Raw genomic sequence first — 57,138 nt, 5'->3', positions numbered from 1 at the left:
ACCCGCTGGTGAATATTCTGCTGGGGATGCTGTTTTTGGGCGAACGTTTTCGCCGCATGCAGTGGCTGGCGGTGCTGCTGGCGGCGATCGGTGTGCTGGTACAACTGTGGACATTTGGTTCGCTGCCGATAATCGCGCTTGGCCTGGCCTTCAGCTTTGCTTTTTACGGCCTGCTGCGCAAAAAGATTGCGGTGGAGGCACAAACCGGCATGTTGATAGAAACGCTGTGGCTGCTGCCGGTAGCGGCGATTTGGTTGTTCGGCATTACCGACAGCCCGACCAGCCATATGGGGCAAAACAGTCTGTCGCTTAATCTGCTTTTAATGGCCGCAGGTGTCGTAACCACGGTGCCGCTACTCTGTTTTACCGGTGCGGCAACGCGTCTGCGCCTGTCGACGCTCGGCTTCTTCCAGTACATCGGCCCGACATTGATGTTCGTGCTGGCGGTGCTTTTTTACGGCGAGCATCCCGGTGCGGATAAAATGGTGACCTTCGGCTTTATCTGGGTTGCGCTGGCTATCTTTGTCCTCGACGCGGTTTATACGCAGCGCGGGTTACGCAAAAAAGCCTGATTAAACACATGGGCGGAATAGCCGCCCAATACCTACAAAAATTTAGAGGTAAGGATTTACCCAATCGCGTAATGCGCAATGGAATGCTATGTTTGCCCCTTCGTCATTACGTTATTCAGGATGAATCAGCGATGATCCGCAGGATTTTTTTGCCATCGGGCAAAACGTGCCTCGCGCGTGGGCCGTATATCCTTATATTTTTACTTCTGCATATTCTCTTTTTAGTTGTCGCCTTTAATGTGGCCGAACTGCCTGTTCTGCCACTGGTGTGCTTTCTGCTTTACACCTATTTAAAGCTAAATATTAACGCGCAACGCTGCAGAGATAGCGGTGCCAAAGGCCGCTATGTGGTCATTTTTTCATTGCTGGTCTACCTGGCCTCGCTGGCGGTTGCCGCCACCGGTGTTGTCAGCGATGTAGAGTGCGTGAGCTTAGGTATCAGAATCTATTTCGGTTACGACGTGCTGGTATTTTTCGTCTTTATGCTCGCACCGACGCAGTTAAAGCAACAAATTAATTCGACGGACCACGTGTCTATTTCAGGAGGGGAAAATGAGTAACATCAACACTTATGATTATAAAAGCGACCATTCATTAAGCGACAAATGGAAGTATCGTTTCGCATTCTATGAGAAGAATGGCTACCCCTCTTTTTGGGGGATGAGCCCGGCATGGAAAAACGCCTATAAAGAAATGACTTTCGGGCAGAAGATAAAAGTCTCTTTCAATTTCTTCGCCTGGTTTTTTTCTATTATCTATTTGCTGATCCTTGGTTTATGGAAGAAAGCCCTGTTAGTTTTAGTTATCAACATAGTCGTTATCGTGGTTGCGGTTATTTTTAACATTGGCTTCCTGGGTTATATGGTCAACGCCATCATCGCCTGTCGGGCCAACATTTGGTATTACGATCTAAAAGTGAAGGGCAAACAGGACTGGAGCCTGTAATAAAAAAGGTTCAGCGTGATGCTGAACCTTTTTATTTTATAGCCAGTTACGGCGCTTGAAGTAGAGATAAGGCGCGAGCCCCGCGAGGATCATAAAGATGATTGCGCCAGGGTAGCCAAAGCTCCAGTGCAGTTCGGGCATAAATTCAAAGTTCATGCCGTAACTGGAAGCCACCAGCGTCGGCGGCAGGAACACGACCGATACCACCGAGAAGATCTTGATGATGCGGTTCTGCTCGATATTGATAAAGCCCATCGCCGCTTGCATCAGGAAGTTCACTTTCTGGAACAACGATTCGTTGTGCGGCAGCAGGGATTCGATATCGCGCAGGATCTCGCGCGCCTGCTCAAGCTGACCGGCCGGTAAACGCGCCTTACGCACCAGGAAGTTCAACGCGCGCTGGGTATCCATCAGACACAGGCGCACCTTCCAGCCGATATCTTCCTGTTCCGCCAGCGTCGAGAGCGCGTCGTCATACTCGTCGCCCTGCTGGCCTTCCATAATGACGCGGCTCAGCTTTTCCAGATCGCTGTAAATGTTTTCGATTTCATCCGCCAGTTGCTCAATTTTGGTTTCGAACAGATCCAGCAGCAGTTCATAAGCGTTACCGTCGACCATCTCCTGGCTGCGGGCGCGCATACGGTACAGGCGAAACGCAGGCAGCTCGCGCTCACGCAGGGTGAACAGGCGACCTTCGCGGATGGTAAATGCTACGGTTGAGTTGCCTGCATGATCTTCAGCATCTTCAAAAAAGAAGAAGGAGTGGATGTGCAGGCCGTCTTCGTCTTCAAAAAAACGCGCCGACGCCTCAATGTCTTCCAGTTCAGGTCGGGTGGCCAGGTTCTGGCCCAATTCCGTTTGCACGCGGGTACGTTCTTCATCGTCCGGCTCGACCAAATCAACCCAAACAGAGCTGGCGAGATGTTTGATTTCGTCAGCCTCAAGGCGGGTTAAACGATTGTTTTCCAGTTGAAATGCGCTCAGCATAGCCGGGACTCCCAATGCAAAAAATATCGGACAGTTCGGTGGGCACACAGAGAAACAAATTGGGTTTCAGACCATTAAACAGCCTGACTCAGCGCGACGGGGAATACAGCGGGTCGCTGACAACCTCTAAGGCCATCAGCATGAGGAGATAGCCTTAGGAGTTGTTCCTGAAAACCAGGAAATTGAGCCAGTATCTACTGGGTGTGTCCAAGGCGAATGTCCTCTTAGCGTGATCGTGCGCGCATGTTACGCCAGCACTCAGAAGGCGTCAACACGCAACGAAACGCTAAAGAGCAATATTTGCCCTTCAGCGTATAAGGCTAGCAGAATATTACAAAATAATGATATTTTTCTGAAAGTTACACGGTTTCGAGCTTGGCGTAAGCCGCCACCAGCCATTTAATACCTTGCCCCTGGAAAGCCACCTGCAAACGGCTGTGCTCACCGCTGCCTTCCATGTTCACCACCGTGCCTTCGCCAAATTTGGCATGGCGCACGCGCTGGCCAAGTTTATAGCCGGTATCGCTTTGCGCCACCGGCGTACCCATGCGTTGATGGCTAACCGGGCGGCTGATGCTGGCGCGCAAACGTACCTCTTCAACACACTCTTCAGGCAACTCGCCAATAAAGCGCGACGGGCGGTGATACACCTCTTTACCGTACAACCGACGTGTTTCCGCATAGGTTAAGGTCAGTTTTTGCATCGCGCGCGTCACGCCGACATACGCCAGACGGCGCTCCTCTTCCAGGCGGCCGCCTTCATCCAGCGACATCTGGCTGGGGAACATGCCCTCTTCCATGCCAACGATAAACACCTGCGGGAACTCCAGCCCTTTCGCCGAGTGCAGCGTCATTAACTGCACCGCATCCTGCCAGGTATCCGCCTGCCCTTCGCCCGCTTCCAGTGCGGCGTGGGAGAGAAATGCCTGCAGCGGCATTAAATCTTCGTCTTCTTCGTTGTAGCTGAACTGGCGCGTCGCGGTGACCAGTTCCTCTAAGTTCTCGATACGCGTCTGGCCTTTTTCGCCTTTTTCCTGCTCGTACATCATGCGCAGGCCGGAATCGCTGATCACCCGGTCGGTTTGCACATGCAACGGCATATCCGCCGTTTCCTGTGCCAGCGCGTCAATCAGTTCCAGGAAACGTTGCAGCGCGCTCGCCGCGCGGCCCGCCAGCGCTTTCTCCTGTAACAACTCACGCGTCGCCTGCCATAACGTCAACTGGCGATCGCGCGAGGTTTGGCGCACCACGTCCAGCGTACGGTCGCCGATGCCGCGCGTTGGCGTATTCACCACGCGCTCAAAAGCGGCATCATCGTTGCGGTTGGCGATCAGGCGCAGGTAGGAGAGCGCATCTTTAATTTCCTGACGTTCGAAGAATCGCATACCGCCATAAATCCGGTACGGCATGCTGGCTTGCAGCAGCGCCTCTTCCAGCACGCGCGACTGGGCGTTGCTGCGATAGAGAATGGCGCACTGCGAAAGCTGGCCGCCGTTATCCTGCCAGGCTTTGATACGGTTGACGACATAACGCGCTTCATCCAGTTCGTTAAAGGCGCAGTAGAGTGAAATCAGCTCGCCATCGACGCCATCGGTCCACAGTTTTTTACCCAGGCGCCCGTTGTTGTTCTCAATCAGGGCGTTCGCCGCGCTGAGAATATTGCTGGTCGAACGGTAGTTTTGCTCCAGGCGGATCGTCTGGGCGCCGGGGAAGTCTTTCAGGAAGCGCTGGATGTTTTCCACCTGCGCACCGCGCCAGCCGTAAATGGACTGATCATCGTCGCCGACGATCATCACTTTGCCGGTATCGCCCGCCAGCAGGCGGATCCACGCGTATTGAATGTTGTTGGTATCCTGGAATTCGTCCACCAGGATATTGGTAAAGCGTTCGCGGTAGTGCTGCAAAATATGCGGCTTGTTGAGCCACAACTCATGGGCGCGCAGCAGCAGCTCGGCGAAATCGACCAGCCCGGCGCGATCGCAGGCTTCCTGGTAGGCCTGGTAAACTTTCTGCCAGGTCTGTTCCACCGGGTTACCGAAACTTTGAATATGGTGCGGACGAATGCCTTCGTCTTTCTGGCCGTTGATGTACCACATCGCCTGGCGCGGCGACCATTGCTTCTCGTCGAGGTTCATCGCTTTGATCAGACGCTTGAGCAAACGCAGCTGATCTTCGCTGTCGAGGATCTGGAAATCCTGCGGCAGGTTGGCGTCCATATGGTGCGCGCGCAGCAAACGGTGCGCGAGGCCGTGGAACGTGCCAACCCACATCCCGCCCTGCGAAGTGCCCATCAACTGGCCGATACGGTGGCGCATTTCCGCCGCCGCTTTGTTGGTGAAAGTCACCGCCATAATGGAGTATGGCGAGCAGTTTTCCACGGTCATCAGCCAGGCGATACGGTGTACCAGTACGCGCGTCTTACCGCTCCCCGCCCCTGCCAGCACCAGCATATTGCTGCGCTCGGCGGCTACGGCGTCGCGCTGTTTGTCATTGAGGCTGTCGAGCAGATAAGAAACGTCCATTGGCACCGCCGCGAAATATTACTGGGAATTTATACAGAACAGCTGGTGATTATATCAGCGTAGTGAGGGATGCCAACCGCGAAATTTCCACATGCGGCAGTAACCGGCTGTCGCTGGCTTGCAGCAGATCTGCGCCTTCCGGTTTGATCCAACAAGCCTGCATGCCGCAGCGCACCGCGCCGGCAACGTCGGTGGTCAGATCATCACCCACATGCAGGATATCGCCAATCGCCACACCGAGACGCTCAGCCGCCAGATGATACATATCGCTAAAGGGTTTTGCGCGACCGTCCGGCCCGGCACGCAACACGAATTCAAAGTAGTCGCCCAGGCCGAACAACTCCGGTTGCGCGTTACCGTTGGTGATCGCCACCAGCGGCCACTTTTTGCCGAGCTTCGTCAATGTGTCGTGGGTTTCCTCTGGCACATCAATGCGGCTGCGCCATTTGGCAAAATTGACCATCGAAGCATTTGCACCGGCGGCGGCTTCTTCTACGGTCAGACCGGCATCCAGCATCGCGCGTTCAACGGAACGCCGGCGCCACTCGGTGACATCGTGGTAAATATCCGGTTCAGTTTCCCGCAGCGACTGGCGCAGACGATGGAATTCACTGTTTTCCAGATTGCTTAACGCCGGGTGATAACGCTGCACAAACGCCAGCGCTTCCTGTTCTGTGCGCTGGATAACCAACCGGTTGTCGTAAAGGGTGTCGTCCAGGTCGAAGGTGATCGCAGAGATCTGACCTAATGGGCGGTAAAAACGCATTATTTCCCCCGTTTGGCGCGCGGGTGCGCCGCATCGTATACCGAAGCAAGGTGTTGAAAATCAAGATGAGTATATATCTGAGTGGTGGACAGATTAGCGTGACCGAGCAGCTCCTGCACACCGCGCAGATCGCCGCTCGATTCGAGCATATGGGTGGCGAAAGAGTGGCGCAGCTTATGAGGATGCACGTGGCTGTTCAACCCTTGCTTAATGCCCCACTCAGCGAAGCGCTTTTGCACATTACGCGCGGAAATACGTTTGCCGAGCTTCGACAGAAACAGCGCATCGTCTTGTGCGCCGAACAGACCGCGTAAATCAAGCCAGTGCTCAATCCAGACGACCGCGTTGCGGCCAATCGGCAAACGACGTTCTTTACTGCCTTTGCCCAGCACCCACACTTCGCCGCTTTCCAGATCCAGATGTTTAATATCCAGATTCACCAGTTCAGACAAACGCAGACCCGCGCCATACATTACTTCAAGCATCGCGCGATCGCGCACGGCGAGCGGATCATTCAGATCGATATCCAGCAGCCGGTTAACATCATCAACGTCGATGTTTTTCGGCAAATGGCGTGGCGCTTTTGGCGCGGAAATGCCTTTTGCCGGGTTTGCGGGTAACTCGCCCTGGCTGACCATCCAGTCAAAGAAACTGCGCAGCGCCGAGAGCCGCAGCGCCAGGCTCGCGGCCCCCAGCCCTTTGCGTCGGCTGCGCACGGCAATGGCGCGCACCATCGCAGCATCACATTGTTGCCAGCTTTTCAGACCCGTTTCTTCGGTCAAAGCAATAATGGCATCAAGCTGACGCTGATAATTTAAAAGCGTGACAGGACTGAGCTGGCGTTCAACGCCCAGGTAGCGCAGAAAACGGGTGACGAACGAAAACAGCGGAGAATCGGTCATACGCGCTCAATCCAGCGCTCCAGCAGATCCGGCAGCATCTGCGCGATCTCTTCCAGCAACTGCGTGCCTTGTCCCTGTTGATAATGGTGAACGTCGCGACTGCTGAACAACACAACGCCCAGCGCGCCATCCTGCCCCATCAGCGACATCGCGACGGAGCCAATCGCTTTCGCTTCCGGCAACAGCAGCAGTAACTCCGGCCCGTTTAGCGGCCCAAGATAGTGATGCTGCTGGCCAAGGCGCTGGATACGCAGCGGTTCAAACGCCTGTCGGGAGAGCGCAAGATGGGTAAATTTCGACGGCGCGCCAAGACGCCAGCGATCGGGAAACAGGCGGATAGTGGCGCCAGCCAGCCCTAAATCACGCGCCCAGCGATGGAAACGGTTGAGCATTTCGTCAAGGCTCGGCGCAGACGCCAGCCGTCCCTGTAAACGCAGCAGACGATAAAACAGACCTTCGTTAGCGCTGGCCTGCTCCATCAACAGCGTCATGTTCTCTTCCAGCGCATTGATGTGATTGCGCGAACGCGCCATGTGCCATTCCACCAGTGAAACGGTGTCGCGCACCGCATGCGGTACGCGCATCTGTTCCACCAGCCGTGCATTGCGGATAAAGAAATCAGGGTTACGCAGCAGATAATCAACGACATCGCTGTCATCCAGCTGTGTAAAGGTGTCCTGTAGTTCTTCCCCTGGCTGCTTCATAACTGAATAAACCCGTCGTAGACATGTGCCGCCGGGCCAGTCATATACAGTGGTTGGCCCGGGCCTTTCCATGCGATATCAAGTCGACCGCCTGGTAATTCCACGCGAACATTTTCCGCCAGCAACCCCTGCGAGATACCGACAGCAACCGCTGCGCAAGCACCGCTGCCGCAGGCCTGGGTTTCCCCGGCGCCGCGCTCATAAACGCGCAGGCGAATGGTGTCCGGTTTAACGACTTGCATAAAGCCGATGTTCGCACGCTCAGGAAAACGTTCGTGGCTTTCCAGAACCGGCCCCAGCGTTTCAACGGGGGCAGTGTTGACGTCGTCCACCTGAATCACGCAGTGCGGGTTGCCCATTGAGACAACGCCGCACAATACTGTTTGCTCTGCCGCGCGCATAATATAGGTCTTTTCCGCTTTGTTGGCGCGAAATGGCACCTGCGACGGTTCAAAGTTCGGCTCACCCATATTCACGCGAACCAGCTCATCTTCCGTTACGCTCAATACCATACGACCGTTTGCCGTACTGACGCGGATATCACGTTTATTGGTCAACCCTTTCAGGCGAACAAAACGGGCGAAGCAGCGCGCGCCGTTGCCGCACTGCGACACTTCGCTGCCATCGGCATTAAAGATCCGATAGTGAAAATCAAGTTCAGGATCGTAGGGAGGCTCAACCACCAGCAACTGGTCGAACCCTACGCCAAGATGGCGATCCGCCAGACGACGGATCAGCTCCGGGGAAAAAAAGACATTCTGCGTTACCGCGTCGACGACCATAAAATCGTTGCCAAGGCCATGCATTTTTGAGAACTGCATCATCTACTCCATTTGCGCGGATACAGAACGGTAACGTCAGTAATTCACCTGCGTCGGCGAGCCGTCATCACCACGATCGTTTTTATCCGGCGTGGCCGGCTGAATCGTGCTGGTTTGCGTTTTGGTTGGCGGCGGCGCGTTTTTATCTGCGGGCGGGAAGTAGAGTGGGCCTTTCAGACCACAGCCCGTCAGGCTAAACAGAGTCAGCAGTACGGCCAGCGTGCGAAACACATCTTTCATTATAAGTTGCCTGTAAGTTCGTTCTTTCTGCTTTCTATCATCGCAGGAGAAGACACAAAAGCAAGAGTTTGCGCGTTTAGGGCATCGGGAAATGTTTCGCGTTATACTGCTGCCATCATAAAAAACGGGATAAGAGAATGAACGACAGTGAATTTCATCGCCTCGCAGACGGCCTGTGGCTGACCATCGAAGAACGCCTGGATGACTGGGACGGCGACAGTGATATCGACTGCGAGATCAACGGCGGCGTGCTGACCATCAGCTTTGAAAACGGCAGCAAAATCATTATTAACCGCCAGGAACCGCTACACCAGGTCTGGCTGGCAACCAAACAGGGCGGCTACCATTTTGACCTGAAAGGCGACGAATGGGTGTGCGACCGCAGCGGTGAGACGTTCTGGGATCTGCTGGAACAAGCGGCGAGCCAACAGGCGGGAGAAACCGTCAGCTTCCGCTGACATTCATTGCCCGGTAACATGCCGGGCAAATCGCTTAAGAGAAATACTGCTGCAACAACGGCGCATCGTTATCCTGATTTGCCGGCGTCGCGGTGCTAATCGCCTGATTACGGAACGGAATCACCTGCGCGCGACCTTCAACATTCACAATCTGGTAGAACTGCGGCAAGTTGAAGTTGATAAAGCTCGAACCGTAAGTAAAGCGATCGTGAGATGAAGAATAGAAACGGCTGACATCACGCACCAGCTCTTCTTTGCTGCCTTCGCAGTGGTGATAGACTTCCGCGCGGTTGCTCTCATCCAGAATATAGATGTTAAAGCCCTCTTCGCCGGTCTCTTCAAAGAAGAATTGAATAATCCCTTCGCTGGCAAAACCATCTACCACCGCAGGTAACTCAACGTGATTGGTTTCCACCTGCACCGAAAGGCCATGCAGCTTGTTGTGAGAAATCGCGCCGTAAAACTCAATCGCGTTTTCCAGTTTCTGCACCGAGACATTGAGGCGTTCAAAAAACAGCCCCCAGGTTTGCCCGGCAACACGCAACGCTTTGAAACGCCCGGTTTCCTGGCGCGTGCTGGAGAGGCGCAGCTCAACGCATTCTGACACCAGTTGCTGTACACGGGTGCGAATAAGACCACGTAAATGCTGGCTGTAGCAGAACACTTCAACGCTATCCGGCGGCGCGGCGTCCTGATGCATTTTACCCAGAATGGTTTTCAGCGCTTCGATCATCGCCTGCTCGCCGTTGAAATGCAGGGTTCGCACTTCATTCCACGAGTTACGATAGAGCAAATCTACGCTGCCAACGAGGCAATTTTGCTGTTCGCCGAAGCTGAACACATCAAGTTTGCGGAAATCAAAATGCACCACCTGGTTACGGAACGCCGCGGTTGGGTCGTACTCCAGGTTAACAATGATCGCCAGGTGACGGATTTCACAAGGGCTGTAGAGCGCTTTTGGCGTCGGGGCAGGCAGCCGCAGCGGGAAGTGGTGGGAAACATCCGCCACCATCTCCTGCAACTTCGGCAAATCAACAATGCCGTTGCCTTTAATAAACAGGTGCGTACGTGAAGTCAGCAGACCGTTAAACCACGCCCAGGCGACCAGCTTATTAAGGTAGCGGTTATATTCCAGCGGCTGATGGCTGACGATCGAATCCATATTTGGCGCGCGGTTGTAAAGATACCAACCTGTACGGTTGGCACGGCCCGGCGGCACATGAATAAAGGTTAAATTCGGTTCGGAGAGATCCGGTGAAATTTGCGGGTTCACCAGCGTTACTTTACCCGGCAGCGCTTCAAATGCCGCGTACAGTTTACGGGTTAATACGCCGATATCCTGCGGGCTGGCGGAAACGCTCAGATTGTTGCGACGCGCAAAGCGAATCAGGTTGCGGTAACTCTGCATCATCGCGTCGAGCAGTTCGTTGTGCGCTTCGCGTACCTGATCGATTTTCCAGTTTGCGCGGTTATCCAGCATCGCTACACGCGTGTCATCCCAGCCCCACTCTTTTACCAGCTGCGAAATCACTTCGCGACGCCAGCCAACGCAGGCGCGCTCGCGGCTCAGTTTCTCGCAGACTTTTAAATAGAAACATCGGCGAGCAAGATCGAGACGTGCGGTGTCTTCAATCGCGATCAGGTATTCCGTCACGCGCTCCAGCATCATGCAGTAGTGATCGAGACCAAACGAGACAATCTCGCCATCATGCAAACGCTGTTTGATATCTTTCGCCAACAGACGCGTGTTGGGGTATTCCCAGGAATAAGCTTCCAGCAGCAGCGTTTTCAACACTGCTTTGTACGGTGAATCAATACTTTTATAGAGCTGCCACAAGCTGGCACCGAAGTACTCTTCCGCCGAAAGCGAGCTCAGCCCCCCCAGATCCAGCCATTCGTTCGGCGTTAAAACGCCCTGCGCATAGAGCGTCATAACGTAGTCGTCGTAATGCTCTTCTTCGTCTCCCGGCACCATATTCCACAGAATACGTTTACCGGCCAGGCGTACGGCGGTGCGGTAAAATTCGTCAAGCAACAGGATATGCTGCGTTGAACCGCAGTCCTCACCACCGAGACTGCCGCTTTCATTGTGGCGGAAACGGTTTTCATCAATCAGGAAGAAGCTCACTTCCACGCCGAGCGAGGCCGCCCAGCTCTCCAGCAGGCTGCACTTACGTTGCAGCAGCTGGCGCTCTTCATTATCGAGCCAGGATTGATGGCAGACCCAGATATCCAGGTCCGAGGAACAGCTTTGCCCAACCGATGAGGTACTGCCCATAGAATAGACGCCAGTGATCGGCAGTTCGCCTTTTGGCGACGCCTGCGGCGGCATACCACGGTGCATCTCAAGTTCGTTCAGGTAGTGAAGTTGGTTTTCATCAGGCGTGTAAAAGCAAATGCCCTGGGGAACGTTACCTTCAAGGTAACCCGGCATCAGCGGATGGTGGTAATGCAACAATGTAGGCAGCAGACTGTAAACCTGCTGGAAAGCAGGCCCCATGGCAGCAAGCGCGCGATCCACACGCAATTGATTGATGGCATCCAGTCTCTGTTTCAGAGTCTCAATATAGAGGTACAAGACATATCGCCTGATGTTTACAGAAAATCCAAAATAACCGTCACCTTTTTTCGCCCTTTATCTTTATAGGGGGAGTGACGAAAAAATGGTCTAAAACGTGATCAATTTAACACCTTGCTGATTGACCGTAAAGAAAGATGCGCTACAAACCAGTGTAGCAGCAAACGCTCTCTGTAAAGTCCGAATTACAGCCCGGTTGCGCCTGCATTGCAGAGGTGTCGCCTTCTCGCACCCATGCAATCTACCGCGAGCACTGACACCCTAATGCAACAATGTTAGGATGGTCAACGGACGATAACGACGGTAACAAGCATGTTAGACAATGTTTTAAGAATTGCCACACGGCAAAGCCCTCTTGCGCTCTGGCAGGCACATTACGTTAAGGAACGCCTTGAGGCGAACCACCCTGGGCTAACAGTTGAACTGGTGCCGATGGTCACTCGCGGAGACGTGATCCTCGATACACCGCTGGCAAAAGTGGGCGGTAAAGGCCTGTTTGTCAAAGAACTCGAACTGGCACTGCTTGAAAACCGTGCCGATATCGCCGTGCATTCAATGAAAGATGTACCGGTCGATTTCCCGCAAGGGCTTGGCCTGGTGACCATCTGTGAGCGCGACGATCCACGCGACGCTTTTGTATCAAATCGCTATAACTCGCTGGATGAATTACCCGCTGGCAGCATTGTCGGCACCTCCAGCTTACGCCGCCAGTGTCAGTTAGCGGAGCATCGCCCGGACCTGGTGATCCGCTCCCTGCGCGGAAATGTCGGCACGCGTCTTAGCAAGCTCGACAACGGTGACTATGACGCGATTATTCTCGCGGTTGCCGGTCTTAATCGCCTTGGACTAGGTTCCCGCGTTCGCGCTGCGCTGCCGCCGGAAACCTCACTACCAGCTGTCGGCCAGGGCGCGGTAGGTGTTGAGTGTCGCCTGGACGATACGCGTACGCGCGCCCTGCTCGCGCCGCTCAACCACGACGACACCGCCGTTCGCGTGAAAGCCGAACGCGCCATGAATACGCGTCTTGAAGGCGGCTGCCAGGTGCCAATTGGCAGCTATGCTGAATTGATTGATGGCGGGATCTGGCTGCGCGGTCTGGTTGGCGCGCCAGATGGTTCCATCATGGTACGCGGCGAACGTCGCGGCCGTCTGGAGGATGCCGAGCAGCTTGGTATCTCACTGGCGGAAGAGTTACTCGATAATGGCGCACGCGCCATTCTGGCCGAAATTTATAACGGAGACGCCCCCGCATGAGCATTCTGGTCACCCGCCCGTCCCCCGCTGGGGAAGAATTAGTGAGCCGACTGCGCACACTGGGGCTGGTGGCCTGGAGCTTTCCGCTGATCGAATTCACGCCGGGTCGCGAGTTGAGTTCGCTCCCCGCCCGGCTTGCCGCGTTAACCGCAGACGACATGGTGTTCGCGCTGTCGCAACATGCCGTTTCCTTCGCTCACGCGCACCTGCAACAACAAGGTCTGCGCTTTCCGTGCGAACCGCAGTATTTCGCGATTGGTCGCACCACCGCACTGGCACTGCACACCGTTAGCGGGATTGACGTGCGCTATCCCCTCGATCGGGAAATCAGCGAAGTGTTGCTACAATTACCTGAATTACAAAGTGTTCAGGGCAAGCATGCGCTAATCTTACGAGGTAACGGCGGGCGCGAAGTGCTGGCGGAAACGCTGGCGGCGCGCGGCGCCGACGTTGAGTTTTGCGAGTGCTATCAACGCAGCGCGAAATGTTATGACGGCGCGGAAGAAGCGATGCGCTGGCACACACGCGGCGTGACCACGCTTGTGGTCACCAGCGGCGAAATGATGCAACAACTGTATTCACTTATTCCTCCCTGGTATCGGGAGAACTGGTTACTTCGCTGCCGCCTGGTGGTGGTAAGTGAACGTCTGGCGCACCTCGCCCGGGATCTGGGCTGGCAGGATATTCAGGTCGCTGACAATGCCGACAACGATGCGCTGCTTCGCGCATTACAATAACTCTCATAATGGGAAGCCATAATGACGGAACAACAACACTCCTCCGCTGAGGTTGAAGAGACCAAAGCGGCTGACGGCGCAACGCCGCCGCCGGAGAAAGCAGAGAAAAATGCACGCGCTAACAGGACCAGCCTTGCACTCAGCGCGATCGCCATCGCGATTGCACTGGCATCTGGCGCAGGGCTTTATGGCTGGGTGAAACAGCAGACCGCAACCCTGAACAACAACAATGGCGAACTCGCCGACCAGGTGATTGCACTACAGCAATCGCAGGATAAGCAGCGTGCGGAGCTGGAAGGCGTAATCAAGCAGCAATCCAGTGAGCTTGCAGCGGCCAAACACCAGAATGACGTGCTGGCAAAAGAGCTGAATGAAGTGCAGCAGAAAGTGGCGACCATTTCCGGTTCCGACGCCAAAACCTGGCAGTTGGCTCAGGCTGATTTTCTGGTGAAACTGGCCGGTCGCAAACTGTGGAGCGATCAGGATGTCACCACCGCGGCGGCACTGCTGAAAAGCGCCGATGCCAGCCTCGCGGATATGAACGATCCGAGCCTTATCACTGCCCGCCGCGCAATCACAGACGATATCGCCAGCCTTTCCGCTATCACCCAGGTGGATTACGACGGTGCCATTCTGAAGTTAAATCAGCTTTCCAACCAGATTGATAACCTGCGTCTGGCGGACAATAACGATGATGACTCCCCGATGGACGCTGACAGCAGTGAACTGTCTGGCTCCATCAGCGAATGGCGGGTAAACCTGCAAAAAAGCTGGCAGAATTTTATGGACAGCTTTATTACCATTCGCCGTCGTGATGAAACAGCCGTACCGCTGCTCGCGCCGAATCAGGATATCTATCTGCGTGAGAACATCCGTTCGCGCCTGCTGGTTGCCGCGCAGGCCGTTCCGCGCCACCAGGAAGAGACTTACAAGCAAGCGCTGGATAATGTCTCCACCTGGGTGCGGGCCTACTACGATACCGATGATGCCGCGACCAAAGCGTTTCTTGAGGAAGTGGACAAGCTGAGCCAGCAAACCATCGCCATGGATTTGCCGGAATCACTGCAAAGCCAGCCGATTCTGGAAAAACTGATGCAGACGCGCGTACGTAATCTGATGGCTCAGCCAGCGCCAGCCGCTCCTGCTGAACAGCCACCCGCACCTGCCGCGCCTGCAGCCCCTACAGCGCAAGGAGAGTAACCATGTTAAAAGTGTTATTGCTCTTTGCACTGTTGATCGCCGGGATCGTGCTTGGCCCTATGCTTGCCGGGCACCAGGGGTACGTGCTGATCCAGACCGATAACTACAACATTGAAACCAGCGTTACCGGGTTGGTCATTATTCTGGTGCTGGCGTTGGTGGTTATCTTCGCTCTCGAGTGGGTGCTGCGCCGCATTTTCCGTACCGGCTCGCATACGCGTGTCTGGTTCGTCGGCCGTAAGCGGCGTCGCGCCCGTAAACAGACTGAGCAGGCGCTGCTGAAACTGGCGGAAGGCGATTATCAGCAGGTTGAAAAGCTGATGTCGAAGAATGCCGATCACGCTGAGCAACCGGTTGTTAACTACCTGCTGGCGGCAGAAGCGGCGCAGCAGCGCGGCGATGAAGTGCGTGCGAACCAGCATCTGGAACGCGCCGCAGAGCTGGCGGAAAACGATCCGATCCCGGTAGAAATCACCCGTGTGCGCCTGCAACTGGCGCGTAACGAAAACCATGCCGCGCGTCATGGCGTGGATAAGCTACTGGAAATCACTCCCCGCCACCCCGAAGTACTGCGTCTGGCGGAGCAGGCTTACATTCGCACCGGCGCGTGGACGTCGCTGGTGGATATCATCCCGTCGATGGCAAAAGCCAACGTTGGCGACGATGAACACCGCGATCTTCTGCAGCAGCAGGCGTGGATCGGCATGATGGATCAAGCGCGTGCCGATCAGGGCAGCGAGGGGCTGAAAACCTGGTGGAAAAACCAGAGCCGCAAAACCCGCCAGCAGGTGGTATTGCAGGTAGCCATGGCTGACCATTTAATTGAGTGTGACGATCACGATACTGCGCAAGAAATCGTGCTTGATGGTCTGAAGCGCCAATATGACGATCGCCTGGTACTGGTCATCCCTCGCCTGAAAACCAATAACCCGGAACAGATCGAAAAAGTCCTGCGCCAGCAAATCAAAACGCAGGGCGATCGCCCGCTGCTGTGGAGTACGCTGGGGCAATCGTTGATGAAGCACGGTGAATGGCAGGAAGCTTGTCTTGCGTTTCGCGCCGCGCTGAAACAGCGTGCGGACGCGTTTGATTATGCCTGGCTCGCTGACTGCCTCGATCGCCTGCATCAACCGGAAGAAGCCGCCACCATGCGCCGTGACGGTTTGTTACTGACGCTGCAAAATAACCCGCCTCACTAACACTCTGATTCGAGTTGCAGGAAAGCCAACGCGCCTGCAACTCGAAACATGGAGTGTTACGCCATAAAAAAACGCCTGCCGGAATACTCAGGCAGGCGTTAAAACAGGTCTTTGACAACTAAATGGGTGCTTCACTCAACGTTATGTCCATGGTGTTTGATGAGGCCGAAGCGACATCTGTCTGTGGACGATAAGCACCGTAAACGGCTCTGCATCATTCCTGAGTTTATGAAGCCTGAAGGCGAACATAAGAGATGGAATGAGCATCTACGCGTATATTATTGCACATACCGTGCCATAACTGCATTAACTAATGTTACAGCGCGCAAACTTTTAAAATATCAGTAAATTCAGCGTTTCTTGCCCCGCCACAACGGTTTAACCGTCTTTCCTTAAAGCTAAAGTGTCGCTGCATAGCGACAAATAGCAGACTAATTACTATAGCTATTTAAAATCATAGGATTACATGTCACCGTTAAGCGACACGCCAGATGCAGATTGTCGCCCACGAGCAACACAGGCAAAAAAGGGATGGAAAGACGCGCAATGCAGAAGCGGAAGAAGGGGCAGGAAAGTCAAAAACAAAAAACCCCGCTTACGCGGGGTTCAAAATTGGTCGGCGAGAGAGGATTCGAACCTCCGACCCACTGGTCCCAAACCAGTTGCGCTACCAAGCTGCGCTACTCGCCGTTTTACTGCTTTTTGAATTTTTTGTTCAATCTAAGTTGTGGTGCGAGGGGGGGGACTCGAACCCCCACATCCTAAGGACACTAACACCTGAAGCTAGCGCGTCTACCAATTCCGCCACCTTCGCATTCCACGAAACTTGTACTGCAAAATAATGGGGTGGCTAATGGGACTCGAACCCACGACAACTGGAATCACAATCCAGGGCTCTACCAACTGAGCTATAGCCACCACTGTAAATCTGTTCACGCGGTATCGTGATATTTCACGAACCACCGCAGCTCAAGCGCCGGGTTTAAATGGCGCGCCCGACAGGATTCGAACCTGAGACCTCTGCCTCCGGAGGGCAGCGCTCTATCCAGCTGAGCTACGGGCGCGTAGCGCCGTTGCGGGGGTGGATAGTACGGACTTCGGGCGCGGCTGTCTAGTGCTTTTTTTAAAGAAAATGCGCGTTTGGTTATGCTTTGCGCATTTTGCCTCTTATTCACCCACCCGTTGCGTAACAGCATGCCGATGGAAGCCAAATACCTTATACGCCACCGTTACCGCAGCGAGGAAGATAATGCCGACAAACAGCGACATACGCGTGTCATCGTTGAAGCCCATCCCCACCAGCACGCAAATCAGAAATGCCATGGTTAACCAGTTTGCCCACGGGAACAACATCGAGCGGAACGGATGGCTGGCAATCGCTTCTTTATGGGCTTTACGGAAACGCAACTGACTAATCAAAATCACGAACCACGGCACCATGCCTGGCAACACGCTGGCGCTGTACACGTAAACAAACACTCGCTGTGGGTTCGGAATCACGTAATTCAGGCAGGAGCCGACCAGCAGAATAATAATGGAAATGGTCACACCCATCGCCGGAACGCCGCTTTTGGACACTTTCGCCACCGCCGCCGGCAGCTGACGGTTCTTCGCCAGCGCGTAAAGCATACGACCACAGCTATACATACCGCTGTTACAACCGGACAGCGCCGCCGTCAGCACAACAAAGTTAATGATACCTGCCGCCGCGGTGATACCGATTTTGGCAAAGGTCAGCACAAACGGGCTGCCATTGGTGCCAATTTCATTCCACGGGAAGATGGTAACAATGACAAAAATGGCACCCACATAGAAAATCAGAATGCGCCACAGCACCTTGCTGACTGCGCTACGCAGCGTTACTTGCGGGTTTTTCGCTTCACCTGCGGTGATACCAATCAACTCGACACCCTGATATGAGGCCACAACGATACAGAGCGCGGTTAAAAAGCCTTTCCAGCCGCCGGCAAAGAAACCGCCATGTGCGGTCAGGTTGCCAAAACCGATAGAGTGACCACCATTACCAAAGCCGAAGAAAATCACGCCCAGGCCCACGACAATCATCACGATAATGGTGGTGACTTTGATCATCGCAAACCAGAATTCAATTTCACCATACAAACGCACTGCAGCCAGGTTGGCCAGGGCGACCAGCCCCACCGCAATCAGCGCGGGTATCCACTGTGCAAGATCCGGGAACCAGAACTGGACATACACGCCAATCGCGGTGATTTCCGAGATGCCAACCGCCATCCACATAAACCAATAGGACCAGGCGGTGAGATAGCCAAAAAACGGGCTCATATAGCGATGCGCATAAACCGCGAAAGACCCGGCGACCGGCTCCAGAAACAGCATCTCGCCCATCGAGCGCATAATAAAGAAGACGAAAATCCCGGCGATAATATACGCCAGCAATACCGACGGGCCTGCCCATTTCAGCGTACTGGCAGCCCCCATAAACAGGCCTACGCCTATGGTGCCCCCGAGGGCAATTAATTCGATGTGACGAGACTCCAGACCACGCTGAAGCTCTGGTTTGTTTTCGGCCATAAATCCTCTGTTGTGTTTGCTTCTTTCTTTGCCCGCTCTGCGGGTTATTGTTATGAGTTTTTCCTCAGCTCATAACAGGCCATGCTGCACCGACCCGGAAATGGTTGGCGCAAAAAACACCACGGCACTGCAATGAGTGAGCGAATGGTTTCTTAAAATGAGGAAAATGGCAAACGATGTATAAAAAAAACAGGTGTAATGCACAATAAAACAGCAACAGGAAGGAAAAAGGCAGCGCATTACGCCGCCGGGGGAGAGTCAGAGTTTTCCGCTGTAGTGCCAGCGCAGATAACGCAGCAAGCGTAACTGGCGTTTCAGCCGCGTCGGTTGCGACAATAAGCGATACAGCCACTCCAGCCCTGATTTCTGCCAGAGTTTCGGCGCGCGCTTAACATGGCCGGTAAAGACATCGTAAGTGCCGCCCACGCCCATATACAGCGCATCCGGCCAGACAGCACGGCAGTCGCGCATAAAAATCTCCTGTTTTGGCGAGCCCATTGCGACGGTGACGATTTTCGCCCCGCTATCGCGGATCCGCTCAAACAGCGCTTGTCGCTGCGCCGGACTAAAGTAGCCGTCCTGGCTTCCCACAATATTCACCTGCCATTGCGCACGCAGTTTCTGCTCTGTTTGTGCCAGCACTTCAGGTTTGCCACCGACCAGAAACACCGGTGTGCCCGTTTTTCCTGCCCGTGCCATCAGTTGTTCCCAGAGATCGGCCCCCGCAACGCGAGAAACCTGCGCCTGCGGGAATTTCTTGCGCAGCGATCGCACGACGCTGATGCCATCGGCGTATTTATATTCCGCCGCCTCAATCAACGCGCGAACTTGCGCGTCATCTTCCAGCGTCAACATTTTCTCGGCGTTGATCGCCACCAGCGTGCCCTGCCTGATTTGCCCGTCAGCACAGAGAAAATCCAGCGCGTGTTGCATATCACGCCAGCCAACCAGTTTCAGACCGCGCAGGTCATACAGCGGCGCTGCCGTCTTATCCGTCATGTTAAATCCTTTTCACACCTGGGAGATGGGTTTTACTACGCGCGTATCGCGACGATGTATAAGTCCTGCACTGTCAAACAGCCAGTACAGCAGTTTCGCCATCAGCAGGCAGAAGCCGAAAATAGCAAGGAAGAACACCACCCGCGAGGCAAACGCATCCAGCCCTTCGCGCGCCAGCACAATCATGTTGAAAATAGCGCCAAAGCAGAAGCTATGAAGAATCGCGGCTTTATAACGGTTGGTTTCCCGGTTTCCTAAAGTATATAACCAGTCGAACCATTTAATGATCAGGCCTACCACCACCGCACCCAGCGGGATAAACCACGCGCCCCCCATCACCACTAACGAACCAATCAGCGTGGGCGAAATTGCCAGCCCGGAGTGATTGTTCAGCACTTCCCAGGTGAAGTAGTTCGCCGTGTTGAGCACAATGCCAGGCCGCGAAGGCCATAACCAGGAAGGGATAAACACGTAGAAGTCGCGCACAATCGGCGCCAGCCCCTGAAAATCAATCTTGTCGTAGTTTTGCAATAGCAGCGACAAGTTTTCCCACGGCGAGAAGGTGTCGCGCGTCAGGTATAAAAAGGTGTAAAACGCTTCGTCGCCGCTGACATTTAAGCCATAGCGTTTCAGCGCCAGCCAGAACATACCGACAATCCCCAGCACGCCCGCAGCCGCCAGCATCCAGAGCGAAATCCAGCCGCGAATAATGCCGATAAACAGGAAAATCGCGAACGCGATAATGATATTGGCGCGCGTACCGCCAACAATCATGTAGGTCAGCAGGCCAAACGCTACGGTGCTGACCAGAAAGAACAGCCACGCCTGCACACTCTGACGCAGGAAGTAGACCACCAGCATCGCCGGAATAAAGAAGTAGAAGAAACGTTTTAACGCGACGCCGGACACTTCGCTGGAGAAGATCTGACTATAGGAGTGCAAGCGGAATAACAGGAAGCCGTTGTGCATAAAGAAGATCCCCACGCTCACCAGCGCGATGATCATCAGCACCACCCATGTCAGATGCGCTTCCACCCGGTTAATAGTGAACAGAGGGCGACGTGTCACCTGTTCGGCTTTCGCCCGCAACCGCGTTTTGTACGTCACGTAATAGATGCCATAGAAACATGCAGCCGCCAGCAATGACTGCATCATAATTCCCGGCGGTGCCACGGCGACGTTAAAACGGAACACCAGCACGCAGGTCAGCGGAAAACCAAAGAAAAAGGTCAGCAGAAACAGCAGCGAAAAGAAAACGTTAAAATTAAACCGCACACGGCGGAATTCAAACCAGGTCAGCGTGGCGATAAACAGCGTCGCCAGCAGCCAGATGATAAACAGTCCGCAAAACTCAAGTGGGCTCATCCGACGATCCCCGCAGCCATACGCAGCGTTTTATGCCAAAGCGTAATGTAATTCGGGCTAAAGAACGTAATGGCATGCTTATCCACTGCCACCAGCTGCCGCCGTGCTTCGCGGATCACCGCTTCGCTTAGCGCATCGCTGGTAAACAACACCGGAATATCTTCTGCCACCATATCGCGCCAGAACGGATTCTCCCGGTTCAGCACGTAGGGAACGCCAGCCTGAATTAGTAAGCAGAGCGTGCCAATCCCCTGCTGACGGGCGAAAATAAAGTAACCTAAATCGCATTGCGCCAGCAGTGCCAGATAGGCGTCAAAGTCCATTTTTTCGCTCAGAATACGCAAGTTATCTGCGCTAAATAGCGCCAGACCGGCGTTGCGGACCGCGGTGATATAGCTGTCGTTATTCGCCGGATACCCCATCGGTACAATGATATTCACCGTGTCGCCAAACTGGCGGTGAATCGCTCGCAATGCAGCAATGTGCTCGTTGCTCGGGTCGCCGGAGTTACCCACCAGAATCGTCAGTTTGCCTTCCCGTTGCAGTTCGTGCGCCATGGTATTCAGCGCCGGATCCATACGCGTTGGGAAATAGAGCAGCTCGCCGCGCACGCCAGGGTTACGTTGCCCGAACCAGGCCAGATCGCCACGGGTAGCAAAAATGCAGCCCACCCGGCGTTGTGCTAAACGGCGCAGCGGATAAAAAAGACGGAATTTGAGGCTACGCGACACTTCATACAGATCGGCGCCCCAGGCATGCCAGTAGAACTGTTCGCGCTTGATAGCACCGCGCAATAACGCCAGCCACAGGCCGAAGTTGAACTGACCGTGAAAGAAAAAGCGTTGCTGGCGATCGGCTTTTGCGCGCGCGACAACGGCCTTTGCCAGTGCGTTTTTATCGGCATAGAAGTGCAGCGTTAATTCCGGATACGCCGCGCGTTGCTCTTCGTCGCAGCCAACAACCATAAATTCACGGGCATACGCGCCCGAAGCCGCAAGGTTTTCGTTAAAAAACCGCAGAACAGTCTGGTTATGGTGTGGGATATCCGATCCCAGTACGTGAATCAATGCAGTCATGCCTTCTTACGCCAAATCAAAAAAGCGCCGCAACAAGCGGCAAAATAACAAATGTAGGTCGCCATATAGGCCTGCGCCGCGCCGATAGCGCCATGCGCCGGGATAAGCACGCGCGAAAAGAGTGTTAACAGCGCGAACTGGCTCACTTCCGCCAGAATATAAAAGCGCAGCGACGCTTTGGCGATAACCAAATAACCAAATACGTAAGCGCCCACTTTCAATACATCCCCGACCAGCTGCCAGGCGAACAGATCGCGCATCGCCGTGAATTTGTCGGAAAACAGCAGCCAAATCGCCACATCGCGTAGCAACCAGACGCAAAGGCTTACTGCCGCTACTGCCGGTAATACAAAACGCAGCGATTTCACGATTTCACGCGAGATCTCTGCTTTTGTGGTCAATCTGGACAATGTTGGCAACAGATAAACGCTGAACGAGGCGGTGATAAATTGCAGATAAGCATCGGAGATACTGCTGACCCCTTGCCAGATCCCCACGTCATCCCAGCTGTAATGTGCCGCCAGTTGGTTTCGCATCATCACGTAAGCGAGCGGCATGGTCGCCGAGGTGATCAGCGCCATTAGCGTAAATTTGCTTAACTGTCCCGCTAATCCGTTGTCCCATTTCGGCGCAAAGTACGCCAGCGGAACACTGCCACGCCGCATCAGCATGAACATTGCCGGGATAACCACCAGCGCCGGAACCAGCGCCATTCCCAGCAATGCGCCCTGATAGCCGCCCAGTTTGAAGCAGAGAAACCACGCCAGTACGCCGATCACGCTACCGATAATCAGAGAGAGTGCGTTACTTGCTGCGTCGCGAAACCCTTTCATCACCGCCAGCAGCAGGTTGGCCCATGCAATGCCCATCTGCACCAGCGCCACCAGACGCACCAGCCCCTGATAATCTTTATGCCCGAATAACCCCAGGCTGATGGGTGCTGCCGCCAGCAGGAAAATCAGCGCCAGCAGCGTCGAAAAGCCCAGCACCATCGCGGACGACGTGCCCACAGCAACGCGCAAACGGGCAGGATCGTCATGGTATTGCGCGACAAATTTCGTTACGCCGTTAAAAATCCCGGCGCCTGCCAGTACACCCAGCACGGTGATAAGCTGGCGGAAATTCCCCGCCTGCCCGACACCTGACGGGCCAAACGCCACCGCAAGCAATTTGACCACCAGCAAGCCCGCGCCAATCTTGACCAGCGTGCTGGCGGCCGTCCATATCGATGCTTTTGCCAGCGACATGTCAGTTGAAGTAGCTCAGAAGCGTGTTGATAACGGTGCGCTGATTAACCGGTGCCAGGTTGTAGAACAGCGGCAGACGAAGCAAACGCTCACTTTCTTGTGTGGTGTAACGATCTTCGCCGTGGAATTCGCCGAATTTTTCACCGGCTGGTGAAGCATGCAGCGGGATATAGTGGAACACCGCGAGGATTTCCGCTTCTTTCAGGAAGGCAATCAGCGCACTGCGGTCGGCTTCATCGCGCAGCTTGATATAAAACATATGCGCATTATGGCTGCACTCCGCAGGGATCGAGGGCAGCTCAATGCGACCCGCGCGCGCCAGCGGTTTTAACGCGTCGTAATAGGTTTGCCACAGCGCCAGGCGCTGCTGGTTGATGCGTTCTGCCGCTTCCAGTTGCGCCCATAAATAGGCCGCCTGGAGATCCGCCATCAGATAGCTGGAACCGATATCCCGCCAGGTGTATTTATCCACCTGCCCACGGAAAAACTGGCTGCGGTTAGTGCCTTTCTCACGAATAACCTCTGCCCGCTCTACCAGCGCGCGATCGTTAATCAGCGTCGCACCGCCTTCGCCGCCGGCGGTGTAGTTTTTGGTTTCATGGAAACTAAAGCAACCAATATGGCCGATGGTACCCAGCGCCCGCCCTTTATAGGTCGACATCACGCCCTGTGCGGCATCTTCCACCACGTACAAATTATGGTGTTTGGCAATCGCCATAATGGTATCCATTTCGCAGGCGACACCCGCATAATGCACCGGCACAATGGCACGAGTATTTTCGGTGATGGCGGCTTCGATCAGCGTTTCATCAATGTTCATGGTATCCGGGCGGATATCAACAAAGACGATTTTCGCACCGCGTAGTACAAACGCATTGGCGGTCGAAACGAAAGTGTAGCTCGGCATGATCACTTCATCGCCAGGCTGGATATCCAGCAGCAGCGCGGCCATCTCCAGCGAGGCAGTGCAGGAAGGCGTCAGCAAGACTTTCGCGCTGTGAAAACGCTGCTCCATCCACTGCTGACAGCGGCGGGTAAAACCGCCATCGCCGCACAACTTACCGCTACCCATCGCCGACTGCATGTAGTCGAGTTCCGTTCCCACCACTGGTGGAGCGTTAAAGGGGATCATAGAGTCACCTGTATAGCCACAAGGCGGTGCTTTCAATATTCGCCCCGCTCTGAATATAGCGTTTAAGTGCGGCAGTGTTCCCAAGCTGAGTCGCTACCCGCACACGTTTTAGCTCGCGCTGGCGCGCCCAGTGGCACGCCGCCTGCATTAATTTTTCGCCCATACCGCGCCCGGCCAGCAGACCAATACGGGCTTCCTGTTCGTTGAGCTGGCGCAGCGAGACAAAGCCCGCGATAGCGCCATGCACATTACGGAAGACCAGGCATTGATGGTCAAACTCGCCTTTTACCGCGTTTTCAATCCATTGCGCATAAAAACGCCCGCTCGCCTCTGCTGGATACCAGGGCGCGCGGAACCGGCTCTGCACAAAGATTTCGGCTGCCATCTGGCGTAGCACAGGGATATCCGCAAGTGTTGCCACTTCAGCCGCCGGATCGACGCCCTGTTCCTCTACCACCAGCGAGAGGTCGATCTCGCCTTCAACCAGTTGAAAACCGAGCTGCTGCAACGCATCCAGCATCCCGGGCTGCGATGCCGGCAGTTTCACCTGCACACGCTCCCAATTAGCCAAATCCGCGCGGGTCAGCGCAGGAGCAGAGGGTTGCAGGCGAAAAATCGCGCTACGCAAGCTAAAAAAGCGACTTTCCCAGGTCAGCTCTTCTACCGTACCGTGAATATTCATGCTGTTTCCTTTATGCACGCTCGCTTAGCGCCAGACACCTTTGGTATCAACAACGAACTGCTGGCCAATGCTGGTGCTCTCCACCGCTTTAAACTCGTTATGATCAACCAGCATCACCAGCACATCAGCCTGCGCCAGCGCATCATGGGTATTTACCAGCGTGGCGTGTCCGGCGAATTTAGCCGGCAGTTGATGAATATTCGGTTCCACCACCAGCGTTTCACCGCTGTGCCACTGTGCGATATCGAGGGCAATTTCCATTGCCGGGCTTTCACGCAAATCATCAATATTGGGCTTAAAGGCCAGCCCGAAACAGGCGATTTTGATTTCACTGGCGCGCTTGCCGCTGGTCGTCAGACAATCAGCAACCATCGCCTTAACCTGATTCAACACCCAGTGCGGCTTATAGTCGTTAACTTCACGCGCAGTGCGGATAAGCCGCGACTGCTGCGGATTTTGCGCGACAATAAACCACGGATCAACGGCGATACAGTGTCCGCCAACGCCCGGACCCGGCTGGAGAATATTGACGCGCGGATGGCGGTTCGCCAGGCGAATCAACTCCCAAACGTTGATCCCCTGATCGGCGCAAATCAGCGACAGTTCGTTGGCAAACGCAATGTTGACATCGCGGAAACTGTTTTCGGTAAGTTTGCACATTTCAGCGGTGCGCGAGTTGGTCACCACGCATTCGCCTTCAAGGAAAATTTTGTACAGCTCGCTGGCACGCGCCGAACAAACCGGCGTCATCCCGCCAATCACGCGGTCATTTTTAATCAGCTCAACCATCACTTGCCCCGGCAGCACGCGCTCCGGGCAGTAGGCGATATTAATGTCGGCGTTTTCACCCGCCTGCTGCGGGAAAGTGAGATCCGGGCGCGCTTCGGCAAGCCACTGCGCCATCTGTTCTGTTGCTCCTACCGGTGAGGTCGACTCAAGGATCACTAACGCGCCTTTGCCGAGCACTGGCGCGATGGATTTAGCCGCCGCCTCAACATAGGCCATATCCGGCTCGTGCTCGCCTTTAAACGGCGTTGGCACGGCGATCAAGTAAGCATCCGCGACGACAGGTGTGGTGCTCGCGCGAAGATAACCGCCGTTTACCGCCGATTTCACTACATTTCCCAGTTCCGGCTCGACGATATGGATTTCGCCACGGTTAATGGTTTCCACCGCATGGGCGTTGATATCGACACCAACAACCTGCTTCTGCCGTGACGCAAACGCTGCTGCGGTAGGCAGACCAATATAGCCCAGGCCAATAACGGAAATGGTTTTAAAGCTCATAGTGTTACCTGATTATTTTTAAGTGCGTGCAAAATGCGGCCACAGGCCAGCCCGTCACCATAAGGGTTGTGCGCGCGGCTCATCGCCTGCCAGGCATCGTTGTCATGAAGCAGGCGCGAGACCTCTTCCACAATGCGCTGGCGATCCGTGCCAACCAGTTTAACCGTGCCCGCATCGACGGCTTCCGGGCGTTCGGTGGTATCTCGCATCACCAGCACCGGCTTGCCGAGCGAAGGCGCTTCTTCCTGTATGCCACCCGAGTCCGTCAGGATCAGCCAGGCATGATTCATCAACCACAAAAACGGCAGGTAATCCTGGGGTTCTATCAGGGTAACGTTATCGACGTGACCAAGAATTCGGTTTACTGGCTCGCTGACATTGGGGTTCAGATGGACCGGATAGACAATTTGCACATCATCATGTTGCGCGGCAATATCCGCCAGCGCATGGCAAATTTGTTCAAAACCACGACCAAAACTCTCGCGGCGATGTCCGGTGACAAGAATGAGTTTCTTATCTCTATTAAGGAACGGATAACGCGCCGCCAGCGCCTCGTAGCGCGAAGGGTTGTTCATCACGCTGTCGCGCACCCAGAAAAGCGCATCAATAACGGTGTTGCCGGTAACAAAAATGCGGTTATCCGCAACATTCTCACGGCGTAAATTGCGGCGGGAGTTTTCCGTCGGCGCAAAATGATACATCGCCAGGTGGCCGGTCAATGTACGGTTTGCCTCTTCTGGCCATGGCGAAGAGAGATCGCCAGTACGCAGGCCCGCTTCAACATGCCCGACAGGAATACGCTGATAAAATGCGGCAAGGCTCGCCGCAATCGTCGTTGTCGTGTCGCCATGCACCAGCACCACATCGGGGCGGAAGGACTCAAGGATTGGCTTTAATCCTTCAAGAATGCCGCAGGTAATCTCCGTAAGCCCTTGCCCTGGCCGCATAATGTTTAGATCGTAATCCGGAACAATCGAGAAGAGCGTTAACACCTGATCAAGCATCTCCCGATGCTGCGCAGTGACGCAAACTCTTGCTTCAAAGTCTGGATCCTTTGCCAGCGCATGTACCAGCGGAGCCATTTTGATGGCTTCTGGCCTCGTGCCAAATACGGTAAGTACTTTCACAACGATTCTCTTCGATTAGAGGATGAAGGCATCATGCCTTCATCTCGGACGGCGTTTAGTTCGAACGGCGGCGCGTTAATGCAATACCCGACCCGATTAGCGCACCGACAATTCCCCACATGATCATCAGGAAAGCACGACGCGGGCTGTCGCGTTTTACCGGTTCTTCCGGCGTACGCAAATAACGATATGTCTGAAAACGGGGATCAAGTGTCGGACCGACGTTAAGCGTATTCAGCATTGCCCGGTTTTGATCATAGTCCAGATCGAACTGCGGCCCTACCGCTTGCAGATTTTCCAGCCGCGCTTGCAGCATTGGGCGACCCAGCATAAACAGTTCTGAATCCGGCAATTCGTCCGGTGGAACCTCTGTTTCGTTACGAGAGATATTGTGCTGTTCGGCGATTTTTAGCGCTTGCTGGACATTATGCAGACGGCGGTTATAAATAGCCTTTGCCACTTCTTCCTGACGTTTCACCTGCGCTTTCATCTGAATGGTACGCGCGGCCCAGGCACCTTTCAGCTCATCATTAAGATGGCTGGCGGCACGCTGGCTGGCAAACGCGACATACTGACGCAGCAAGTTGTTGGCATCCGGCGCGGTTTCAGCAATTAACTTAACGTTGTCGTTAAGGTTGCGGACAACATCTCCTGGCGTGTACTGGATGTTATTGATGAGTTCGTCGAGCGTCGCCGCATCCGCTTTGCTGTTACCCACCAGGCGCTGTTTGTAGTAATCCGTTTGCGACCAGAAATCGCGGCGCGTATCCCACGAGGCGAGTTGCATAATAAACTCTTTGTACGCCTCATCCATTACCGATACCTGATCGGTTGGTGTCTGGTTAGCTTTGTCGTCCAGGTTACGCAGGAACTGTTGTTGGGAGTAATAACCTCCCAGCATATTGACGGTGGGGCGGTCGGTAACTGCGGTGGCTCCCCATTCCTGGGTCGCAAAGAAAGTCCAGACTAAGGCGAGCAAAGCAAACAGCAGTGCTATTCCCGCGATCCATAATTTTCCTGCCCACAAAGTACGGAATAAACCCCGGATATCCAGTTCGTTTTCCGTACCCGTTGAAGGTGTTCCTGACGCTGGTTGAATCATCGCTTTCCCGGATTTACTTGGTTAGTGTTGATTTAGAAACGCTATTACGGCGTATTCTGCGTTTAACTCGCTTGATAAAGCGCGCCACTTTCCATGCGCGCTTAATACAGTAGCCATACAAAAAGAAGCATAGCAAAAATAATGCCAACATCACCCATTCAGGAATAAAACGAAGATACTCCGTGACGACACCAATACTGGCCAAAAGGGAAGCCGCGAGAGTTATCAGCACGAAGGCCTGACGGGAAGTAAACCCTGCGCGCATGATCAGATGATGAATATGCTGGCGATCTGGTGAAAATGGGCTCATTCCTTTACGTAGTCGACGGAACATTATCGCTACCATATCCATCAGCGGAATGGCAATGATCCATAACGCGGTTACCGGGCTAATTGAGTGGATAGGGCCTTGCGTCGTTTGCAGTAAAATCCAGATGATCGTAAAACCAATCAACGTACTGCCCGCATCTCCCATAAAGACTTTGTAACGTCGCCCCAACACGCCCAGATTCAACAGGATATAAGGCAAAATAGCCGCAATCATGGCAAAGCACCACATTGCGAGGCTAAACTGCCCATCTAACAATAAAATCGCGCCGATAGCAGCAAAAGAGACGCAGGAAAGCCCGCCTAACAGACCATCAATGCCGTCAACCATATTGAACGCGTTAATTGCTGCCCAGACAGCAAACAGAGTAAGTAAGTAGCCAAAAGGCCCCAGCACCATCTCCCATGAACCAAAAATATAGCCGAGGCTGCTGAGATAAAGCTTACCGACTGCCATCATCACTACAGCAATAGTCGCCTGGACAGCAGCACGAATTTTTACACTAATATCGAATCGATCGTCCAGCGCGCCTATAAAAACCAAAACACCGGCACAACAGAGGTAGAGGGCTGCATGGGGGATGTAATAATCCGTGATACCAAACGTAAAGCAGACCCCTGCGAATACTGAGATTCCCCCAACAAGAGGGATCAATCCCTGATGCCGTTTACGATAGTTGGGTTTGTCCACCAGTCCGACATGTCTTGCCATTTTACGAGCAACAAACAAAAAGACGGTTGTGAACAAGAAAATACTGAATAATTCAGTAAACGCAGTGAGTAAATTCACAGTGGATGCTCTCAGCGAATGTTAATCCTGGCAGTATAACGACGTTGCCATGCCCCATAAAATGAGAAAGCAGGTCGTTTACAAGCTTTATTGTCTGTTTTTCAACCGAACGAGATATTCAACAGATTTATCTATCACTCTTGAGCGGCCAGCGTTGGACAGAGCCTGTCCCGGTGCATATAGCGTATAGCTCGCAAATAAAAAACGCCACGTAAAAACGTGGCGTTTCCGAGGTTTATTTATATTAAGAGCGCTTCATCATGTCGAAGAACTCATCATTCGTCTTCGTCATTGCCAGCTTGTTAATGAGGAACTCCATCGCGTCGATCTCACCCATCGGGTGAATGATTTTGCGCAGGATCCACATTTTCTGCAGCTCTTCCTGAGTAGTGAGCAGCTCTTCTTTACGCGTACCGGAACGGTTGTAATCAATCGCCGGGAAGACACGTTTTTCAGCAATTTTACGCGAGAGGTGCAGTTCCATGTTACCGGTGCCTTTAAACTCTTCGTAAATCACTTCGTCCATTTTCGAACCGGTATCAATCAGCGCGGTCGCAATAATGGTCAGGCTGCCGCCCTCTTCCACGTTACGCGCGGCACCGAAGAAGCGTTTCGGGCGATGCAGGGCGTTCGCGTCGACACCACCGGTCAACACCTTGCCGGAAGCCGGAACAACGGTGTTGTAAGCACGTGCCAGGCGAGTGATGGAGTCCAGCAGAATGATAACGTCTTTCTTGTGCTCGACCAGGCGCTTGGCCTTCTCGATAACCATTTCTGCAACCTGCACGTGGCGGGAAGCCGGTTCGTCAAAGGTGGAAGCAACCACTTCACCTTTAACCAGACGTTGCATTTCGGTCACTTCTTCCGGGCGTTCGTCAATCAACAGCACCATCAGCACACAGTCTGGATGGTTGTAAGCAATGCTCTGCGCGATGTTCTGCAGCAGCATGGTTTTACCGGCTTTTGGCGGTGCAACAATCAGACCACGCTGACCACGACCGATCGGCGACGCCAGATCCAGTACGCGTGCGGTTAAGTCTTCCGTCGAGCCATTACCACGTTCCATACGCAGACGAGAGTTCGCGTGCAGCGGCGTTAAGTTTTCGAACAGAATCTTATTGCGCGCGTTTTCCGGCTTATCGAAGTTCACCTCGTTAACTTTCAGCAATGCAAAGTAACGTTCACCTTCTTTAGGCGGGCGAATCTTACCTGAAATGGTGTCACCAGTGCGGAGGTTGAAACGGCGGATTTGGCTGGGGGATACGTAGATGTCGTCAGGGCCGGCGAGGTAGGAGCTGTCTGCGGAGCGGAGGAAACCAAATCCATCCTGCAGAATCTCCAGCACGCCATCGCCAAAGATATCTTCGCCACTCTTCGCGTGCTGCTTCAGGATGGCGAAAATGATGTCCTGTTTGCGCATACGGGCCAGGTTTTCCAGCCCCATATTTTCGCCGAGAGTGATCAGCTCAGAAACCGGCGTATTCTTTAATTCGGTAAGATTCATAATGGTGTGGGTTCTTAAACTCGGGGTAGATCTCGAACTTAATGTTGTGAATGGTATGGCAGGGTCATCCATGCCTGTTAACGGCCATCAACTTATGTCTGATCGGTGCCTGGTCATAGGAAAGTACGCAGAACTGAAACGATAAGACGGAATAAGTGATAAGCCCGGAATCTGTCGACTTCACTCGCGATGGTGTTGCTCTGCGGGAAGTATCGGGGTAATGCTAGATTCAAACAACTAAAGGTATGTTCAAAACGAAGTCAAAACTAAATTAGCACGGCTGAAGCCGGGCGTCCAGCGATCCAAAAAAATTAGGACTGCTGGCACGCCGGCAGAGTCTGGGGTTACGCCAGGTTGGCGTCCAGGAACTCTTTCAGTTGGCCTTTAGACAAGGCACCAACTTTGGTTGCTGCCACTTCGCCGTTTTTAAACAGCAGCAGGGTCGGGATACCACGGATGCCGTATTTCGGCGCAGTGCCTGGATTCTGGTCAATGTTCAGCTTCGCAATGGTCAGCTTGCCTTCGTACTCATCAGCGACTTCATCCAGAATCGGGGCGATCATTTTACACGGTCCACACCACTCTGCCCAGAAATCAACGAGCACAAGCCCGTCCGCTTTGAGTACATCCGTGTCAAAACTATCGTCAGTCAGGTGAATAATTTTATCGCTCATATATAACTCCACAGGAATAAGCCTGGCATGTTGGTGTAGCTTAAAACAGCAACGTGTTGATGCCACAATAACCAACTAAAGGTTGACTTTATTTCACCGGATACGCTTTCGTAAAGCAATAGTAAGCTGATATTCTACCACACTATGAGCAAAACACATTTAACAGAACAGAAGTTTTCCGACTTCGCCCTGCACCCAAAAGTGATCGAAGCCCTTGAAAAAAAAGGGTTTCATAATTGCACGCCTATTCAGGCCCTGGCTCTTCCGCTGACGCTGGCGGGCCGTGATGTTGCAGGTCAGGCGCAAACCGGTACCGGCAAAACGATGGCGTTTTTAACGTCAACGTTTCATTATCTTCTCTCTCACCCGGCAATCGAAGACCGTAAAGTGAACCAGCCGCGCGCAATTATTATGGCGCCGACACGTGAACTGGCGGTACAAATTCACGCCGATGCAGAACCGCTGGCGCAGGCGACTGGCCTGAAGCTGGGTCTGGCTTACGGCGGTGACGGCTACGACAAACAGCTGAAAGTGCTGGAAAGCGGCGTCGATATTTTAATCGGCACCACGGGCCGAATGATCGATTACACCAAACAGAACCATATTAACCTGGGCGCGATCCAGGTCGTGGTGCTGGACGAAGCAGATCGTATGTACGATCTGGGCTTTATCAAAGATATTCGCTGGTTGTTCCGCCGCATGCCACCCGTGACTTCACGTTTGAACATGCTCTTCTCCGCCACGCTGTCCTACCGGGTGCGCGAGCTGGCATTTGAGCAGATGAATAACGCTGAATACGTCGAAGTAGAGCCGGAACAAAAAACGGGCCACCGCATTAAAGAAGAGCTTTTCTACCCGTCCAACGACGAGAAAATGCGTCTGCTGCAAACGTTGATCGAAGAAGAGTGGCCGGATCGCGCCATTATCTTCGCTAATACCAAACACCGCTGTGAAGATATCTGGGGCAGCCTGGCCGCAGATGGTCATCGTGTTGGTTTGCTCACCGGTGATGTGGCGCAGAAAAAACGCCTGCGTATTCTCGACGAATTCACGCGTGGCGATCTCGACATTCTGGTGGCGACTGACGTTGCCGCACGTGGTCTGCATATTCCTGCGGTCACGCACGTTTTTAACTATGACCTGCCGGATGATTGTGAAGATTACGTTCACCGTATCGGTCGTACCGGTCGCGCTGGCGCCAGCGGTCACTCAATCAGCCTCGCCTGTGAAGAGTACGCATTGAACCTGCCGGCGATTGAGACCTATATCGGGCACTCGATTCCGGTCAGCAAATACGATCCGGATGCCCTGCTCACCGAGCTGCCGCCGCCAAAACGCCTGACGCGCTCACGCTCTGGCAACGGCCCGCGCCGCAGCGGTGGCGCTCCACGTAATCGTCGTCGTTCAGGTTAAAAATATGCTTGGTTCCGCCTCGCTCTATGCCGCTATTGATCTTGGATCTAACAGTTTTCATATGCTGGTTGTGCGCGAGGTGGCGGGAAGCATTCAGACGCTTTCTCGCATCAAACGTAAAGTTCGTCTGGCTGCAGGATTAAGCCCCGATAATCGTCTTTCTCAGGAAGCGATGGAGCGAGGCTGGCAGTGCCTGCGGCTGTTTTCCGAACGTCTACAGGATATTCCCCAGGAGCAAATCCGCGTCGTAGCAACGGCCACGTTGCGCCTGGCGGTTAACGCGCAGGAATTTATCGACAAAGCGCAAGAAATCCTCGGCTGCCCGGTGCAGGTCATTAGCGGCGAGGAAGAAGCGCGGCTGATTTATCAGGGCGTTGCGCACACGACAGGTGGCGCGGATCAGCGTCTGGTGGTTGATATTGGCGGCGCCAGCACGGAGCTGGTTACCGGCACCGGTGCACAAACGACCTCCCTTTTCAGCCTGTCGATGGGCTGTGTCACCTGGCTTGAGCGCTTTTTCACCGACCGAAATCTTGGGCAGGAAAACTTCACTGCCGCCGAACAGGCCGCGCGTGAGGTGCTACGCCCGGTTGCCGATGAGCTTCGCCGCCATGGCTGGAAAGTTTGCGTCGGGGCATCGGGTACGGTTCAGGCGCTGCAAGAAATCATGATGGCGCAGGGCATGGATGAGCGCATCACCCTCGCTAAATTGCAGCAGCTAAAACAGCGCGCCATACAATGCGGGCGGCTTGAAGAGCTGGAAATCGAAGGCCTGACGCTTGAACGCGCTTTGGTATTCCCGAGCGGTCTGGCAATCCTTATCGCCATCTTCACCGAAATGAATATTGAAAGCATGACGCTGGCCGGTGGCGCATTACGCGAAGGTCTGGTCTACGGCATGCTGCACCTGGCGGTAGATGAAGACATTCGTAGCCGCACGCTGCGCAATATTCAACGCCGTTTTATTATCGATACCGATCAATCCCGTCGCGTGACAACGCTGGCTGGACGTTTTGCGCAGGGTGTCGCTAAAGTGTGGGAATTAGATGCCTACAGCATCGAAATCCTGAAAGTTGCCAGCGAACTGCATGAAATTGGTTTGAGCATTGAGTTTAAGCAAGCACCGCTACACGCGGCATGGCTGGTGCGTAATCTCGATTTGCCTGGGTTTACCCCCGCGCAAAAGAAACTGCTCGCGACACTGCTGCTTAATCAGACGAACGCGGTCGATCTCTCATCGTTGCATCAGCAAAACGCCGTACCACCGCGCGTAGCCGAACATCTTTGTCGCCTGCTTCGTCTTGCCATTATTTTCGCCAGCCGTCGTCGCGATGATCTGCTGCCGGAAATCGCGGTCACCGCGCAGGGAGAGAAGCTGGTGCTGACGCTACCGCAAGGGTGGCTGGCGAGTCACCCACTCGGCGCAGAACTGATTGATCAGGAAAGCCAGTGGCAGAGTTATGTGCACTGGTCGCTGGAAATCCAGTAATTCTCATACGGAATATAGCCCGCTCGCTGCGGGCTTTTTTATTGCTTGCTGAAAACTAACGTTCAGCAGCGCTGCCGGATCCAACCTTACAGAGCGGGCAGACGCCTCTTTTTACGTTTTCAACCCGCACTTCAGGAGCAGTAATCCACGCCGCCTTCACTGAAGGTGGATTTTTATTTGTCCTTCGCTTTTGCCAGCATCGCGCGAATATTCGCCACGTTGGCCTGACCTTTATGCATGCGCTCTTCGGCACTGACCACTTTGCGTTCCTGCTCCCAAATCAGATCGTCCTGTGGTAATTCCAGCAGGAAGCGGCTCGGTTCCGGTCGGACTAACTCACCATACTGACGACGTTCTTTGCAGAGGGTGAAAATCAGCTCTTTCTGCGCACGGGTGATGCCCACATAAGCCAGCCGCCGCTCTTCATCGACGTTATCTTCATCGATACTGCTCTGGTGCGGCAATAACCCCTCTTCCATACCTACGAGGAAAACATATGGGAATTCAAGGCCTTTAGATGCGTGCAACGTCATCAACTGCACCTGATCGGATTCGTCGTCACTCTCGCCACGCTCCATCATGTCGCGCAGGGTAAAGCGCGTGACGACTTCCGCCAGCGTCATCGGCTCGTCCAGTTCGCTGCCTTCCAGCATCTCCGTCATCCAGCCGAACAGCGTGTTGACGTTTTTCATGCGCATCTCTGCCGCTTTCGGGCTGGCGGAGGTTTCGAACAGCCAGGACTCATAATCGATGCCGTGAATTAAATCGCGCACTGCCGCGATAGGCTCGCGCTCCGACAAACGCTGAACTTCACCGAGCCAGTGGGTAAAACGCGTCAGCGCGTCATAACCGCGCCCGGTCAGCGTCTGGTTCAGGCCAACATCAAAGCTGGCAGCAAACAGGCTCTTATTACGTAACATCGCCCATTCGCCCAGCTTTTGCAGCGTTGCTGAGCCAATTTCACGCTTTGGCGTATTCACGATGCGCAGAAACGCACTGTCATCATCCGTATTGGTCAGCACCCGCAAATAGGCCAGCAGATCTTTGATTTCCGGGCGAGAAAAGAACGAGGTGCCGCCTGAAATCTTGTACGGGATGCGGTTCTGCATCAGGAATTTTTCGAATACGCGCGACTGGTGGTTGCCGCGATAGAGGATCGCATAATCCTTGTATGCGGTTTTGTTCACGAAGTGGTGAGCAATCAGCTCACCTGTCACGCGCTCGGCTTCGTGTTCTTCGTGGTTGGCGCTGAGCACTTTCAGCTCGGCACCATAACCCAGCTCGGAAAAGAGTCGCTTTTCAAACACGTGTGGGTTGTTGGCGATGAGGATATTCGCTGCTTTCAGGATGCGCCCGGAAGAGCGATAGTTTTGTTCCAGCTTAATCACCTGCAATGCCGGGAAATCCTGGCTCAGCAGCACCAGGTTTTGCGGCCGCGCACCGCGCCACGAATAAATCGACTGGTCATCGTCACCCACGACGGTGAAGCGCGCGCGCTGGCCCACTAACAGCTTTACCAGCTCATACTGACTGGTGTTGGTGTCCTGATATTCATCCACCAGCAGATAACGGATCTTGTTCTGCCAGCGTTCGCGCACCTCTTCGTTGCGCTGCAATAGCAGCGTCGGCAGCAGGATCAGGTCGTCAAAATCGAGTACGTTACACGCCTTCATATGGGCGTCGTACAGACCGTAGCAATGAGCAAAAATACGGTCGCGCTCGCCGTTTGCGCGCGCAGCGGCCTGCGGCGGCGTCAGCAGATCGTTTTTCCAGTTTGAGATCGTGGAGATCAGTTGTTGCAACACCACTTTGTCATCGTCGATCAGCCCTTCGGTCAGATCTTTCAGCAACGCGACCTGATCGGTGTCGTCAAACAGGGAAAAGTTAGATTTCATCCCCAACGCGGCGAACTCACGTTTGATGATATTCAGCCCCAGCGTGTGGAACGTAGAGATCATCAACCCGCGCGCCTCCTTACGCCCCAGCGTCTGCGCAACACGTTCTTTCATCTCGCGCGCCGCTTTGTTGGTAAAGGTTACCGCCGCGATATGTTTCGCCTGATAGCCACAGCCACGGATCAAATGGGCGATTTTATTGGTGATCACGCGTGTTTTACCGGACCCCGCTCCCGCCAGCACCAGGCATGGTCCGGTGACGAATTCGACGGCTTGTTGTTGTCCGGGGTTTAAACGCATAAAAAATCACTCAATGAAAAGTCTGGAGGGGAAATATATACACAAAATCATTCAGGCCGTGAACCTTCAGCCGCTAACACACGTAAGTGGCGGGATAACGAATCTGCCGGGAACAGATTTAACGCAGCTTACTACGGCACCCACGGTGCGAGACCCTCGCTTAAGTTGAGCCGCAGGCGCAACTTGAAGCCGAGGCAGAATGAAGACCGAAGTGTATAAACGCGTGGTAGTATAGCCAGCCTCAACAACCTCACTCAAGGCACGATCATGGCAAAAACCGCAGCAGCACTGCATATCCTTGTTAAAGAAGAGAAACTGGCACTGGATCTTCTGGAACAGATCAAAAACGGCGGCGATTTCGAAAAGCTGGCGAAGAAACACTCTATCTGCCCGTCAGGTAAAAAAGGCGGACATTTGGGCGAATTCCGTCAGGGCCAGATGGTTCCCGCGTTCGATAAAGTGGTGTTCTCCTGCCCGGTGCTGGAGCCAACCGGCCCGCTGCACACCCAGTTCGGTTACCACATCATCAAAGTGCTGTACCGCAACTAATGATTGAGCCTCTCATCACAGAGAGGCTGTTTTTTTATTTGTGCGATTGCAGCTTCTGCTGCGCGTCATGCTTCATCACATGCATGCTGATTGCCGCCTGGAACACTTTAAACATCAGGCCATTAATCAGGGTCGCCAGCGTAATGGTAATAAACGCCGTCATCATCCAGTCAATCAATGCAAAGCCGCTGTGCAGCAACGCAGGCCGGTACACCAGCATACCGCCAAACACCGCCCAGTGACTCAGACAATAAAAACACTGAAACAAGTGCCCTATCATCGCGTTCTTTTTCACCGTCCATTCACGAAAAGCCGCAAATAACTCCGTTTGCGTCACCGTTATTGAAATGCTGCTGGCAGCCAGCGCAATCATCAGACAGGTGGTTAAATCTGCAATCATCAGTGGTGCCCCTTTTCGTTGAAGTAACTGATAAATTCCGCACCGACATCCTGTAGCGTCAGGTTTTTAAAACGTTCAAGGATCAGCGATTGTGCGTCGGCAAGCGTCGACGACATCACCCGGTTCACCCCTTGCTCAACCAGGCACTCAGGGTTCTCATTACGATTACCCAATGCGAACAACGCAGGCGATCCCAGTGCAATATAGATGTCGTAGAGAGTGACATGGCTGGCGGGACGACAAAGCCGCCAGCCGCCGTGGTGCCCTTTGGTCGCGCAGACAATCTGTTTTTCCCGTAACCCGGCGAGCAGTTTGCGAATAAACGCCGGGTTACCGTCGATGTATTCAGCCATCTGTTCCGATGTCATCGGTTTATCAGCCTGTTCCATGTGGAGCAGGATGTGCAGCGTCGCGGAGAATGAGTTATTTATTTTCATGTAACTTACGATATTACATAAAGACAAATTCAACAAGACGAATGGGCAAAAAAGATCGCGTCCAGTGCAGCACATAAAAAAGCCCGGAAGCGCTAACGCCTCCGGGCTTGAATTTTTCGATGAATGTCGGCTTATCGTTGCCGAAAGACGACCGGATTTAGCTCGCGACGGCGATACGTTTCATGTCCGTCATATAACCGCGCAGTTTCTGACCCACTTTCTCAATGGCATGGCTGCGAATCGCATCATTCACATCGCGAAGCTGCGCGTTATCTACCGCGCCTTCGGCAATCGCTTTACCCAAATCGCCCGTTTGCAGCGTGGTCATAAACTCTTTCAGCAGCGGTACGCAAGCATAAGAGAACAGGTAGTTGCCGTACTCTGCGGTATCGGAAATAACCACGTTCATCTCATACAGACGTTTACGCGCGATGGTGTTGGCAATCAGCGGCAGTTCGTGCAGCGATTCATAGTAAGCAGACTCTTCGATAATGCCGGACGCCACCATGGTTTCGAACGCCAGTTCAACGCCCGCTTTCACCATCGCAATCATCAGCACGCCTTTATCAAAATACTCCTGCTCGCTGATTTTGCCTTCAAACTGCGGTGCGGTTTCGAACGCGGTTTTACCGGTTTCTTCACGCCAGGTCAGCAGTTTCTTATCGTCGTTGGCCCAGTCAGCCATCATGCCGGAAGAGAACTCGCCGGAAATGATGTCATCCATATGTTTCTGGAACAGTGGCGCCATGATGCCTTTCAGCTGTTCAGACAGCGCGTAAGCACGCAGTTTCGCCGGATTGGACAAGCGATCCATCATCAGCGTAATACCGCCCTGTTTCAGCGCTTCGGTGATGGTTTCCCAGCCGAACTGAATCAGTTTTTCTGCGTAAGCAGGGTCGGTACCGTCAGCCACCAGCTTGTCAAAGCACAGCAGAGAACCCGCCTGCAGCATGCCGCAGAGGATAGTCTGCTCGCCCATCAGGTCGGATTTCACTTCCGCAACAAAAGAGGACTCCAGAACACCCGCACGGTGACCACCGGTTGCCGCTGCCCAGGCTTTAGCAATCGCCATTCCTTCGCCTTTCGGGTCGTTTTCCGGGTGGACGGCAATCAGCGTCGGAACGCCGAAACCGCGTTTGTACTCTTCACGCACTTCAGTGCCAGGGCACTTCGGCGCCACCATCACGACGGTGATGTCTTTACGGATCTGCTCACCCACTTCCACGATATTGAAACCGTGAGAGTAGCCCAGCGCCGCGCCGTCTTTCATCAGCGGCTGCACGGAACGCACGACGTCAGAGTGCTGTTTGTCCGGCGTCAGGTTCACGACCAGATCCGCCTGCGGGATCAGCTCTTCATACGTGCCGACTTTGAAACCGTTTTCGGTCGCTTTGCGCCAGGACGCGCGTTTTTCCGCAATGGCTTCTTTACGCAGCGCGTAAGAGATATCCAGGCCGGAGTCGCGCATGTTCAGGCCCTGGTTCAGGCCCTGGGCACCGCAGCCGACGATGACCACTTTTTTACCCTGAAGGTAGCTTGCGCCATCGGCAAATTCGTCACGCGCCATAAAGCGGCATTTGCCCAGCTGCGCCAGCTGCTGGCGCAGGTTCAGTGTATTAAAGTAGTTAGCCATTTGAGACCTCGTCGTGTGATGTTGTGTTGTGCCGTTCTTCTTTTGCGCTAACGCTGTAGATTTTCTGTTGCGCAAATTATTCAGGGCAATATTTATTGTTCAGTTCGCTGATAAGCGAGATTGAACCCACTATATGACAGGAAATGCGTTGCTTAAATTGATATATTAACAATGTCACATTGCAATTTTTGCAATGTAAATTTGTGGAGTCTGTCTCATGGATTTACGCGATCTGAAAACGTTCCTGCATCTGGCCGAAAGCCGCCATTTTGGCCGCAGCGCGCGCGCCATGCATGTCAGCCCTTCCACGCTTTCGCGACAAATCCAGCGGCTGGAAGAAGATCTCGGGCAGCCGCTGTTTGTGCGCGATAACCGTACCGTCACGCTGACTGAAGCGGGTGAAGAGTTGCGCGTTTTCGCGCAGCAAACGTTATTGCAATATCAGCAATTGCGCCACACCATCGACCAGCAAGGCCCGTCGCTCTCCGGCGAGCTGCATCTTTTCTGTTCCGTCACCGCGGCTTACAGCCATTTGCCGCCGATTCTTGATCGCTTTCGCGCGGAACACCCGTCGGTAGAAATCAAGCTCACCACCGGCGATGCCGCTGATGCGATGGAAAAAGTGGTCACTGGCGAAGCGGATCTGGCCATTGCCGGGAAACCGGAAACGCTGCCCGGCGCGGTCGCCTTTTCGATGCTGGAAAACCTGGCCGTGGTGCTGATAGCACCTGCGCTCCCCTGCCCGGTGCGGAACCAAGTTTCGCAGCCCGAACCAGACTGGTCCACCGTGCCGTTTATCATGGCCGATCAGGGCCCGGTGCGCCGCCGTATCGAACTATGGTTCCGCCGCCACAAAATCAGCAACCCGTCGATTTACGCTACCGTCGGCGGTCACGAAGCAATGGTGTCGATGGTCGCGCTCGGTTGCGGCGTGGCGCTAATCCCGGAAGTGGTGCTGGAAAACAGCCCGGAGCCGGTACGCAACCGCGTGATGATCCTTGAGCGCAGCGATGAGAAAACGCCGTTTGAGCTTGGCGTGTGTGTACAAAAAAAGCGGCTCTATGAGCCGCTTATTGATGCGTTCTGGAAAATCCTGCCAAACAACTAACCGGCAAGGAAAAAACGGAACGCCGGGTTATGCGTTTCATCGTGGCATTCGTAGCCCAGCTCGTTGAGCCGGGTTTCGAAATCTGGCTCATGCTCGCCTAATTCGAATGCTGCCAGAACGCGCCCATAATCGGTGCCGTGGCTGCGGTAATGGAACAATGAAATATTCCAGTGCGTACCAAGCGTATGCAGGAACTTCAGCAGCGCGCCGGGCGATTCCGGGAACTCAAAACTGTACAGGCGTTCGCGCAGCGGTTTCGACGGTCGCCCGCCGACCATGTAACGTACGTGCAGTTTCGCCATCTCATCGTCGGAAAGATCCACGACGCTATAACCGCCTTGATGCAGCAGATCGAGGATCTCTTTGCGCTCCTCCAGCCCCCGACTTAAACGCACGCCGACAAAAATGCAGGCGTCTTTCGCATCGGCAAAGCGATAGTTAAATTCGGTCACGGAGCGCCCACCCAACAACTGGCAGAACTTCAGGAAGCTACCTTTCTCTTCCGGAATGGTCACCGCCAGCAGCGCTTCCCGCTGCTCGCCCAGCTCGCAACGCTCAGAAACATAACGTAAACCGTGGAAATTCACATTCGCGCCGGAAAGCACATGCGCCAGCCGTTCGCCGCGAATATTGTGTTTCGCGATGTACTTTTTCATCCCCGCCAGCGCCAGCGCACCGGACGGTTCCGCCACCGCACGGACATCTTCGAACAGATCTTTCATCGCCGCACAAATCGCATCGCTATCGACAGTGATGATGTCATCGAGATACGCCTGGCACAGACGGAAAGTTTCGTTACCAATGCGTTTTACCGCCACGCCTTCGGCAAACAAGCCCACGCGCGGTAACTCGACCGGATGACCCGCATCCAGCGCCGCTTTCAGGCAGGCGGAGTCTTCCGCTTCAACGGCGATCACTTTGATTTGCGGCATCAACTGTTTAATCAACACCGCCACGCCCGCCGCTAAACCGCCGCCGCCGACCGGCACAAAAACCCGATCGATATGCGCGTCCTGTTGCAGCAACTCCAGCGCCAGCGTGCCCTGTCCGGCAATCACCATCGGGTGATCAAACGGCGGTACAAAGGTGAAACCTTGTTGCTCAGCCAGCTCAATGGCTTTCGCTTTCGCTTCGTCGAAATTGGCACCGTGCAACAGCACTTCACCACCAAAGCCGCGCACCGCATCCACTTTGATATCCGCCGTCGCCACTGGCATCACAATCAGCGATTTGATCCCCAGACGCGTCGATGACATTGCCACGCCCTGCGCGTGGTTGCCCGCAGAAGCAGTAATCACGCCGTGCGCTTTTTGCTCAGGCGTAAGCCCGGCAATCATTGCGTACGCGCCACGCAGCTTAAAGCTGTGCACCGGCTGGCGGTCTTCGCGTTTGACCAGAATTACGTTGTCGAGACGCGAAGAGAGTTTCTCCATTTTTTGCAGCGGCGTTACCTGCGCCGCTTCGTAAACCGGCGCACGCAGCACCGCTCTCAGATATTCCGCCCCTTCGGGAGCGGCTGAGAGGGGTTGGGATTCGGCCATCATTAACCCCCAAGTTTGGATTTATCACGTACCGCGCCTTTATCCGCACTGGTCGCGAGACTGGCATAAGCGCGCAGCGCGAAGGAGACCTGACGCTCACGGTCAACCGGCGTCCAGGCCTTATCGCCTCGGGCTTCCTGCGCTTCACGGCGCGCTGCCAGTTCACGATCGCTCAGTTGCAGTTGAATGCTGCGGCTCGGAATATCGATAGCGATAATGTCGCCATCTTCAATCAGGCCGATATTGCCGCCGCTTGCCGCCTCCGGAGAAACGTGACCAATGGAAAGGCCGGAAGTCCCGCCGGAGAAACGCCCATCGGTGATCAGCGCACACGCTTTGCCGAGGCCCATCGATTTCAGGAAGCTGGTTGGGTAGAGCATTTCCTGCATCCCCGGCCCGCCTTTCGGCCCTTCGTAGCGAATCACCACCACATCACCGGCGACAACTTTACCGCCGAGAATGGCTTCCACCGCCGCGTCCTGGCTTTCATACACTTTTGCCGGACCGGTAAAGGTCAGGTTGCTGTCATCAACGCCTGCGGTTTTAACGATACAGCCGTTTTCCGCAAAATTGCCGTACAGCACGGCCAGGCCACCATCTTTGCTGTAAGCATGCTCCAGCGAACGGATACAGCCTTCAGCGCGATCATCGTCCAGCGTGTCCCAGCGGCAATTCTGGGAAAACGCCTGCGTGGTGCGGATACCGGCTGGCCCCGCGCGGAACATGGTTTTCACCGCGTCGTCTTTGGTCAGCATCACGTCGTACTGCTCAAGGGTTTGCGGCAGCGTCAGACCGAGCACGTTTTTCACGTCACGGTTTAACAAGTTAGCGCGATCCAGCTCACCCAGGATGCCCAGCACGCCACCGGCGCGGTGCACATCCTCCATATGGTATTTCTGCGTACTCGGCGCGACTTTACATAGCTGCGGAACTTTGCGGGACAGCTTATCGATATCACTCATGGTGAAATCAATTTCTGCTTCCTGCGCGGCGGCCAGCAGATGCAGAACAGTATTAGTAGAGCCGCCCATGGCGATATCCAGCGTCATGGCGTTTTCAAACGCCGCTTTACTGGCGATGGAACGCGGCAGTGCGCTGGTGTCATCCTGCTCGTAATAGCGTTTGGTCAGCTCAACAATGCGTTTGCCCGCGTTGATGAACAGTTCTTTGCGGTCAGCGTGGGTCGCCAGCAGCGAGCCGTTACCCGGCTGTGACAGCCCCAGCGCTTCGGTCAGACAGTTCATTGAGTTGGCGGTAAACATGCCGGAGCAGGATCCGCAAGTGGGGCAGGCGGAACGTTCTACCTGCTCGCTCTGATCGTCAGAAACTTTCGGATCCGCGCCCTGAATCATGGCATCCACCAGATCGAGTTTAATTATCTGGTTGGAGAGTTTTGTTTTCCCGGCTTCCATCGGGCCGCCGGAGACGAAAATCACCGGAATATTCAACCGCAGAGAAGCCATCAGCATCCCGGGGGTGATTTTGTCGCAGTTGGAAATACACACCATTGCGTCAGCGCAGTGGGCATTGACCATATATTCAACGGAATCGGCAATCAGCTCGCGGGAAGGCAGTGAATAAAGCATGCCGCCGTGGCCCATGGCGATACCGTCATCAACGGCAATCGTGTTGAACTCTTTCGCCACGCCGCCTGCGGCTTCGATTTGCTCCGCAACCAGCTTACCGAGATCGCGCAGGTGAACGTGGCCCGGCACGAACTGGGTAAACGAGTTCACGACGGCGATAATCGGCTTGCCAAAATCGGCGTCGGTCATCCCGGTTGCGCGCCACAGCGCGCGGGCACCCGCCATATTGCGCCCGTGGGTGGTGGTGGCGGAACGGTACTTAGGCATGCTCTTTTACTCCCGTCTATCTTGTCGATGGGGTGGTGCGTGCCATCCCATATTTATTTGCTATACCCTGAATGATTCGGGTTGTAGGAAGGCGGCAAGCGAGCGAATCCCCGGGAGCTTACATAAGTAAGTGACTGGGGTGAACGAGTGCGGCCAACACACCTACAACCTGAAGTATGACGGGTATTTATGGATTAACTTGATCCAACCAGCCCCACTTATCTTCCGTTTCACCGGTGAAGAGGCCAAAGAATGCTTGCTGAATACGTTTGGTGACCGGGCCACAACGACCTTCACCAACCTGAATACCATCAACGCTGCGCACCGGCGTGATTTCCGCTGCCGTACCGGACATAAACACTTCATCCGCCAGATACAGCGATTCGCGGGACAGCACCTGCTCACGAACTTCGATGTTCAGCTCTTTCGCCAGCTTGATGATCGCATCGCGAGTGATACCCGGCAGGGCGGAAGAGGTAAACGGCGGCGTGAACAGGATGCCGTCTTTTACTTCAAACAGGTTTTCGCCCGCACCTTCAGAGATGTAGCCGTTAACGTCCAGCGCAATGCCTTCCTGGTAACCGTGGCGGCGCGCTTCGCTGCCAACCAGCAGGGAAGAGAGGTAATTTCCGCCCGCTTTCGCGGCTGTCGGGATGGTGTTCGGCGCAACACGGTTCCAGGAAGACACCATCGCGTCGATCCCCTGATCCAGTGCTTCCGCACCGAGGTAAGCGCCCCACGGGAACGCAGCGATAATCACATCAGTGGTGTAGCCCGCCGGCGGGTTAACGCCCATGCCAACATCGCCCACAAATACCAGCGGACGAATATAGGCGCTGGTCAGATTGTTTTTGCGGATCACTGCGCGGCAGGCTTCCATCAGCTCGTCGACGCTCTGAGATACCGGGAAACGATAGATTTTGGCGGAATCGCGCAGACGCTGCATATGTTCACGATGGCGGAACACTACCGGACCTTTGTGCGAGTCATAGCAACGGATGCCTTCAAATACGGAAGTACCGTAATGCAGCGCGTGGGACATCACGTGGACTTTCGCATCTTCCCAACGAACCATCTCGCCATTAGACCAAATGTAGTCTGCTTTTTTCGTCGTCATTATTCTTCCTTTTGCGCTTACGCGCGGATTTGTTGTGATTGTGATGATGTGGCACGCTGGCGGATATCAACCCGGGCAACGTCAACAAGTTTGCTTAACTGGCTAAACAGTAATTCGACAGGCCGCGGGCTGGCAACGGTCAATTCGATATTTATGTTCCGCGCATCACTGGCGGTTTCCATATTCATGGCACACACCTGAAAGCCACGGTGACGCACCACGCGCAGCACGCGTTCTAACGTTTCAGGATTGAAGCGGGCCTCAACGGCGACCTGATGTTGCATCATGATAATTTCTCCAGCATTTGTGAGTTACTGGCGCCGGGCGGCACCAACGGCCAGACATTCTCAAGTTCATCGATTGAGACATGAAGCAGGTATGGCCCTGGGCTCGTGAGCATCGTGTCGAGTGCCGCTTCAACCTGGTCTTTTCGGGTGATGTGCTGGCCGGGAATGCCGAAAGCGCTGGCCAGCGTGAGGAAATCGGGGTTATCAGTCAGGGTGGTTTCACTATAACGCTCGTTGAAGAATAACTGCTGCCACTGACGAACCATCCCTAAACGCTGGTTGTCCAGTAAGACAATCTTCAGCGGTAATTGCTTACGTTTAACGGTGCCGAGCTCCTGAACATTCATCATGAAGGAGCCGTCACCGGAGATACAGATTACCGTATCGTCCGGGCGGGCAACCTGCGCGCCAACAGCGGCCGGCAAACCGAAGCCCATCGTACCTAATCCACTGGACGTGATGAAATCTTCCGGGCGGCTGAAACACAAATGTTGCGCCGCCCACATCTGATGCTGGCCAACGTCGGTAGTGACCACGCTGTTTTCCGGTTTGCGATCGGAGAGCTGTTTTAACAACAGCGGCGCGTAAATAGCGTCGCCTGGATGATCGTAACGCCAGGCATGTTCGCGACGCAGATCCGCGCTGTATTGACGCCACGCATCAATTGCCAGCGGCTGTTGCAGCGCAGGCAGCAACGCGTTTAAATCGCCCTGCAACGCAACGTGCGCCTGGCGCAGTTTGCTCATTTCCGCCGGGTCGATATCCATATGGATCACTTTGGCGTTCGGCGCGAAGGTATTCAACTTGCCGGTCACGCGATCGTCAAAACGGGCGCCAACGGCAATCAGCAAGTCACACTCCTGCACGGCAAAATTCGCGGCTTTCGTACCGTGCATCCCCAGCATGCCGAGATAGTAAGCATAATCAGTTTCCACTGCACCCAGCCCTTTCAGCGTGCAAGTGACCGGCATTTGCGTCACGCTCAGAAACTCACGCAGCGCCGGAACCGCCTGCGCCATGCCCACACCGCCGCCAACATACAGCATCGGTTTTGTTGCCTGCGAGAGCATCTGCACGGCCTGCTCCACTTCCGCCTGCGGGAAATAATGTTCATCGTCGACGGTCGCGAACCAGGGATCCAGATCACCTACAGCCAACTGGATGTCTTTTGGAATATCCACCAGAACCGGGCCCGGGCGGCCGGAATTGGCCACGTAGAAAGCCTCAGCCATGACACGCGGTAACTCTTCCAGAGATTCAACCAGAAAGCTGTGCTTCGTGCAGGCGAGGGATAAACCCAGTACGTCCACTTCCTGAAACGCGTCGGTACCGATAAGCGGAGCAGCAACCTGGCCGGTGATGGCAACAACCGGAACGGAATCTAATAACGCATCAGCAAGACCAGTGATCAGGTTCGTCGCACCTGGGCCGGAAGTGGCGATGCAAACGCCAGTTTTACCGGTGGCGCGAGCATAACCGATAGCGGCCATCGCCGCGCCCTGCTCGTGCCGGCAAAGTAGGTGTTCCACGCCGCCGTCATACAATGCATCGTAAACCGGCATAATTGCGCCGCCCGGATAGCCGAAGACGATATCGACTTTCTGCGCTCGCAACGCATGTACCACCCACTGTGCTCCATTCATAGTCAGTTCCCCGCCGGATATCGGGAGAAACAGAATTTTGTGCTGCTACTCATCCTCTGCTCCTCGTTTATGTTTTTAGATCATAAAAAAACCCCCGGACCTTTCGGTGCGGGGGTCTTAGTTCGTTAAGGCTTGTTTTTTAAGCCTTTCCTCGTCCAAGTGCAGCCCCGCACGGTGGGATAATAATCACCACCACGCTAATCACGACCAGGCTAATCACTCGTAGAAGGGCTTTCATTTGTGTTCGTTCTTGCTTCATGTTCGAAGGAATGCCTAAAGAGGTAACACAGATTTAAGACAAGAAACAAGAAAAATTTATGACGCAGTTTGCGACCGCACCGACAAATTGACGAAAAATGGTTGTTTTATATAGAGAAAAGTCTTGGTGAAAATTTCTCACCTCTTGCAGTAGCAATACAACGCTGCGATCAACATTCCAATACGATGAAAAAAGGGGCTAATTGCAGTGAAATGCAGGAAACGCGCACGCAAAAGCAGCGTTTCGATAATGAAAAGCGATAATCAAAACAGATAATGTCTGTGAAAAGGAGAGCCTATGGCATTGTCTGTAATTTATACGCGAGCGGCGTTAGGTGTGACGGCCCCCCTGGTCACCGTTGAAGTGCATATCAGTAACGGGCTGCCGGGGCTGACTATTGTTGGGCTTCCGGAAACCACGGTTAAGGAAGCACGCGATCGTGTTCGTAGCGCCATTATCAACAGCGGATATGAATTTCCGGCGAAACGAATCACCATCAACCTGGCACCCGCGGACCTGCCCAAAGAAGGTGGACGATACGATTTACCCATCGCTATCGCGCTTCTGTCCGCTTCTGAGCAGCTAACGGCATCAGAGCTGAGTCGTTATGAATTTGTTGGCGAACTTGCCCTTACAGGCGCATTACGTGGGGTTCCTGGCGCCATCTCTTCTGTCATTGAAGCGGTAAAAGCCAACAGACGCATCGTTATTGCCAGAGAAAACGAAGCTGAAGCCAGCCTCACAGAAACACAGGAGTGTCTGGTCGCCGACCATTTACAGGAAGTGTGTGCGTTTCTGGAAGGAAAACAGGCATTACCTTCACCTGCCCCCTTTTATAGCAGCCAGGAGGCCGCCAGTGAGGATTTAAGCGATGTTATTGGACAAGAACAAGGGAAGCGCGCACTGGAAATCACTGCGGCAGGTGGACACAACCTGTTGCTAATCGGACCTCCGGGCACGGGCAAGACTATGTTGGCCAGTCGGTTGGCGGGATTGTTGCCGCCATTGAGCAACCAGGAAGCGCTGGAAAGCGCGGCCATTATGAGCGTGGTAAATTCAGCGGCACTCTCTCGCCACTGGCGAAGACGCCCATTCAGAGCGCCACATCACAGCGCTTCACTGGTAGCGCTTGTCGGCGGTGGATCCATACCAGGCCCGGGCGAGATTTCGCTGGCGCATAATGGCGTTTTGTTTCTGGATGAATTACCGGAATTTGAACGCCGCGTGCTGGATGCACTCCGCGAACCTATTGAATCCGGACAAATCCATCTTTCGAGGGCAAGGGCGAAAGTTACCTATCCCGCTCGTTTCCAGTTAATCGCCGCCATGAACCCGAGCCCGACCGGTCATTACCGGGGAAACCATAACCGCTCGACACCGGAGCAAACGCTGCGCTATTTGGGAAAGCTATCAGGCCCTTTTCTCGATCGCTTCGATCTCTCGCTTGAGGTCCCCTTGCTTGCTCCGGGGTCAATGAGCCAGCCACAGCAAAAAGGCGAAAGCAGTGAAACGGTACGCTTACGGGTTATTCAGGCCCGGGCACGGCAATATCAGCGGCAGAATAAACTCAACGCGCATCTGGATAGCAGCGAAACAAAACAGCTTTGTAAACTTAACAGAGAAGACGGGAATTGGCTGGAAGAGACGTTAACACGTCTGGGATTGTCTGTACGCGCCTGGCAACGCCTGCTGAGAGTTGCACGAACGATAGCAGATCTTGAAGAAGAGCCAGCGATCCAGCGCGCGCATCTGCAGGAAGCGTTAAGTTATCGCGCAATCGACAGACTACTGATTCATTTGCAAAAGATGCTGATGTAAAAAAGGGGCCGTAGCCCCTTTTCTCTTAATCTTCGGAATCCGTATAGTCTTCCGCACCTTCCATCTGTGGTTTCCCACCAGAAAGAGTGTGAAAGCGCTTCGGACGCTTAATGCGCGCCATATACTTGATCCAGACGCGTTCTGCTTCGGTGTCTGGCTCACGCTCTCCACGGCACACTGCAACAAATTGCGTTTCTTCTGCAGTCACTGGTTCACGCTTACCGAGTTCCAGTTCGTTAAAAGCATAACCATGGCGCTCAAGCAGTTGCGCCTCTTTGATGGTGAAGTCACCGTGGCGAGAGAACCCGCGCGGATAATTCTTATTGTCGAAAAAACGATTTGTCGTCGTAAAGCTTTCCGCCATCCTGCACGCTCCTAATTCTTTGGCCGAGCTATTTATGGCGCGGAGTATTAGTTACGCTTGACAGAGTGTAAAACAAAACATTTAAATCATTACGACAAATATTTTTGTGGAGAAAACTGTGGATACGGAATTACTAAAAACTTTTCTCGAAGTTAGCAGGACTCGTCACTTCGGCCGTGCAGCCGAAGCACTCTATCTGACCCAGTCCGCAGTGAGTTTTCGTATTCGCCAGTTAGAGAACCAGCTTGGGGTTAATCTCTTTACACGCCATCGCAACAATATCCGCCTGACGGCAGCTGGCGAGAAGCTGCTGCCGTATGCGGAAACATTGATGAGTACCTGGCAAGCAGCAAGAAAGGAAGTGGCGCACACATCGCGGCACCACCAATTTTCTATTGGGGCCAGCGCATCCCTATGGGAATGCATGCTTAGCGATTGGTTAACCAGGCTGTATAACCTGCAAGGAAACCTTCAGTTCGAAGCACGAATTGCACAACGGCAATCATTGGTTAAACAGTTACACGAGCGGCAACTGGATCTGTTGATCACGACTGAAACGCCAAAGATGGATGAGTTTAGCAGCCAGTTGCTCGGCCATTTCACACTTGCGCTTTATTGCGCAGCCCCGGAAAAGAGCAAGTCAGAATTGAACTACCTGCGCCTCGAATGGGGACCGGATTTTCAACAGCATGAGTCAGAGTTAATCGCCAGTGATGACGTGCCAACATTGACGACCAGTTCAGCAGAAGTGGCCCATCAGCAATTACCGCAGCTTAATGGCTGCACCTGGCTACCTGTTTCATGGGCAGAACAAAAAGATAAGTTGTATCCCGTTACTGATACAACGATGCTTTCTCGTCCACTTTATGCAATTTGGCTGCAAAACAGCGATAAACAAAATCAGATCCGCGATCTTTTGAAAATCAAAGTGATTGATTGAATATTTGTGGCAAGGATGCCTGCGAGAGATTTTCTGTAGAGTGGATGCTGAAAAAGAAGCAAAAAAAATCCTTAGCAGATGCTAAGGATTATTTCTGGCAGGGGCGGAGGGACTCGAACCCCCAACACCCGGTTTTGGAGACCGGTGCTCTACCAATTGAACTACGCCCCTAATTATCCGCGTGTCGCGAAAATTTGAGAGACTCACAGAACAGTTCGCACTGTTCAGTGTTTCAATTTTCAGCTTGATCCAGATTTTTAAAGAGCAAAACTTCGCAGCACACACAGAATGTGTACTCTGAAGTTTTCTTGTGCCGAACAGTAAAGATGGTGGAGCTATGCGGGATCGAACCGCAGACCTCCTGCGTGCAAAGCAGGCGCTCTCCCAGCTGAGCTATAGCCCCATCGTAGTTAAATCCCGTATACCCGTAATTTTTCCTGAGACAAGGCGTCAAATGGCGAAGCATACAATCAGTATGCGAGTCATTTGACAACGCAGTATTCAGGGAAAATTTGGTAGGCCTGAGTGGACTTGAACCACCGACCTCACCCTTATCAGGGGTGCGCTCTAACCACCTGAGCTACAAGCCTGCAGAGATTTTTACTGCTCGTATTTCATCAGACAATCTGTGTGGACACTGCAGAGGCAGGTTCTTTAAGGTAAGGAGGTGATCCAACCGCAGGTTCCCCTACGGTTACCTTGTTACGACTTCACCCCAGTCATGAATCACAAAGTGGTAAGCGCCCTCCCGAAGGTTAAGCTACCTACTTCTTTTGCAACCCACTCCCATGGTGTGACGGGCGGTGTGTACAAGGCCCGGGAACGTATTCACCGTGGCATTCTGATCCACGATTACTAGCGATTCCGACTTCATGGAGTCGAGTTGCAGACTCCAATCCGGACTACGACGCACTTTATGAGGTCCGCTTGCTCTCGCGAGGTCGCTTCTCTTTGTATGCGCCATTGTAGCACGTGTGTAGCCCTGGTCGTAAGGGCCATGATGACTTGACGTCATCCCCACCTTCCTCCAGTTTATCACTGGCAGTCTCCTTTGAGTTCCCGGCCTAACCGCTGGCAACAAAGGATAAGGGTTGCGCTCGTTGCGGGACTTAACCCAACATTTCACAACACGAGCTGACGACAGCCATGCAGCACCTGTCTCACAGTTCCCGAAGGCACCAATCCATCTCTGGAAAGTTCTGTGGATGTCAAGACCAGGTAAGGTTCTTCGCGTTGCATCGAATTAAACCACATGCTCCACCGCTTGTGCGGGCCCCCGTCAATTCATTTGAGTTTTAACCTTGCGGCCGTACTCCCCAGGCGGTCTATTTAACGCGTTAGCTCCGGAAGCCACGCCTCAAGGGCACAACCTCCAAATAGACATCGTTTACGGCGTGGACTACCAGGGTATCTAATCCTGTTTGCTCCCCACGCTTTCGCACCTGAGCGTCAGTCTTCGTCCAGGAGGCCGCCTTCGCCACCGGTATTCCTCCAGATCTCTACGCATTTCACCGCTACACCTGGAATTCTACCTCCCTCTACGAGACTCAAGCCTGCCAGTTTCGGATGCAGTTCCCAGGTTGAGCCCGGGGATTTCACATCCGACTTGACAGACCGCCTGCGTGCGCTTTACGCCCAGTAATTCCGATTAACGCTTGCACCCTCCGTATTACCGCGGCTGCTGGCACGGAGTTAGCCGGTGCTTCTTCTGCGGGTAACGTCAATGAGCAAGGTTATTAACCTTACTCCCTTCCTCCCCGCTGAAAGTACTTTACAACCCGAAGGCCTTCTTCATACACGCGGCATGGCTGCATCAGGCTTGCGCCCATTGTGCAATATTCCCCACTGCTGCCTCCCGTAGGAGTCTGGACCGTGTCTCAGTTCCAGTGTGGCTGGTCATCCTCTCAGACCAGCTAGGGATCGTCGCCTAGGTGAGCCGTTACCCCACCTACTAGCTAATCCCATCTGGGCACATCTGATGGCAAGAGGCCCGAAGGTCCCCCTCTTTGGTCTTGCGACGTTATGCGGTATTAGCTACCGTTTCCAGTAGTTATCCCCCTCCATCAGGCAGTTTCCCAGACATTACTCACCCGTCCGCCACTCGTCACCCGAGAGCAAGCTCTCTGTGCTACCGTTCGACTTGCATGTGTTAGGCCTGCCGCCAGCGTTCAATCTGAGCCATGATCAAACTCTTCAATTTAAAAGTTTGATGCTCAATGAATTAAACTTCGTAATGAATTACGTGTTCACTCGTTGAGACTTGGTATTCATTTTTCGTCTTGCGACGTCAAGAATCCAGTCACCCTGAGTGCCCACACAGATTGTCTGATAAATTGTTAAAGAGCAGTGCCGCCTCGCTTTTTGCTGCGGCGCGGGTTGCGTATACTACGCTTTCCCGCTGTGAAGTCAACTGTTTATTTTCAGATTGCTTCACCTGACAGGCCGGTGTGTTTGCCGTTGTGCCGTGTCAGTGGAGGCGCATTATAGGGAGTTAATTCCCGCTGACAACCCCTAATTTCAAAAAACTTTTCAACCGTCTCTTTTTTGCGCAAAACTGCGCTAAAGCGCCAGTTTTTCGAGCTTTTTGAACCCATAGCGCTGCAAAACGGGCAATAATTGCGCAGTCTCTGGCGTTAATGCCATGCAATAGGCAATATTCTCATCGGAAGATTTCGCATCCGGCGCTTCGTGTTCAAGCAGCCAGGCAGTACGACGCGCAATTGCCGCGCCTGAATCAATCAAACGCGTTCCTTCCGGCAGCACTTGCAGCAACTCGTCTTGCAGTAAAGGAAAGTGCGTACATCCCAGCACCACCGTATCCGGCGGTCATGGGCAGAACAAAAAGATAAGTTGTATCCCGTTACTGATACAACGATGCTTTCTCGTCCACTTTATGCAATTTGGCTGCAAAACAGCGATAAACAAAATCAGATCCGCGATCTTTTGAAAATCAAAGTGATTGATTGAATATTTGTGGCAAGGATGCCTGCGAGAGATTTTCTGTAGAGTGGATGCTGAAAAAGAAGCAAAAAAAATCCTTAGCAGATGCTAAGGATTATTTCTGGCAGGGGCGGAGGGACTCGAACCCCCAACACCCGGTTTTGGAGACCGGTGCTCTACCAATTGAACTACGCCCCTAATTAGGGTGGCGGAACGGACGGGACTCGAACCCGCGACCCCCTGCGTGACAGGCAGGTATTCTAACCGACTGAACTACCGCTCCACCGAATTTCTTCACAACCACCGGTTTGTTGCCCCGGTTTCACTGCTAATTTGATGCCTGGCAGTTCCCTACTCTCGCATGGGGAAACCCCACACTACCATCGGCGCTACGGCGTTTCACTTCTGAGTTCGGCATGGGGTCAGGTGGGACCACCGCGCTACTGCCGCCAGGCAAATTCTGTCTGTCAGACCGTTCTCACGCCCTGACCTAATCTGTATCAGGCTGATTTCATGTCTCTCACGCCAAAACATCTTCGGCGTTGTAAGGTTAAGCCTCACGGTTCATTAGTACCGGTTAGCTCAACGCATCGCTGCGCTTACACACCCGGCCTATCAACGTCGTCGTCTTCAACGTTCCTTCAGGAGACTTAAAGTCTCAGGGAGAACTCATCTCGGGGCAAGTTTCGTGCTTAGATGCTTTCAGCACTTATCTCTTCCGCATTTAGCTACCGGGCAGTGCCATTGGCATGACAACCCGAACACCAGTGATGCGTCCACTCCGGTCCTCTCGTACTAGGAGCAGCCCCCCTCAATTCTCCAGCGCCCACGGCAGATAGGGACCGAACTGTCTCACGACGTTCTAAACCCAGCTCGCGTACCACTTTAAATGGCGAACAGCCATACCCTTGGGACCTACTTCAGCCCCAGGATGTGATGAGCCGACATCGAGGTGCCAAACACCGCCGTCGATATGAACTCTTGGGCGGTATCAGCCTGTTATCCCCGGAGTACCTTTTATCCGTTGAGCGATGGCCCTTCCATTCAGAACCACCGGATCACTATGACCTGCTTTCGCACCTGCTCGCGCCGTCACGCTCGCAGTCAAGCCAGCTTATGCCATTGCACTAACCTCCTGATGTCCGACCAGGATTAGCTGACCTTCGTGCTCCTCCGTTACGCTTTAGGAGGAGACCGCCCCAGTCAAACTACCCACCAGACACTGTCCGCAACCCGGATCACGGGTCCACGTTAGAACACCAGCCATTAAAGGGTGGTATTTCAAGGGCGGCTCCACGCAGACTGGCGTCCACGCTTCAAAGCCTCCCACCTATCCTACACATCAAGGACCAGTGTTCAGTGTCAAGCTATAGTAAAGGTTCACGGGGTCTTTCCGTCTTGCCGCGGGTACACTGCATCTTCACAGCGAGTTCAATTTCACTGAGTCTCGGGTGGAGACAGCCTGGCCATCATTACGCCATTCGTGCAGGTCGGAACTTACCCGACAAGGAATTTCGCTACCTTAGGACCGTTATAGTTACGGCCGCCGTTTACCGGGGCTTCGATCAAGAGCTTCTCCTTACGGATGACCCCATCAATTAACCTTCCGGCACCGGGCAGGCGTCACACCGTATACGTCCACTTTCGTGTTTGCACAGTGCTGTGTTTTTAATAAACAGTTGCAGCCAGCTGGTATCTTCGACTGATTTCAGCTCCATCCGCGAGGGACTTCACCTACGTATCAGCGTGCCTTCTCCCGAAGTTACGGCACCATTTTGCCTAGTTCCTTCACCCGAGTTCTCTCAAGCGCCTTGGTATTCTCTACCTGACCACCTGTGTCGGTTTGGGGTACGATTTCGTGTTACCTGGAGCTTAGAGGCTTTTCCTGGAAGCAGGGCATTTGTTACTTCAGCACCGTAGTACCTCGTCATCACGCCTCAGTGTTAAAGTGCTCCGGATTTGCCTGGAGCACACACCTTCACGCTTAAACCGGGACAACCGTCGCCCGGCTAACATAGCCTTCTCCGTCCCCCCTTCGCAGTAACACCAAGTACAGGAATATTAACCTGTTTCCCATCGACTACGCCTTTCGGCCTCGCCTTAGGGGTCGACTCACCCTGCCCCGATTAACGTTGGACAGGAACCCTTGGTCTTCCGGCGAGCGGGCTTTTCACCCGCTTTATCGTTACTTATGTCAGCATTCGCACTTCTGATACCTCCAGCAACCCTCACAGGCCACCTTCGCAGGCTTACAGAACGCTCCCCTACCCAACAACACATAGTGTCGCTGCCGCAGCTTCGGTGCATGGTTTAGCCCCGTTACATCTTCCGCGCAGGCCGACTCGACCAGTGAGCTATTACGCTTTCTTTAAATGATGGCTGCTTCTAAGCCAACATCCTGGCTGTCTGGGCCTTCCCACATCGTTTCCCACTTAACCATGACTTTGGGACCTTAGCTGGCGGTCTGGGTTGTTTCCCTCTTCACGACGGACGTTAGCACCCGCCGTGTGTCTCCCGTGATAACATTCTCCGGTATTCGTAGTTTGCATCGGGTTGGTAAGCCGGGATGGCCCCCTAGCCGAAACAGTGCTCTACCCCCGGAGATGAATTCACGAGGCGCTACCTAAATAGCTTTCGGGGAGAACCAGCTATCTCCCGGTTTGATTGGCCTTTCACCCCCAGCCACAAGTCATCCGCTAATTTTTCAACATTAGTCGGTTCGGTCCTCCAGTTAGTGTTACCCAACCTTCAACCTGCCCATGGCTAGATCACCGGGTTTCGGGTCTATACCCTGCAACTTAACGCCCAGTTAAGACTCGGTTTCCCTTCGGCTCCCCTATTCGGTTAACCTTGCTACAGAATATAAGTCGCTGACCCATTATACAAAAGGTACGCAGTCACACCCCGAAGGATGCTCCCACTGCTTGTACGTACACGGTTTCAGGTTCTTTTTCACTCCCCTCGCCGGGGTTCTTTTCGCCTTTCCCTCACGGTACTGGTTCACTATCGGTCAGTCAGGAGTATTTAGCCTTGGAGGATGGTCCCCCCATATTCAGACAGGATACCACGTGTCCCGCCCTACTCATCGAGCTCACAGCCTGTGTGCTTTTGTGTACGGGGCTGTCACCCTGTATCGCGCGACTTTCCAGACGCTTCCACTAACACACAAGCTGATTCAGGCTCTGGGCTGCTCCCCGTTCGCTCGCCGCTACTGGGGGAATCTCGGTTGATTTCTTTTCCTCGGGGTACTTAGATGTTTCAGTTCCCCCGGTTCGCCTCATTAACCTATGGATTCAGTTAATGATAGTGTGACGAATCACACTGGGTTTCCCCATTCGGACATCGCCGGCTATAACGGTTCATATCACCTTACCGGCGCTTTTCGCAGATTAGCACGTCCTT

The 57,138-nt window shown here is 53.9% G+C and carries 48 protein-coding genes, 9 tRNA genes, 3 rRNA genes and 2 pseudogenes (2 of these 62 running past the window's edge); 15 read left to right on the top strand and 47 right to left on the bottom strand.

Features of this window, described 5'->3' with window-relative positions:
* The 3 genes in view from rarD to H650_RS15155 are tightly spaced (at most 8 nt apart) and all read left to right on the top strand, a layout consistent with a single transcriptional unit that may run on beyond the window.
* Window positions 1-572: the 3' portion of an EamA family transporter RarD gene (gene rarD, locus H650_RS15165; RefSeq protein WP_020456021.1), read on the top strand. The gene continues 325 nt to the left of window position 1, outside the view; only the last 572 of its 897 coding nucleotides appear in the window; the start codon falls outside the window, past its left edge; the stop codon is at window positions 570-572.
* An 8-nt stretch (window positions 573-580) separates the two neighbouring features.
* Window positions 581-1,132: a hypothetical protein gene (locus H650_RS15160; RefSeq protein ID WP_233500434.1), complete on the top strand. Its 552-nt coding sequence runs from the start codon at window positions 581-583 to the stop codon at window positions 1,130-1,132.
* Entirely contained in the window at window positions 1,125-1,517 is a 393-nt protein-coding gene (locus H650_RS15155) for a DUF2628 domain-containing protein (protein WP_020456020.1), read from the top strand. Before H650_RS15160 ends, H650_RS15155 begins: the two co-directional genes overlap by 8 nt.
* Window positions 1,518-1,553: 36 nt before the next feature.
* Here the strand turns inward: H650_RS15155 and corA are convergent, their stop codons facing one another.
* From corA to lptM, 8 genes are all read right to left on the bottom strand, one after another.
* Window positions 1,554-2,504, bottom strand: a complete 951-nt coding sequence (gene corA / locus H650_RS15150) for a magnesium/cobalt transporter CorA (protein ID WP_017459737.1) — start codon at window positions 2,502-2,504, stop codon at window positions 1,554-1,556.
* Between the two features lie 154 nt (window positions 2,505-2,658).
* Complete coding sequence (ysgD, locus tag H650_RS26130; RefSeq protein ID WP_353609977.1) at window positions 2,659-2,715, bottom strand: YsgD/CorL family protein; 57 nt, start codon at window positions 2,713-2,715, stop codon at window positions 2,659-2,661.
* 148 nt (window positions 2,716-2,863) lie between these two features.
* On the bottom strand, window positions 2,864-5,026 hold the full coding sequence (uvrD, locus tag H650_RS15145; RefSeq protein WP_020456019.1) for a DNA helicase II: 2,163 nt from the start codon (window positions 5,024-5,026) through the stop codon (window positions 2,864-2,866).
* A gap of 49 nt (window positions 5,027-5,075) precedes the next feature.
* Window positions 5,076-5,792 (bottom strand): 5-amino-6-(5-phospho-D-ribitylamino)uracil phosphatase YigB, encoded by a 717-nt coding sequence (gene yigB, locus H650_RS15140; protein ID WP_020456018.1) that lies wholly within the window; start codon window positions 5,790-5,792, stop codon window positions 5,076-5,078.
* Window positions 5,792-6,694 carry a tyrosine recombinase XerC gene (gene xerC / locus H650_RS15135; protein WP_020456017.1) on the bottom strand — a complete coding sequence of 301 codons (903 nt, stop codon included), beginning with the start codon at window positions 6,692-6,694 and terminating at the stop codon, window positions 5,792-5,794. The genes yigB and xerC overlap by 1 nt, the downstream gene beginning before the upstream one ends.
* Window positions 6,691-7,398, bottom strand: a complete 708-nt coding sequence (locus H650_RS15130; protein WP_020456016.1) for a DUF484 domain-containing protein — start codon at window positions 7,396-7,398, stop codon at window positions 6,691-6,693. The genes xerC and H650_RS15130 overlap by 4 nt, the downstream gene beginning before the upstream one ends.
* The gene (gene dapF / locus H650_RS15125; protein ID WP_020456015.1) at window positions 7,395-8,219 is read right to left on the bottom strand and encodes a diaminopimelate epimerase; all 825 of its coding nucleotides are present in this window, start codon (window positions 8,217-8,219) and stop codon (window positions 7,395-7,397) included. Before dapF ends, H650_RS15130 begins: the two co-directional genes overlap by 4 nt.
* 36 nt (window positions 8,220-8,255) lie before the next feature.
* Window positions 8,256-8,459, bottom strand: coding sequence for an LPS translocon maturation chaperone LptM (gene lptM, locus H650_RS15120; protein WP_020456014.1), 204 nt, complete (start codon window positions 8,457-8,459; stop codon window positions 8,256-8,258).
* Between the two features lie 137 nt (window positions 8,460-8,596).
* On the opposite strand from lptM, the gene cyaY reads away from it, so the two are divergent.
* The gene (gene cyaY / locus H650_RS15115; RefSeq protein ID WP_017459730.1) at window positions 8,597-8,917 is read left to right on the top strand and encodes an iron donor protein CyaY; all 321 of its coding nucleotides are present in this window, start codon (window positions 8,597-8,599) and stop codon (window positions 8,915-8,917) included.
* A 34-nt stretch (window positions 8,918-8,951) separates the two neighbouring features.
* Here cyaY and cyaA read toward each other — a convergent pair whose 3' ends face one another.
* Window positions 8,952-11,495 (bottom strand): class I adenylate cyclase, encoded by a 2,544-nt coding sequence (gene cyaA / locus H650_RS15110; protein ID WP_020456013.1) that lies wholly within the window; start codon window positions 11,493-11,495, stop codon window positions 8,952-8,954.
* A 312-nt stretch (window positions 11,496-11,807) separates the two neighbouring features.
* Here cyaA and hemC point away from each other — a divergent pair, with 312 nt between their 5' ends.
* From hemC to hemY, 4 genes are read left to right on the top strand one after another with little or no spacing between them, the layout of a single operon-like run.
* Window positions 11,808-12,749: a hydroxymethylbilane synthase gene (gene hemC / locus H650_RS15105; protein ID WP_020456012.1), complete on the top strand. Its 942-nt coding sequence runs from the start codon at window positions 11,808-11,810 to the stop codon at window positions 12,747-12,749.
* Complete coding sequence (gene hemD, locus H650_RS15100) at window positions 12,746-13,486, top strand: uroporphyrinogen-III synthase (RefSeq protein WP_020456011.1); 741 nt, start codon at window positions 12,746-12,748, stop codon at window positions 13,484-13,486. The genes hemC and hemD overlap by 4 nt, the downstream gene beginning before the upstream one ends.
* A 21-nt stretch (window positions 13,487-13,507) precedes the next feature.
* Entirely contained in the window at window positions 13,508-14,686 is a 1,179-nt protein-coding gene (gene hemX, locus H650_RS15095; RefSeq protein WP_020456010.1) for a uroporphyrinogen-III C-methyltransferase, read from the top strand.
* 2 nt (window positions 14,687-14,688) lie between these two features.
* On the top strand, window positions 14,689-15,885 hold the full coding sequence (hemY, locus tag H650_RS15090; RefSeq protein WP_020456009.1) for a protoheme IX biogenesis protein HemY: 1,197 nt from the start codon (window positions 14,689-14,691) through the stop codon (window positions 15,883-15,885).
* A 613-nt stretch (window positions 15,886-16,498) separates the two neighbouring features.
* On the opposite strand, the gene H650_RS15085 is transcribed toward hemY, so the two are convergent.
* From H650_RS15085 to trxA, 17 genes are all read right to left on the bottom strand, one after another.
* A tRNA-Pro gene (locus H650_RS15085) sits at window positions 16,499-16,575 on the bottom strand.
* 38 nt (window positions 16,576-16,613) lie between these two features.
* Window positions 16,614-16,699 (bottom strand) — tRNA-Leu (locus H650_RS15080).
* 28 nt (window positions 16,700-16,727) lie between these two features.
* Window positions 16,728-16,803: transfer RNA gene (locus tag H650_RS15075), tRNA-His, on the bottom strand.
* Window positions 16,804-16,872: 69 nt separating this feature from the next.
* Window positions 16,873-16,949 (bottom strand) — tRNA-Arg (locus tag H650_RS15070).
* A gap of 103 nt (window positions 16,950-17,052) precedes the next feature.
* Window positions 17,053-18,438 (bottom strand): bifunctional threonine/serine APC transporter ThrP, encoded by a 1,386-nt coding sequence (gene thrP / locus H650_RS15065; protein WP_020456008.1) that lies wholly within the window; start codon window positions 18,436-18,438, stop codon window positions 17,053-17,055.
* A 258-nt stretch (window positions 18,439-18,696) separates the two neighbouring features.
* Window positions 18,697-19,437 (bottom strand): lipopolysaccharide N-acetylmannosaminouronosyltransferase, encoded by a 741-nt coding sequence (wecG, locus tag H650_RS15060; protein ID WP_020456007.1) that lies wholly within the window; start codon window positions 19,435-19,437, stop codon window positions 18,697-18,699.
* Window positions 19,438-19,449: 12 nt separating this feature from the next.
* Window positions 19,450-20,802, bottom strand: coding sequence for an ECA oligosaccharide polymerase (gene wzyE / locus H650_RS15055; protein WP_020456006.1), 1,353 nt, complete (start codon window positions 20,800-20,802; stop codon window positions 19,450-19,452).
* Entirely contained in the window at window positions 20,799-21,878 is a 1,080-nt protein-coding gene (locus H650_RS15050; protein ID WP_020456005.1) for a TDP-N-acetylfucosamine:lipid II N-acetylfucosaminyltransferase, read from the bottom strand. Before H650_RS15050 ends, wzyE begins: the two co-directional genes overlap by 4 nt.
* Window positions 21,875-23,125 carry a lipid III flippase WzxE gene (wzxE, locus tag H650_RS15045; protein WP_020456004.1) on the bottom strand — a complete coding sequence of 417 codons (1,251 nt, stop codon included), beginning with the start codon at window positions 23,123-23,125 and terminating at the stop codon, window positions 21,875-21,877. Before wzxE ends, H650_RS15050 begins: the two co-directional genes overlap by 4 nt.
* Before the next feature lies 1 nt (window position 23,126).
* Window positions 23,127-24,257: a dTDP-4-amino-4,6-dideoxygalactose transaminase gene (gene rffA, locus H650_RS15040; RefSeq protein WP_044489541.1), complete on the bottom strand. Its 1,131-nt coding sequence runs from the start codon at window positions 24,255-24,257 to the stop codon at window positions 23,127-23,129.
* 4 nt (window positions 24,258-24,261) lie between these two features.
* On the bottom strand, window positions 24,262-24,939 hold the full coding sequence (gene rffC, locus H650_RS15035; protein ID WP_020456002.1) for a dTDP-4-amino-4,6-dideoxy-D-galactose acyltransferase: 678 nt from the start codon (window positions 24,937-24,939) through the stop codon (window positions 24,262-24,264).
* Between the two features lie 24 nt (window positions 24,940-24,963).
* Window positions 24,964-26,226: a UDP-N-acetyl-D-mannosamine dehydrogenase gene (gene wecC / locus H650_RS15030; protein WP_020456001.1), complete on the bottom strand. Its 1,263-nt coding sequence runs from the start codon at window positions 26,224-26,226 to the stop codon at window positions 24,964-24,966.
* Window positions 26,223-27,353 carry a non-hydrolyzing UDP-N-acetylglucosamine 2-epimerase gene (wecB, locus tag H650_RS15025; protein WP_071925249.1) on the bottom strand — a complete coding sequence of 377 codons (1,131 nt, stop codon included), beginning with the start codon at window positions 27,351-27,353 and terminating at the stop codon, window positions 26,223-26,225. Before wecB ends, wecC begins: the two co-directional genes overlap by 4 nt.
* 55 nt (window positions 27,354-27,408) lie before the next feature.
* The gene (wzzE, locus tag H650_RS15020; RefSeq protein WP_020455999.1) at window positions 27,409-28,455 is read right to left on the bottom strand and encodes an ECA polysaccharide chain length modulation protein; all 1,047 of its coding nucleotides are present in this window, start codon (window positions 28,453-28,455) and stop codon (window positions 27,409-27,411) included.
* Between the two features lie 13 nt (window positions 28,456-28,468).
* On the bottom strand, window positions 28,469-29,572 hold the full coding sequence (gene wecA, locus H650_RS15015) for a UDP-N-acetylglucosamine--undecaprenyl-phosphate N-acetylglucosaminephosphotransferase (RefSeq protein ID WP_020455998.1): 1,104 nt from the start codon (window positions 29,570-29,572) through the stop codon (window positions 28,469-28,471).
* Between the two features lie 244 nt (window positions 29,573-29,816).
* Entirely contained in the window at window positions 29,817-31,076 is a 1,260-nt protein-coding gene (gene rho, locus H650_RS15010; RefSeq protein ID WP_004386383.1) for a transcription termination factor Rho, read from the bottom strand.
* Window positions 31,077-31,420: 344 nt separating this feature from the next.
* On the bottom strand, window positions 31,421-31,750 hold the full coding sequence (trxA, locus tag H650_RS15005; RefSeq protein WP_017459713.1) for a thioredoxin TrxA: 330 nt from the start codon (window positions 31,748-31,750) through the stop codon (window positions 31,421-31,423).
* 144 nt (window positions 31,751-31,894) lie between these two features.
* Between trxA and rhlB the strand changes: the two genes are divergently transcribed.
* The gene (gene rhlB / locus H650_RS15000; protein ID WP_020455997.1) at window positions 31,895-33,163 is read left to right on the top strand and encodes an ATP-dependent RNA helicase RhlB; all 1,269 of its coding nucleotides are present in this window, start codon (window positions 31,895-31,897) and stop codon (window positions 33,161-33,163) included.
* 4 nt (window positions 33,164-33,167) lie between these two features.
* Window positions 33,168-34,652, top strand: a complete 1,485-nt coding sequence (gppA, locus tag H650_RS14995) for a guanosine-5'-triphosphate,3'-diphosphate diphosphatase (RefSeq protein WP_020455996.1) — start codon at window positions 33,168-33,170, stop codon at window positions 34,650-34,652.
* Window positions 34,653-34,825: 173 nt separating this feature from the next.
* Here gppA and rep read toward each other — a convergent pair whose 3' ends face one another.
* Window positions 34,826-36,847 (bottom strand): DNA helicase Rep, encoded by a 2,022-nt coding sequence (rep, locus tag H650_RS14990; protein ID WP_020455995.1) that lies wholly within the window; start codon window positions 36,845-36,847, stop codon window positions 34,826-34,828.
* Window positions 36,848-37,114: 267 nt separating this feature from the next.
* Between rep and ppiC the strand changes: the two genes are divergently transcribed.
* On the top strand, window positions 37,115-37,396 hold the full coding sequence (gene ppiC / locus H650_RS14985) for a peptidylprolyl isomerase PpiC (protein WP_001140255.1): 282 nt from the start codon (window positions 37,115-37,117) through the stop codon (window positions 37,394-37,396).
* Window positions 37,397-37,430: 34 nt separating this feature from the next.
* On the opposite strand, the gene H650_RS14980 is transcribed toward ppiC, so the two are convergent.
* From H650_RS14980 to ilvC, 3 genes are all read right to left on the bottom strand, one after another.
* Window positions 37,431-37,796 carry a hypothetical protein gene (locus H650_RS14980; RefSeq protein ID WP_020455994.1) on the bottom strand — a complete coding sequence of 122 codons (366 nt, stop codon included), beginning with the start codon at window positions 37,794-37,796 and terminating at the stop codon, window positions 37,431-37,433.
* Window positions 37,796-38,233, bottom strand: a complete 438-nt coding sequence (locus tag H650_RS14975; protein ID WP_020455993.1) for an RrF2 family transcriptional regulator — start codon at window positions 38,231-38,233, stop codon at window positions 37,796-37,798. The genes H650_RS14980 and H650_RS14975 overlap by 1 nt, the downstream gene beginning before the upstream one ends.
* Before the next feature lie 157 nt (window positions 38,234-38,390).
* Complete coding sequence (gene ilvC / locus H650_RS14970; RefSeq protein WP_020455992.1) at window positions 38,391-39,866, bottom strand: ketol-acid reductoisomerase; 1,476 nt, start codon at window positions 39,864-39,866, stop codon at window positions 38,391-38,393.
* Between the two features lie 217 nt (window positions 39,867-40,083).
* Between ilvC and ilvY the strand changes: the two genes are divergently transcribed.
* The gene (gene ilvY, locus H650_RS14965) at window positions 40,084-40,974 is read left to right on the top strand and encodes an HTH-type transcriptional activator IlvY (protein WP_020455991.1); all 891 of its coding nucleotides are present in this window, start codon (window positions 40,084-40,086) and stop codon (window positions 40,972-40,974) included.
* On the opposite strand, the gene ilvA is transcribed toward ilvY, so the two are convergent.
* From ilvA to ilvL, 7 genes are all read right to left on the bottom strand, one after another.
* Entirely contained in the window at window positions 40,971-42,515 is a 1,545-nt protein-coding gene (ilvA, locus tag H650_RS14960) for a threonine ammonia-lyase, biosynthetic (RefSeq protein WP_097407625.1), read from the bottom strand. The two genes, ilvY and ilvA, sit on opposite strands and share 4 nt — an antisense overlap.
* 2 nt (window positions 42,516-42,517) lie before the next feature.
* Window positions 42,518-44,368, bottom strand: a complete 1,851-nt coding sequence (ilvD, locus tag H650_RS14955; protein WP_020455989.1) for a dihydroxy-acid dehydratase — start codon at window positions 44,366-44,368, stop codon at window positions 42,518-42,520.
* A gap of 187 nt (window positions 44,369-44,555) precedes the next feature.
* A complete protein-coding gene (locus tag H650_RS14950; protein WP_020455988.1) occupies window positions 44,556-45,485 on the bottom strand; it encodes a branched-chain amino acid transaminase in 930 nt (309 codons plus the stop codon).
* 17 nt (window positions 45,486-45,502) lie between these two features.
* Window positions 45,503-45,772, bottom strand: coding sequence for an acetolactate synthase 2 small subunit (gene ilvM, locus H650_RS14945; protein ID WP_017459702.1), 270 nt, complete (start codon window positions 45,770-45,772; stop codon window positions 45,503-45,505).
* Window positions 45,769-47,415, bottom strand: a complete 1,647-nt coding sequence (gene ilvG, locus H650_RS14940; RefSeq protein ID WP_020455987.1) for an acetolactate synthase 2 catalytic subunit — start codon at window positions 47,413-47,415, stop codon at window positions 45,769-45,771. The genes ilvM and ilvG overlap by 4 nt, the downstream gene beginning before the upstream one ends.
* Window positions 47,416-47,417: 2 nt before the next feature.
* Entirely contained in the window at window positions 47,418-47,468 is a 51-nt protein-coding gene (gene ilvX / locus H650_RS26125; RefSeq protein WP_202819293.1) for a peptide IlvX, read from the bottom strand.
* A gap of 86 nt (window positions 47,469-47,554) precedes the next feature.
* Window positions 47,555-47,653, bottom strand: a complete 99-nt coding sequence (ilvL, locus tag H650_RS24715; protein ID WP_015966468.1) for an ilv operon leader peptide — start codon at window positions 47,651-47,653, stop codon at window positions 47,555-47,557.
* Window positions 47,654-47,971: 318 nt separating this feature from the next.
* On the opposite strand from ilvL, the gene H650_RS14935 reads away from it, so the two are divergent.
* Complete coding sequence (locus tag H650_RS14935) at window positions 47,972-49,492, top strand: YifB family Mg chelatase-like AAA ATPase (RefSeq protein WP_020455986.1); 1,521 nt, start codon at window positions 47,972-47,974, stop codon at window positions 49,490-49,492.
* Window positions 49,493-49,517: 25 nt separating this feature from the next.
* Here the strand turns inward: H650_RS14935 and H650_RS14930 are convergent, their stop codons facing one another.
* Window positions 49,518-49,856 carry a MaoP family protein gene (locus H650_RS14930; RefSeq protein ID WP_017459699.1) on the bottom strand — a complete coding sequence of 113 codons (339 nt, stop codon included), beginning with the start codon at window positions 49,854-49,856 and terminating at the stop codon, window positions 49,518-49,520.
* A 106-nt stretch (window positions 49,857-49,962) separates the two neighbouring features.
* Between H650_RS14930 and hdfR the strand changes: the two genes are divergently transcribed.
* Window positions 49,963-50,796, top strand: a complete 834-nt coding sequence (gene hdfR / locus H650_RS14925) for an HTH-type transcriptional regulator HdfR (RefSeq protein WP_110093632.1) — start codon at window positions 49,963-49,965, stop codon at window positions 50,794-50,796.
* A 95-nt stretch (window positions 50,797-50,891) separates the two neighbouring features.
* On the opposite strand, the gene H650_RS14920 is transcribed toward hdfR, so the two are convergent.
* The 5 genes and pseudogenes from H650_RS14920 to H650_RS14900 form a co-directional block, all read right to left on the bottom strand.
* Window positions 50,892-50,967 (bottom strand) — tRNA-Trp (locus tag H650_RS14920).
* A gap of 156 nt (window positions 50,968-51,123) precedes the next feature.
* Window positions 51,124-51,199: transfer RNA gene (locus H650_RS14915), tRNA-Ala, on the bottom strand.
* A gap of 110 nt (window positions 51,200-51,309) precedes the next feature.
* Window positions 51,310-51,386, bottom strand: a tRNA-Ile gene (locus tag H650_RS14910).
* A gap of 70 nt (window positions 51,387-51,456) precedes the next feature.
* A 16S ribosomal RNA gene (locus H650_RS14905) occupies window positions 51,457-52,996 on the bottom strand.
* Between the two features lie 359 nt (window positions 52,997-53,355).
* Window positions 53,356-53,622, bottom strand: a pseudogene (locus H650_RS14900) (glutamate racemase); the annotation flags it as partial.
* A 3-nt stretch (window positions 53,623-53,625) separates the two neighbouring features.
* Between H650_RS14900 and H650_RS25980 the strand changes: the two are divergent.
* Window positions 53,626-53,763: pseudogene (locus H650_RS25980) on the top strand (HTH-type transcriptional regulator HdfR); the annotation flags it as partial.
* 95 nt (window positions 53,764-53,858) lie between these two features.
* On the opposite strand, the gene H650_RS14895 reads toward H650_RS25980, so the two are convergent.
* The 4 genes from H650_RS14895 to H650_RS14880 all read right to left on the bottom strand — a co-directional run.
* Window positions 53,859-53,934, bottom strand: a tRNA-Trp gene (locus H650_RS14895).
* 8 nt (window positions 53,935-53,942) lie between these two features.
* Window positions 53,943-54,019 (bottom strand) — tRNA-Asp (locus tag H650_RS14890).
* 55 nt (window positions 54,020-54,074) lie between these two features.
* A 5S ribosomal RNA gene (gene rrf / locus H650_RS14885) occupies window positions 54,075-54,190 on the bottom strand.
* Window positions 54,191-54,282: 92 nt separating this feature from the next.
* Window positions 54,283-57,138: ribosomal RNA gene (locus H650_RS14880) — 23S ribosomal RNA — on the bottom strand; it runs 51 nt beyond the window's last position.

The organism is Enterobacter sp. R4-368, assembly GCF_000410515.1.
Lineage (GTDB): Bacteria > Pseudomonadota > Gammaproteobacteria > Enterobacterales > Enterobacteriaceae > Kosakonia.
Note: the sequence above shows the minus strand (reverse complement) of the source record. Positions and strands in the feature narration are given on the sequence as shown.

What these genes read in the sequence shown, in the direction of transcription:
- xerC (WP_020456017.1), bottom strand. Translation starts at nt 6,694, where the DNA reads ATGACCGATTCTCCGCTGTTTTCGTTCGTCACCCGTTTTCTGCGCTAC.
- ilvM (WP_017459702.1), bottom strand. Translation starts at nt 45,772, where the DNA reads ATGATGCAACATCAGGTCGCCGTTGAGGCCCGCTTCAATCCTGAAACG.
- H650_RS15155 (WP_020456020.1), top strand. Translation starts at nt 1,125, where the DNA reads ATGAGTAACATCAACACTTATGATTATAAAAGCGACCATTCATTAAGC.
- ppiC (WP_001140255.1), top strand. Translation starts at nt 37,115, where the DNA reads ATGGCAAAAACCGCAGCAGCACTGCATATCCTTGTTAAAGAAGAGAAA.
- H650_RS14930 (WP_017459699.1), bottom strand. Translation starts at nt 49,856, where the DNA reads ATGGCGGAAAGCTTTACGACGACAAATCGTTTTTTCGACAATAAGAAT.
- H650_RS14950 (WP_020455988.1), bottom strand. Translation starts at nt 45,485, where the DNA reads ATGACGACGAAAAAAGCAGACTACATTTGGTCTAATGGCGAGATGGTT.
- rho (WP_004386383.1), bottom strand. Translation starts at nt 31,076, where the DNA reads ATGAATCTTACCGAATTAAAGAATACGCCGGTTTCTGAGCTGATCACT.
- gppA (WP_020455996.1), top strand. Translation starts at nt 33,168, where the DNA reads ATGCTTGGTTCCGCCTCGCTCTATGCCGCTATTGATCTTGGATCTAAC.
- wecC (WP_020456001.1), bottom strand. Translation starts at nt 26,226, where the DNA reads ATGAGCTTTAAAACCATTTCCGTTATTGGCCTGGGCTATATTGGTCTG.
- rffA (WP_044489541.1), bottom strand. Translation starts at nt 24,257, where the DNA reads ATGATCCCCTTTAACGCTCCACCAGTGGTGGGAACGGAACTCGACTAC.
- wecG (WP_020456007.1), bottom strand. Translation starts at nt 19,437, where the DNA reads ATGACGGATAAGACGGCAGCGCCGCTGTATGACCTGCGCGGTCTGAAA.
- wzyE (WP_020456006.1), bottom strand. Translation starts at nt 20,802, where the DNA reads ATGAGCCCACTTGAGTTTTGCGGACTGTTTATCATCTGGCTGCTGGCG.
- corA (WP_017459737.1), bottom strand. Translation starts at nt 2,504, where the DNA reads ATGCTGAGCGCATTTCAACTGGAAAACAATCGTTTAACCCGCCTTGAG.
- H650_RS15050 (WP_020456005.1), bottom strand. Translation starts at nt 21,878, where the DNA reads ATGACTGCATTGATTCACGTACTGGGATCGGATATCCCACACCATAAC.
- hemX (WP_020456010.1), top strand. Translation starts at nt 13,508, where the DNA reads ATGACGGAACAACAACACTCCTCCGCTGAGGTTGAAGAGACCAAAGCG.
- H650_RS14975 (WP_020455993.1), bottom strand. Translation starts at nt 38,233, where the DNA reads ATGAAAATAAATAACTCATTCTCCGCGACGCTGCACATCCTGCTCCAC.
- H650_RS15160 (WP_233500434.1), top strand. Translation starts at nt 581, where the DNA reads ATGGGCGGAATAGCCGCCCAATACCTACAAAAATTTAGAGGTAAGGAT.
- uvrD (WP_020456019.1), bottom strand. Translation starts at nt 5,026, where the DNA reads ATGGACGTTTCTTATCTGCTCGACAGCCTCAATGACAAACAGCGCGAC.
- ilvG (WP_020455987.1), bottom strand. Translation starts at nt 47,415, where the DNA reads ATGAATGGAGCACAGTGGGTGGTACATGCGTTGCGAGCGCAGAAAGTC.
- ilvA (WP_097407625.1), bottom strand. Translation starts at nt 42,515, where the DNA reads ATGGCCGAATCCCAACCCCTCTCAGCCGCTCCCGAAGGGGCGGAATAT.
- dapF (WP_020456015.1), bottom strand. Translation starts at nt 8,219, where the DNA reads ATGCAGTTCTCAAAAATGCATGGCCTTGGCAACGATTTTATGGTCGTC.
- H650_RS14935 (WP_020455986.1), top strand. Translation starts at nt 47,972, where the DNA reads ATGGCATTGTCTGTAATTTATACGCGAGCGGCGTTAGGTGTGACGGCC.
- rffC (WP_020456002.1), bottom strand. Translation starts at nt 24,939, where the DNA reads ATGAATATTCACGGTACGGTAGAAGAGCTGACCTGGGAAAGTCGCTTT.
- hemD (WP_020456011.1), top strand. Translation starts at nt 12,746, where the DNA reads ATGAGCATTCTGGTCACCCGCCCGTCCCCCGCTGGGGAAGAATTAGTG.
- hemC (WP_020456012.1), top strand. Translation starts at nt 11,808, where the DNA reads ATGTTAGACAATGTTTTAAGAATTGCCACACGGCAAAGCCCTCTTGCG.
- ilvL (WP_015966468.1), bottom strand. Translation starts at nt 47,653, where the DNA reads ATGAAAGCCCTTCTACGAGTGATTAGCCTGGTCGTGATTAGCGTGGTG.
- rhlB (WP_020455997.1), top strand. Translation starts at nt 31,895, where the DNA reads ATGAGCAAAACACATTTAACAGAACAGAAGTTTTCCGACTTCGCCCTG.
- rep (WP_020455995.1), bottom strand. Translation starts at nt 36,847, where the DNA reads ATGCGTTTAAACCCCGGACAACAACAAGCCGTCGAATTCGTCACCGGA.
- H650_RS14980 (WP_020455994.1), bottom strand. Translation starts at nt 37,796, where the DNA reads ATGATTGCAGATTTAACCACCTGTCTGATGATTGCGCTGGCTGCCAGC.
- wzxE (WP_020456004.1), bottom strand. Translation starts at nt 23,125, where the DNA reads ATGTCGCTGGCAAAAGCATCGATATGGACGGCCGCCAGCACGCTGGTC.
- thrP (WP_020456008.1), bottom strand. Translation starts at nt 18,438, where the DNA reads ATGGCCGAAAACAAACCAGAGCTTCAGCGTGGTCTGGAGTCTCGTCAC.
- hemY (WP_020456009.1), top strand. Translation starts at nt 14,689, where the DNA reads ATGTTAAAAGTGTTATTGCTCTTTGCACTGTTGATCGCCGGGATCGTG.
- trxA (WP_017459713.1), bottom strand. Translation starts at nt 31,750, where the DNA reads ATGAGCGATAAAATTATTCACCTGACTGACGATAGTTTTGACACGGAT.
- ilvC (WP_020455992.1), bottom strand. Translation starts at nt 39,866, where the DNA reads ATGGCTAACTACTTTAATACACTGAACCTGCGCCAGCAGCTGGCGCAG.
- H650_RS15130 (WP_020456016.1), bottom strand. Translation starts at nt 7,398, where the DNA reads ATGAAGCAGCCAGGGGAAGAACTACAGGACACCTTTACACAGCTGGAT.
- ilvD (WP_020455989.1), bottom strand. Translation starts at nt 44,368, where the DNA reads ATGCCTAAGTACCGTTCCGCCACCACCACCCACGGGCGCAATATGGCG.
- yigB (WP_020456018.1), bottom strand. Translation starts at nt 5,792, where the DNA reads ATGCGTTTTTACCGCCCATTAGGTCAGATCTCTGCGATCACCTTCGAC.
- cyaY (WP_017459730.1), top strand. Translation starts at nt 8,597, where the DNA reads ATGAACGACAGTGAATTTCATCGCCTCGCAGACGGCCTGTGGCTGACC.
- ilvY (WP_020455991.1), top strand. Translation starts at nt 40,084, where the DNA reads ATGGATTTACGCGATCTGAAAACGTTCCTGCATCTGGCCGAAAGCCGC.
- lptM (WP_020456014.1), bottom strand. Translation starts at nt 8,459, where the DNA reads ATGAAAGATGTGTTTCGCACGCTGGCCGTACTGCTGACTCTGTTTAGC.
- wzzE (WP_020455999.1), bottom strand. Translation starts at nt 28,455, where the DNA reads ATGATTCAACCAGCGTCAGGAACACCTTCAACGGGTACGGAAAACGAA.